Here is a 57671-nt window from a genome sequence, read left to right as displayed (position 1 = left end):
CAACCTCTTTTAATATTGGCAGTAGCTGACTGCATTGAAAATACGCTTCAAACCGAGCTTTTTTCAACGCTAGTCATCCTTGCCGGGGTGGGACGACGAAATCATTTTTTCAAAATCAGATTTCTGTCCCACTCCCTTTTATCTATATTAATATTTTTTACATATTTAAAAGATAGTTACGCATTATCATTAACCGTTATAATAGTTTGCCCAACTGTAACAGGTTGTGCAGATTTTATAGTTAACGTTTGGTTTGTTAAGTTTGTAATTACAATAGGCGTAATAATACTTGGTGCATGCGCTTGAATATAATCTAAATCTATTTTGATCAATGGTTGTCCCACTTCTACATTGTCATCAGTCGTTACTAAACTCTCAAAGCCTTGTCCTTCTAACTTCACTGTATCTATACCTATATGAATTAAAACTTCTAAACCTTCTGGCGTTTCTAAACCAATGGCATGAAGTGTCGGGAATATTGTTTTTACAGTTCCAGTAATAGGTGAAACTATCACATCATCTTTAGGGACAAAAGCTATACCATCTCCCATTAATTTATCTGCAAAAACTTGGTCAGGCACTGCTGTTAGAGGCATAATTTCACCGTTACCAGGTGCGCTAATGAGTGTCTCTGTACTATTAGTCGTTGGGACGGCAGTATCATCTTCTACCACTGTCGTTTCACTAGGTTTGGTAATTTCACCACTCATGATACGGAGTATATCATGTTTAATTTGATCAGACTTCGGCCCGAAGATAGCTTGCATATTATTACCTACTTCTAACACGCCTGAAGCACCGAGAGCTTTTAAGGCAGCCACATCGACACTACTTTTTTCGTTGACTTCAACTCGTAAACGTGTAATACATGCATCCAAATGTTTGATATTCTTTTTACCACCCATTGCGTTCAACACATCAAATGGTAATGAAGCTACTGATGAATCTTTTGTTTCTGTTTCTTCATCTTCACGTCCAGGTGTTTTTAATTTAAATCGTTTAATAACAAAACTAAATAAGAAATAATAAATTATTGCATATACAATACCTACTGGAATAACTAATAGGGCATTGGTACGATCCCAGTTTAATAAACCATATAAAATATAATCAATAAATCCACCAGAAAATGTCATACCAATTTTGACATCTAATAAATGCATAACTAAAAATGATGACCCTGCAAGCAACACATGGACTACATATAATAATGGAGCCACAAATAAAAATGAAAATTCTAATGGTTCAGTGATACCAGTTAAAAATGATGTTAAACCAGCAGATAACATTAAGCCACCTACAATTTTTTTGCGTTCAGGTTTTGCGTTACGATAAATCGCATACGCTGCAGCTGGCAAACCAAACATCATAAATGGATACTTACCGGTAGTAAATGCACCCGCTGTAAATTCTACGCCATCTTTCATTTGTGCCATCCAAATACGTTGATCTCCTTGTACTAATTCACCGCTATGGCTGACGTACTGACCAAACTCAAACCAAAACGGAGCATAAAAGATATGATGTAAACCGAATGGAATTAAAGAACGTTCAATAATCCCAAAAATAAAAGTTGTTAATGTTAAATTTTTATTTAATAAGAAATTGGATAATTGATTTAATCCCTCTTGAATCGGTGGCCATACAAAGCTTAATAGTACACCCGTTACAATCGCTACAACTGAAGTAATAATTGGCACAAAACGTTTACCGGCAAAAAATCCTAAAAAGGCAGGTAACGTTATATTATAAAACTTATTATAGCACCATGCTGCTAGAGCCCCCATGATAATACCACCAAACACTCCTGTTTGTAGAGTTGGAATGCCTAATATCAATACATTCTCTGGCTCTTTCGCTGCTTGACTCAGTGTTTTAGCACCATCAGCATAACTAAAAATATCATCGATAGTAATATTCATAACTTTACCCATAGTTGCATTCATAATTAAATAACCAACTAGCGCAGCTAATGCTGCTACACCGTCTCCACCCGCTAAACCTAAAGCTGTCCCTACAGCAAAAAGAAGTGGTAAATTATCAAAGATAATTTGTCCTGCGGATTCCATAATAGATGAAATAATAACAAATACTTCATGTTCTAACCAAGGTGCTATTGCGACAAGTTGTGCATTGCATTTCCCAATGCGAGTAAAATACCCGCAGCCGGCAATATCGCAACAGGTAACATCAAAGCTTTACCGATACGTTGCAATTGTCCGAAAAATCGTATAAACATAACCTACTAACATCCCTTCGAGTAAACATTATCGAAAACAAAAAAGGCATGAGCAAACAAAACTAAACTGTAATAGTATAGTTTCATTTTGCTCATGCCTGCCTTACCAGTAACACGCGTTTCGATAAATTTGTTAATAGTATACAATGAATTCAGTTTTAGCACAATATCATTGTACTCATTTTATTAAAATATTTCATTACTAAATTTAATAATTTAACATTAACGCAATCGACATGGCAGCAATACAAATAAATACCCATAACACAATGACTTTCCATGCGAACTTCAACCATTGCACATAACTAATCTTAGCTACAGCTAATGCTCCCATTAATATTGCGGATGTCGGAAATAGAATATTACTAATAGCATCACCATATTGGAATGCTAATACTGTCATTTGACGATTGATATCTAATAAATCTGCAATTGGCACCATCAGTGGCATCGTAGTTAATGCTTGGCCCGAGCCTGATGGAATAAAGAAGTTCAAGAAAAATTGAAAGACAAACATAACGATAATGACTAATGATGCTGGTACATCAGATAATATCGAAGACATGCCGTGAACTATAGTGTCGATAACTTTCCCGTTCTCTAAAATTACGATAATACCTTTGGCAAAACCAACAATCATGGCACCAAATAAAATATCTTTCATTCCTTCTATCAAAGCATCAAATGTCCCATTGATACCTAAACCACCTATCAAACCAGCAAGCAAACCTGCTAATAAAAAATTGGCACTCATTTCATTAAAAGACCACGAAAATTTGAAAATACCAAAAACATTTAGTGCAATCGTGCCAACAATTAACGCTAATCCTGCAGCTTGTCTTTTAGTAAATCTACTATATTCATATGTTTGGTTGGTGTTTTCGGCTTGTTCCAACTCCAACACTAAACTTTTAGACATGTCTTTTTTAACCTTAAAAGCATAGAGCATTACAGTAGTAATTGCCGCTGTTAAAACAAATAAATAGATTATCGTTCTTAAACCCCACCCAGAAAACATTGGGATCTCGGCAACCGTCTGTGCCACACCAACAGTAAATGGATTAAGCATTCCTCCCATAAAGCCACTTGCAGCACCTAATATCACAATAGATGTTCCTGTTAAGGCATCATAACCTAAAGTTCTAGCAATAATGATGCCGATGGGGACAAATATTATAGTTTCTTCTGCTAAACCAATTGAAAAACCTAAAATTGAAAAAATAGTCATTGTTAGTGGAATCATTAACACTTTAAAATTACCTAACTGACTCATAACATATTTAACACCAGTCTCAAATGCGCCTGTTTTATGTACTATCCCAAACGCACCACCAACTAAAAATATGTAAAAAACAATCTCGCCTCCACTAATTAATCCTTCAGGAATTGCTCTAAAAATATCAAACAATGAACCACCTTGCTGCGCTACCTCTTTATAAGACCCCGAAATAACGAGTGTCTGACCATTTTTTTCTTCTCTATCATACTCCCCAGCAGGAATAATATAAGTGAGTAGACACGCAATTGTAATAATGCCCATTAATAACGCGTATGTATGAGGTGTTCTAAATTTCAACTGTTGTATCCAACGTTTCATACCTTTACCCCTTCCTCATCATTATTTCTTATCTATACCCTATGTGACTTAAAATATTAGACTCATTTTCTACTCATGATTACGCTACTCTCTTTTATATTTTTTAAAATACAACAATACTTAAAGAGCAATTTATCTTAGTATAAAAATAGGAAGGGAATTAAATGGAGCCATTTAATTCCCTTCCTTAAAATACTAGCTATTTCTTCTCTTTATTAAATGATCATAACGTAAACTTACTTTATTGGTAACACTCCTACAACAGCTTTTGCTATTTTTATTTATTAGAAAAATCTTTTAACTGCAGTAGAAAGTGGTGGAATTTCGTCTAAGTCTAATTTTTTATCCTCTGTAAGTGAACGATACGCCCAGACACCATAGTTGATTGCTTCGTCTGTTACTATTTTACCTGGTAAAGGCGCAGCGTTTGGATCAACATACACATTTACTATAGTTGGTTTTGTTTGTGACATAGCTTCTTCTACGATTTCGTCTATGCGATTAGGATCTTTCAACGTATAACCTACACCGCCAGCACTTTCAGCGAACATCGCTAAATCTACGTCAGTAAAATCAATTGCATACTCTAATTCTCCAGCAGCTTGTTGTTCATATTTAATAAATGATAACTCTTGGTTATTTAATACAAAGATAGTCATTGGCAAATCATATTGTACTGCTGTTGCAAAATCTTGCATAACCATTTGGAATGCACCGTCACCTGCAATACCAACTACTTGGCGGTTTGGATATGCACGTTTAGCAGCAATCGCACCTGGTAAAGCACAACCCATAGTACCTAACCAACTAGAAACAATAAATTTATTATTTACTGTTAAATCTAGGTAACGTGTTGACCATACTGTTGATGTACCTACATCAATTGAAAAGATTGCATCATCAGTTTTGACATGGTTAATCGCATCCATTAATCTTTCAGGTCGGATTGGACTGTTGTCATTTGCTTTATCTTCAGCCATCCAAGCATCCCAAGTTGCTTTACGTTCTAACGTTTTATTTAAGAAATCTCTATCTGACACATGGTTCATTGTATCAGTTAATTGTTGTAACGCGTACTTACTATCTCCTATAATACCAACATTTACATCAAAACGATGGCCAATAGCTTCTGGATTCGTATCTATTTGAATTGCTTTAATATTCTTCTTAGGCAAGTAATCTACATATGGATAATTAGTACCTACCATAATGAGCAAATCAGCATCTTGTATCGTTTGATAAGACGTTTTTGTTCCAATCTTACCTAAGTTACCAATGTTGTATGGGTGCGCATCAGCTAAAATACCTTTTGCAGGCAATGTGATAATTGTTGGTACTTTTGCCGCTTCGATAAATTCTTTCACTTCATCTTTAGCATGCTTAGCACCTGTTCCTAATAACATCACTGGACGTTTACTTTTATTGACTAATTTAGCAGCTTTTTTAATACTACGTGGCTTTGGATTAACACGTGCTGGTGGCGCTGTATCTACTTTAGTATTTGTTGTATCTTTTACTTTTTGTGTTAATAGATTATTAGGTAAAACTAACACTGCCACACCTTTTTGTTCATACGCCGTACGAATTGCTTCATTTACAATACCGAACACGTCTTTATCATTTTCCGTAATTTGACGGCTATAGACAGCAACACCTTCAACCATTTTTAAAATATCTGTTTCTTGAAATGCTTTAGTTCCAAGTGCAGTACTATCTGTTTGTCCAGCCAAAATCAATTGAGGCACACTATCCATTTGGGCATCATACATACCATTTAATAAATGTACAACCCCTGGACCGCCAATACTTAAAGCAACACCTATTTTACCAGTAAGTTTGGTATAACTTGCTGCTGCCAAACTTGCCACTTCTTCATGTCTAACATGTACAAATTCAATACTATTTCGTTCTGTTCTTAAACTATCGACAACCGCATCTATTGAATCACCTGGAATGCCATACAAGTGATCGATATCCCAAGCTTGTAATGCTTTTACTAATGCTGTATTCCCTTTAATTTTTGCCATTTAAAAAAATCTCCTTTCATAAAGTCAATGTTACAAATTATAATTCCTTCAAAATTTCACTTCAACTTAATCGGGTTATAAGTCATTGAATGTTTTAGTATAAAAACAAAATAAATAATGGTATGAGCACCGAACTCAACACTGCTGTTAATATCATACCTATTGAACTAAACGCTCCCGATTCTATATCTAACTCTAATGCTTTTGCAGTACCAAAGGCATGTGAAGAATTACCATACGTTAAACCTCTAGCGATTGATGTTTGAAACTTAGCAAATTTCAATAGATAAGCGCCTAACATACTGCCAATTAAACCTGTAGTGATAATAAACAAAATAGTAATTGTATCCGTTCCGCCTAATTGATGTGATAACTCTATACCGACTGCTGCTGTAACTGAACGTGGTAGTATAGTAGCAATAACTTCTTTCGAATATCCTAGTAATTTTAATGAGAAAAAGATTAAAAAGAAATTTATCGTTACTGCAGCTACAACACTAGTAAAAATTATATTTGCATGTTTTAAAATTTTAGTTCTATTTTGATATAGTGGGTATGCCAAACAAACAACCGTACAATTAAGTAAGTAGTTAATCCACTGACCACCAACCATATAATCATCATAGCTTTTGCTAAACAGTAGCAGTAATCCAATAATAATTATGGAAGAAATCAATGCTGGATTTAGTAATGGATTTTTATATTTTAACTGTAATTTTTTGGCGAAAATATATGCGCAAATGGTGATTATAATCATTAACAAACCTTGCCAAATAATCATCAACTTTGCTCTTTTCTAATGTGTAATAAATTCGCCATTTTTTCTGCTATAAACCCTGAAATTAGTGCTACAGCACATGTTCCTGCAACTACTAATAAGAAGAATAATATAAAATGAAGATTTATTTCAGAAGTTATATCCATAATGCCAACTACTGATGGTACAAAGAAAAAGACCATTGTTCCAATTAAAAAATTAGCGCCATCACGAATCCATCTTTCTGGAATAATCTTAAATTGTAGTAATACAAAGAACAATATCAATCCAACAATACTACCTGCTATAGGTATGTGTAATGCTTTCTGCAGCACATTACCTAAAGATGTTATACCCATTAACAGAGCAACTTGAACTATAATTCTAATTGTTTTTAATGCAAACTGCATTAGCACCCATCCTTTAATTATTATTTACACTTCGTGTGTATCAATTACATATTAAGTGTAAGCCATATTTGCACATAATAAAAATATTGATTATAGATACTACCTATTACTTTTTTCTATGGAATCGTTTTCTTTAATAGTTGATCATAATAAAAACCTTGTGCCTTAAATATCACTAGTCACACTGTGATATTAAGTACTACAAGGTTTTTGACATTACTCTATAAACGTTGGCTCATAAAATCTATCCATTGACGTGTTGCATGACTTAAATACTTCTCTTTCTTCCAAATTACACCTAATTCCCATTTCATAGCACTATCATTGATATTAATATGTTTAAAATTACTATCTAACATGCGTACGATATTATCCGGTAAAATACTAACACCTAAATGCGCATTAAGTAAATTTTCAATGAAATTCCACTGTGATATCTTAGAAATTGTTTTAGGTATAAATCCTGCATTTTTAGCTGCTTCTCTAATCTTATCGTTTAAATAAAAGTCCTCGTTAAATAAAATATAATCTTCATTTGCTAACTCTTTCATTTCTACTGTTTTACGATGGGCTAAGTGATGTTCTTTATTAAGTACTAACTTTAAATCTTCTTGGTACAAAGGGATTGAGTTAAATATCGTACCATCTACTGGCAAGGTGGTAATACCAATATCAATTTCATCATTTGCAAGCTGTGATTCAATCATTTTCCCACCATTTTCTACTAAATTATAGGTAATATTGGGGTATAATTTATGAAACTCGCCTAATATCTGGATAAATTTATTCATATTCATCACTGCCGATAAACCGATACTAATATGCCCCGTTTCTAATCCTAATAAACTATTAATTTCTACCGGTAAATTATTATATAGCGCTAATATTTCTTTACACTTTTGATAAAATACTTGCCCAGCATCTGTTAATTTCAATTCTCTTTTACTTCTATCAAACAGTGGCATACCTAATTCTTTTTCTATGTCTTTAACTGCTTTGCTGATTGTCGGTTGCGCTATGTACAATGATTTTGAGGCATTCGTCATACCACCTTCGTTTACTACTTCCACGAAGTAACTCATTTGTTTAATATCCACTGATTACACCTACTTTATATCTTTAGTTATGGTTATTGGTTATATTGATTTTAGCATGAGCTATACCTTTTTAAATGTAAAACACTCATTGTATTAGCAATTCAAGCTTCTACTTATACAATACACCTAAACTCGCCACATCTATCAGCAGCTTTATTTTAATATTGTAAGGCGTCTATTTGTTCTAAACGCATAGTTGAGCCTTGATTATATAATACAATGATGGCTATTACTAAAATGACCAAGCTGAGTAAAATGAGTCGTCGTCCCTTAATTGTTAAATCTTTAAATATGGCTAATATCAATATGATAACAAGTAAACAAAATAGTGCATAAGCTATAAACATAAGTAAAGTTCCCATATTATTTCCTTCCTTTGATGTTATTTAACACAATTATATTTGTTGTTATCATTTTGAGTCGAGGTACCCGAGACCTATCTTTTGTAACTAAAAAGTAGGTCCTGCAATGAAATATTTATCATCCAATTGCACGAACCTACTATTGTAATTTTTGTCTAACATTGTTAATACTACGAGATTATGCTAAATCACCTTTAGTAATTGTATCGTCTTCACTATCTTTAAGTTTAATAATTTTAAATCCAATAAATCCGAAAATGATTGAAATTATTGGTACTGTATAATTTAGCACCGCAAATGGCGCATATTCCATAACTGATACACCTAATGTCGATGCAATAAACACACCACATGTATTCCATGGCACAAATACACTTGTTAATGTCCCACCATCTTCTAATGCTCGTGATAGATTTTTAGCGTGCAACTGTCGTTCTTTAAATGTGGATGCATACATTCTTGAAGGTACTATAATTGAAATATATTGTTCTGAACATGTACAGTTCGTTCCTATGCAGGCAATAATAACTGAAGCAATCAATGATCCTGTATTTTTAGCAAACTTTAATACTACTGCAATTAATGATGATAGCATTCCCGAATATTCCAGTACCCCTCCAAAAGTCATTGCTACAATAGTTAACGAAATCGTATAAAACATAGATTCTAAGCCACCACGATTAAATAACTCATCGATAAGACTATTTCCTGAATCGATTTTATATCCTGTTTGTAACGCTGTTAGTGCTTCAGTCAAACTACCACCCTGTACAAATATTTGGGCAAAAAATCCTAATACTATACCTACCGAAATTGCGGGTACAGCTGGAACTTTTAATACTACTAGTAAAATTACCACCAATGGCACAAGCAGTAGCCACGGTGTAATTATAAATTGATCATTCATAGTAGCTAACATGTTATTTATTTTTTCTGCATTCATAGCTGTTTTATCTAAACGGAAGCCTATAATGCCAAATACTGCTAAAGCAATAATTAATGCTGGAATCGTTGTATACATCATGTGTTTAATATGGTCAAATAACGGCACTTTAGTTAAACCTGATGCCAAGTTTGTCGTATCTGACAATGGACTCATTTTATCGCCAAAATAAGCACCACTTATGACTGCACCTGCAATCATACCTGGTGAGATTCCCATACTTAAACCTATCCCAATTGATGCAACCCCCACTGTAGCCATCGTAGACCAACTGCTACCTATTGCTAATGAGACTATGCCACATAAGATTACCACTATCGCTAAGAAATAACGTGGATCAATCATTTGTAAACCATAATAAATCATCGTTGCAACTACACCACTACCAATCCAAGATCCTATTACTAGTCCTACTAAAACAATGATGATAATAGCCGGTAAGGCATGTCTTATACCTTTGTATAACATCTCCTCAACCTCAGCATATTTATAACCATGTAGTAAGGTAACAATTACTCCAGTAGCTGTTCCTATCATCAATGGAATATGTGGTTCTTTTTCTAGTACAGCGACTGTAAATAACATACAACCAATCATTACGAATAAGGTCAATAATGCAGATCCAAGACCCAATTCTTTTTTCTGAATATTTCGATTTTTGAATTTCATAAACGCCACCCCTTGTGTTTACTTAGCACTATGATACTTAAGTTAGAGACTATTCGCAACTCGCTATTCAACACAAATGATTCGTGGACAATGAATTATCGTACTAGTAACTAACAAAAACGCATAATTTCAGCTGTTGTGAATACTTATTTCACTAACATACTAAAATTATGCGTTATTAAAGCTCATATGCTAATTATTTTATTGTGTTCTATAAGTGTGCAAAATTTCTTCTGCTACTGCTGCATTAGCTTGAGGTGCCTGTTTTAAAGCATCGGCAACATAGGCAATTTCGTCACCTTGTGCACCTACAACGATGGCTAGTGATTTATACTGCAAACTCATATGCCCTTGTTGAATTCCTTCTGATACAAGCGCTCTGCACGCAGAAAAGTTTTGCGCTAAACCAACAGCAGCTACTACATGACCTAATTCGCGCGCTGATTGTACATTTAATATATCTAATGATGCCTTTGCTATAGGCAAGACATTGGTACCACCACCAACCGTTGCTAATGTCATTGGTACTTCTATTGTGCCGATCAATCTATTACGAGAACTATCATAGTCCCAAGTTGCAAGCCCTTTATAGTGACCATCTTTGCTCGCGTATGCATGTGCACTTGCTTCTGCGCCACGTGTATCATTACCAGTGGCTAGGACTACCGCGTGGATTCCATTCATTACACCTTTATTGTGTGTTGCAGCACGATGAATATCTACTTGAGCTAACGTAGATGCTCGCGCCATACGATGAGCGACTGTTGGACCATCAAAATCACCTTTAGCTAAGTCTGCAACATCAATTTCACCTGTTACTTTTACTACAGATGCCGTGGCATGATTGGATAAAATACTCATAAGCACATCACTGTTATCAATTTCACTCGTCAAATAAGCAGTAATACCTTCTAATATTGTATTTAACATATTAGCTCCCATCGCATCTTGAGTATCAACAAAGACCTTTAACGATAACAACTGCTCTGCAGGAAATGTATCAATTTCAATGCGGCGATAACCACCGCCACGTTTAATAATCGATGGATACACTTCGTCAGCAATACGTTTAATTTGTGTTTCATGAGATTGGATAGTCATGGCAAGAGCTTCTGTATCTTCTACACCATCAAATACGATTTGACCAATCATTAAGCGTTCACTCGACACCACATTAAAGCCGCCTGTTTTATTGACTAATTTAGCGCCATAACTTGCTGCAGCCACAACTGAAGGTTCTTCTACCATCATAGGTACTGCATAATCAACTTGATCCACTTTAATATGTGGCAAGACTCCAACAGGTAGCGCACCTTGTCCAATAACATTTTCAATCAAACTATTGGCTATATCTTCTTGAATCAGTGGATGATTGAGTAATAACTCCTTGTTTTCAAGTGATAAATAGCCTTGATTCGCTAACATATCTAATTTATCTGCTCTCGATAAATGTCTAAATGATTTATCTAATACACTCATAGCTTATTGTCCTTTCTCAACTAATAATGCGATACCTAGGCCGCCACCGATACACGCTGTTGCTACACCTGTTTGTTTTTGTTCTTGTGCTAATATATTGACTAATGTTGTGACTAATCGTGTACCACTGGCACCAATAGGATGACCTAGCGCTATTGCACCGCCATATACATTTAATTGGTCATCTGTAATATTTAAATTTTGTTGTACTGGTATACTTTGCGCCGCAAAAGCTTCAGTCATTTCAACAATATCAATGTCTGTAATGGACTTATTACTTTTTTCTAATAATTGTTCAACAGCATAATAAGGTGCATATCCCATATAACGTGGGTCACAGCCTACTTCAGCATGTTCGCCTAAGACACCTAAAATTTCGTAACCTTGCTCTTTAGCATATGTCTCTTCCATTAAAATAATTGCAGAAGCTCCATCGTTGATACTTGAAGCATTACCACCAGTTACCGTACCATCTTCTTTAAATATCGTCTTTAACGTGCTCAATTTTTCTACACTACTATTGCCTCTAATACCTTCGTCTGTAATCATCCATTCGCCCTCTACATCTTTCAACGGAACGATTTCATTATCAAATTTCCCGTTTGTAGTAGCTGCATGTGCTTTAAGTTGAGAAGCATTGGCAAATTCATCTTGCTGCTCTCGCGTTATATTATATTTTTGGGCAATATTTTCAGCAGTAACACCCATAGGTACTTGATCAAATGCATCTGTTAATCCATCATACATAAAACTATCAACTGGTTTTTCGTCTTCATTTAATAATAACTTAGGTGCATTAGTCATGCTTTCAACACCACCAACTGCAACTACTTTCGCTTCACCTAGTTGAATCAATTGTTTACCTAAGATTATTGACTTCAAACCAGAACCACAGACTTCATTTATTGTCATACCAGGCGTAGTATTGGGAATCCCTGCATTAATGCCGATTTGACGAGCAGGATTTTGACCGTTACCGCTCTGTAAGACATTACCAAATATAACTTGTTCTATTGCTTCTGGCTTTAAATTAATCGCTTGTAATGCTGCACTTAAAGCTTTCGTACCAAGCTCTACAGCTGAATAATTACTTAATTTCCCTCTGAATCTTCCAATTGGTGTTCGTTTTGCACTTACAATTGCTATCTTTTTCATATAAATTCTCCGTTTCTATATTCTTTTAAATGTTTGTATTTCATTACTTTATTTTGGTATGATACAATTGCTTATTTATAAAAAGAAAGGTGTCGATACGCAATGACGATCGGTATAGACCAAATCGATTTTTATGTTCCAAAATTTTATGTAGATATGGCTAAACTTGCTGAAGCACGCAATGTTGAACCAAACAAATTTTTGATTGGTATAGGCCAAACTGAAATGTCAGTTAGTCCTGTCAGCCAAGATATTGTTTCTATGGGCGCAAATGCTGCGAAAAACATAGTAACTGAAGAGGATAAAAAACAAATCAGTATGGTTATCGTAGCTACAGAATCTGCAATTGACTCTGCAAAAGCCTCAGCTGTACAAATCCATAATTTATTAGGTATCCAACCATTTGCACGATGTTTTGAAATGAAAGAAGCTTGTTACGCTGCAACTCCAGCTATTCAATTAGCTAAGGACTATCTTGCTAACCGTCCTAACGAAAAAGTGCTCGTAATCGCAAGTGATACTGCACGTTATGGTTTAAATTCTGGTGGTGAGCCAACACAAGGTGCTGGCGCTGTAGCAATGATGATTACACATAACCCACGTATTCTTGCATTCAATGATGATGCAGTTGCATATACTGAAGATGTTTATGACTTTTGGAGACCAACAGGTCATAGTTATCCATTAGTTGACGGTGCATTATCAAAAGATGCTTATATTCGTTCATTCCAACAAAGCTGGACAGAGTATGCTAAACGTACCAATAAAACATTAGCTGACTTCGCTTCATTATGTTTCCATGTTCCATTTACTAAAATGGGTAAAAAAGCACTGGATTCAATTTTAACAGATGAAATCAGTGATGAAACAAAAGAACGTCTAACTGAAGGCTATGAAGCAGCTACATATTACAATCGTTATGTAGGTAATATTTATACTGGTTCTCTTTATTTAAGCTTAATTTCATTATTAGAAACTCGTACTTTTGAGGCTGGTCAATCTATTGGCTTATTCAGTTATGGTTCTGGCTCAGTCGGTGAATTTTTCAGTGGCACACTTGTTGCTGGTTACCAAGATGCATTAAACATTGATGGCCATAAAGCACTTTTAAATAATCGTACAGAACTATCAGTAGCAGATTATGAAAGTTATTTCGCCCGTTTTGATAACTTAGAATTCAACCATGACATTGAATTAGCCGATGAACAAAATGCGATTTTCTACCTGAATGAAATCAATGACAACATCCGTCATTATAATACCTTAAATTAACGTTAAAATCACTGAATAACATTATATCCATTATTTTATTTCAGTCTTACTATTTATTCAATAAAAAACACGTCCTTAAGCGAAGGGCGTGTTTTTTCATATTGTTTATAATTTAAGGTTTCGTACTATGCTTCGGACGATATAATGGTGCCATTTCTACAGTTTCTATTTCCAATAACTTAATCTTTTTATCTATGCCGCCACCATAACCAGTTAGACTACCATCAGCACCAACTACACGGTGACATGGGATTAAAATACTAATAGGATTACTACCTACCGCACCACCAACTGCTTGTGCTGACATTTTATCTTTCCCTTTCACGCTTGCTATTTTGTCTGCAATTTCACCATACGTCATTGTTTCACCTGAAGGAATTGTAGTTAAAATCTCCCACACTTGCTCGCGAAATGCGGTGCCAGTTGGTTTCAAAGGGAAATCAATGGTAGGATTATCACCTTGAAAATAGTGATCTAACCATGTACGTACTTGCTGAAAAATGGGTTGTTCCTGTGCAACGACTTTGTCATTTAACTTACGTTCATAGTCAGACTGATTATCAAACCATAACCCTGTAATATGAGTACCATCGGTTGTTATCGTTAATACGCCAACTGGTGAGGAATAATTCATTTTATATTGCATAGTGTGACCTCCTTATTCACTTTTATAGTAATGCTTTTTGGTTTTCAAGTAAAATACAAAGCTAACTATAAATATTATGAAATTCAAAGGACAGTAAGATTCCTCGTTATATACATTCATGATACCCATCTAGCCGAAACACTTCACTTAATGACTCAATGTTCAACTTACTTTACAGGTTCTTCGTTAGTTGTATAGCTAGAATTCTTGTTATGTTCTCTACCTGTGTTAGGTAGCACCAAAGTACTAACAACTATTGCACTGCCAATCAAACACGTGCCTACAATGAAACTTACACTTGCTGCTAAATGTACACTATATCCTGCTACACTTAATCCAGTATAAATTGACGTAATAATTGCAATACCAAATGCACCACCTAGTGTTGACCCCATTTTAAAAATACCTGACGCCACACCAATTTTTTCGGATGCTGTTGTTGAAACTGCGGTACTAAGCGCAGGCGTAGCAAAAAAGCCTGTCCCTGCACCAAAGAAAATTGTCGCAATCAATGTCAAAATAATATAAAATGTCGAATCTATAAACGTAATAGACATCAATAACACACCAAAACCAGTACAGATAGGACCGAACACCATAGCCCTTTTAGCACCGAATTTTTTAATACTCTTTTCACCAAGTCGTACTACTAACAGTAAAGCAATCAAATAAGGTAACGTAATTAATCCTGCGCTAAAACCACTTAAGCCATGACCTGCCTGTGCATAAATATTAATTAACGCAATCACACCAACCCCTGTATTCAATAAACAGTTAGAAACTACCGCACCTACATATGAACGATTTTTAAACAATGTTAAATCCATAAAAGGAATCGCTTTACGCTTTTCAACAGCAATAAAAATAACAATACTTATGACAAACGTTGCTGCTAAAATAATAGTAATAATGTTTGACCATCCAATTTTATTACCTTGCGTAATTACAAAGCTTATACTGCCAATCATAAGTACAAAAATCACTAACCCTACATAATCAAAAGGTGTGTTTTGTTGCTTTTCTTTGTGCTGTTCTGGTAAAGATTTAATCAAAAACAGTGCTATAATTGCACCTATAATAGACATGACAAAAATCATTTGCCAAGAAGTAAATGTTGCAATGGCACCTGCGAAAAATGAAGCTAGACCAGTACCACCGAAAGAACCAATAGACCAATAACTTAAAGCCTTTTGTCGTTCTTCTCCTTCAAAATAATCATTTATCATCGCAATAGTTGTCGGCATGATAATAGCAGCTGATAGACCTTGTAGCGCTCTACCTAGCAGTAATAATACAGCATTGCCTGTAATAATAATGGCAATCGAGCCTATAATACTTAAGATCAATGCCACACGTGTCATTTTCACCTTGCCCACTCTGTCAGAAATATTACCCCCAACAACCATAAATACGCCTGTAACAAACGATGTTAAACTTATTGAGATATTAATGATATTCGGACTGACCGGATATGTTTTTTGAACATTTGGCCCTATATTTAAAAACGCTTGTGCAAATAACCAATACGTTAAGATAGATAACATAATGGCTATGATAAGTTGACGACCTGAAATCTTTTGGTTTGTTCTGGTTGCATTACTTTCGTTTACAGTCATGATACATCCCCCAATGTTTAGACCTGAACTATTATTAATTTCCGGAAATATTTTTTGAAAATTCAGTCTTTTTAGTATATACTACTTCGATATACTTGTCCAAAAAACAAATTTTATTTGTTATAAAAATTATATAATTTAAAATCTTTTTCTTTTGCATATTCTAATGCTAATGTTTCTAAAATATTGATTAGTGCTGGATTTTCTTTGACTTCAATGTATTGTACTTTTAAATTATAATCTTCAGCTTTTATAGCTTTTGCATCATCTACAACTAAATCATTATCTAGTGCATATGCTCTTTTAAACCTTAAAGTTCCAGCATCAGACTTTAAATTATATTGACCTAACTTATCACATAAATCTTTTTTAGCACGTTGATGATTATTTAAATATCCTCCTGCTTGTCCTACAAAAACTGGCTTTTTATGGGCATTAAAAATAACATAAATTCCATATTTTTCTTGTAATTGCAATCTACTATCTTTATCAAAAGACATCGCCTTTTTCTTATTATATTTAAACAATTTACTTAGTTTTTTATCGTAAAGTTCTAACAACTCTGCAATCTTTTTATTACCTTTCATAAAAAATCCCCCTTATAACAACTTTAATGTTAATTATATAGTGCAATAACATTTATAAAAATTCAACTTTTTATATTGGACACAGTGTACTATATTTAATATAAAAACAGCAACTAACTATGTGAGATTAACACATTGTTAGTTGCTGTTTTTATCATTATTTATTTTGTTGTGCAAATACCTTACTGATGCTACGTAATTTCTCTGGTGCATCATCTCTGTGCATTTTCACTTCTACAAAATGCATTTGGTTTGAATTTGCAGTAATAACATCAAAAGTACGTTGTAACTCTTGTGGTGTATTCACCTCGTGAAGTGCAACATCTGTACCTCCAAATACTTGAGGTAAAGCTTTGTAGTCCCACATATGAATATCATTGTATAGTGCATTTTCTCCATGAATCATCCGCTCTACTGTATAACCATCGTTATTAATAACAAAAATAATTGGTTTTAAATGATAACGGATCATTGTCGATAAAGCTTGCACAGTTAGTTGTAGCGAGCCGTCCCCAATTAACAAAATATTTCTTCGCTTCGTATCTGCTATTTGTGATCCTAATGTTGCTGGTAAGGTGTAACCAATAGATCCCCATAAAGGTTGTCCTATAAACTTATTATTAGCATGGAGCCATAGATCATAAGCACCAAAAAATGATGTACCTTGTTCAGCAATGACAACATCATTTGGCTGTAAAAATGTTTGCATCATAGCAAAGTAAGTGGCTTAAGTTAATGGTTCTTTGTTAGTTGTATCTACCTGTATATTAGTATCTCTCCGCTTCGACACTGTTGGATTATGACGATACTTAACCTTTTGTAAACTAGTGATAATAGCAGGTAATGTTAAATCTGTACGTTGTTCTGTATTTATTTTAATATTATGATGATTTAACATTATTACATCGTCAATATCAAATTGATAAGAGAAACCAGCAGATGCCGAATCAGTAATCTTTGCACCAATATTTAAAATAGCATCACTTTGATCTACGTAATCTCTAATATTATCTTTAGCTACACTGCCATCATAAATACCTAAATAATAATCACTTTCCTCATTAAAAGCCCCTTTCCCTAAAGATAGCTGCACAACTGGTATACCAGTTGTTTTGACGAAGTCTTCCATTTCTGACTGCAAACCAAAACTATTAATTTCATGTCCAGTAATAATTACTGGTTGTTTAGCGTTTTGTAATTGACGTTCAATTGCCGCTACCAATTCATTATCTACAGCATTTTCCATCGGCAGTAATTGAAATGACTCTTTAATATCGATTTCTGTTGCTGCAACATCAATTGGTAAATGTATGTGCACAGGTCTTTTATTATTGACCGCTGCTTGTATTAAACGTGGTATTTCTGAAGTTGCATTCTCCGACGTAATGTACCCTTGTGCAGTAGTAATAGGTTCAAACATTTTACGATAATCGTCGAAATTCCCCTCTCCAAGAGAATGATGAACAAATTTTCGCGCTTGTTCTACTGATGTTGTAGGTGCTCCTGTTATTGCAATTACTGGTACTCGTTCTGCAAAAGCACCTGCTATACCGTTAATTGCACTCAATTCACCGACGCCAAACGTGGTAATCAAAGCTCCTAAACCATTAATACGGGCATAGCCATCTGCTGCATAACTAGCATTTAATTCATTGGTATTGCCAATCCAAGACACATGTTCATGGTCAATAACGTCATCTAGAAATGTTAAGTTAAAATCTCCAGGAACTCCAAATATCTCCTCGACACCTGCGTTGTATAGTGCATCAATCAAATATTGTCCTACTCGCATTTTCATAATTCATTCCACCTTTACATAGTCCTTACAACATCTATCATATGCACCTCTACCAAAAAGGTCAACTATATTGACTTAATAATGACGACTATCGGTATTTTTACTATAATGAGAAAACACTTGCTAATAAAGGACGTATGCTTATGACAAAGAATAGCGATTATGAACACATGCTTTTTTATTTCGCTTATAAAACTTTTATAAATGCTGCTGATGAAATTATTGAACAATCAGGTATGAACCGTCAGCACCACCGTTTTCTTTTTTTTATCAATAAATTACCAGGAATTACAACAAAACAATTATTGAAAGTATTAGAAATTTCTAAACAAGGTTCGCATAGTACTTTAAAAACTTTAAAAGCAAAAGACTTAATTTATGAACAACCTGCACCAGATGATAGACGTGTTAAGCAACTATTTGTTACTGATACTGGTGCCGAACTAGTTACAAAATTGAATAGCGCCCAAAATAAATTAATGCAAGAAGTTTTTGATCAATATGGTAACGATTGGTACGATATTATGGGCAAACTAGCCGAATATCGTGAAGGTTTTCAAGATATTAAACCTTTAATTGATCGAGATGGTCACACTTAAAAGGGAGTGGGACAGAAATCTGATTTTGAAAAAATGATTTCGTCGTCCCACCCCGGCAAGGATGACTAGCGTTGAAAAAAGCTTGGTTTGAAGCGCATTTTCAATGCAGTCAGCTACTGCCAATGTAAAAAGAGACTAGGACGAATCAATATTCGTCCTAGTCTCTTTTAGTTATATTTATTTTAAATAATCTAATACTACTGTGCCCACTGCTTCAGCTGCAACTAATAATGACTTTTCATTAATGTTAAATTTCGGATGATGATGCGGATAAATTTTACCATCATCTGGTGCCGCACCTGCATAAATAAACGTACTAGGAAGCTCTTTAGCATAATATGCAAAATCTTCAGAAGGCGGTTGTGGTTCGCATGCTTCAACGGCTTCTATATCGGGTAATTCCGCGTTTTGTAACGTTGTCACTACATAGTCTGTAAAATCTGGATCATTATATAGTGCTGGATAATCGTCTGTATATTCTAGTTCACAAGTTACACCAAATGTTTCTTCAAGACCATGAACTAAACGCTTAACTTCTTTTTGAATCGTATGTTTCGTATCATCTGTTAACGCACGCACATCACCTTCTAATTCTACACTTTCTTTAATGACATTAAATTGACCTTTACCGTCAAAGGAACCAATCGTAACAACGCCTGTTTCAAAAGGATTTAATCTACGTGAAACAACAGTTTGTACCGAATTGACAAAATATGCCCCTGCCACGATACTATCATTTGCTGTATGAGGTGACGATCCATGGCCACCGCTACCCGTAATTTTTAATTTGAAGATATCTCTCCCTGTTTGTACATTGCCACTACCATATAGTACTTTTCCAGCTGGCATATGGCTCATCACATGAACTCCGAGTACATGATCAACGCCATCTAATACACCATCTTTAATCATCGCTTGCGCTCCACCTGGAGGTACTTCTTCAGCAGGTTGATGAATGACAATTACTTTACCTGTAAATTGATCTTTTAATTCAATTAACGTATCAGCTAAAATAAGCATGTATGCAGTATGTGCATCATGACCACAAGCATGCATAACGCCTTCATTTTTCGAACTAAATGATAGCCCTGTGTCCTCTTGAATTGGCAAAGCATCAAAATCAGCTCTTATAGCTAATGTTTTACCTGGCTTACCACTATCAATTGTCACTTTTAAGCCTTTGGGTCCTACATTGGTTTCTACCGTACAATCTTTACCTTCATAAAATTCTTCAATATACTTTGGTGTAGCTTCTTCTTTAAAAGATAATTCTGGATGTTGGTGTAAATATCGACGAATTTCAATCATCTTGTCTTCTTTTTCTCTTAATTTTTGTACTAATTGATTTACCATATTATGTTACCCCTATCAATGAATTTAATTACTTTATACACTATTAACTATAAATTAAAACATGATAGATTGCAGAGATTTACTTTATATCCTCTAGTATTATATTTCCTAATAACGATTAGCTCACACGCTGACCTTTAACTATTAGTCTTTAATAAACGATTTAAGGCTGGAACATAATTGTTCCAGCCTCAGAACGTGGACAAACCCTTCGCAAGTTAATGCGAAGGGTTTATTTATTTTCTTTTTTTATAGTTTTTTTCAAAATTGCAGTGGTCTTTCAGACCATTACTGGGCCTTTTATTAGCCACATTGCGATTTTTTTAAGATTCATGGCAGCACAAATTAGCGTGGTATCCATGGAAACTTTGTCATGTCCTCTATATCTCGTCCATCTCATACCATGCTGTTCTTTTGCATCGCCAAATTTTCTCTCTATTGTTTGACTTCGCATTTTATATTGTTTTTTAATTGTATCCACAAACCTTAAATCTTCAACTATATCTAAATCATCTTGCCAAACATGTCTTCTAATTTGTTTTATGGCATCTTTACTTTCAGTACATTTATTTAGTAGTGGACAGTCTCGACATATTGAAGCATCTGATACATATAATCTGTGTCCTGTTGGCATTGTTCTTTTATATAGTAAAGTTTCATCATTAGGACAAATATAAGTATCATAATGTTCATCGTAGATGAAATCTTTTGTTCTGAAAAAACCAGGTTTTCCTTTAGGTCTCGTATATGGCATTGCTGGTACAATTGCTTTTTCAAGCAAAAAGTGTGCATTAAAAGGTGTTTTATAACCTGAATCAATTGCTAATGTGATAGGCAACATCTGCTTGGTTTCCAATCTTTCAATCATTGGTTTGAGTTGTGTACTGTCGTGAATATTACCAGGTGTCACGTGCTTATCAATAATATAACCATTTTTATCTACACATGCGTGTAAACTATAAGCAAATTGCTTTTCTCGTTCACCTTTAACGTAGTACCCAGCTTCTGGATCAGTCGTACTTACTTTTTTGGTTTTATATTCCTCCTTGCTTTTATTTTTTATTGGCTTTTTTCCTTGTGCTCGCCTTTGTTCATTTATTTCATTATCCAATTCTTCTTGGAAGTGAAGTGTATCTTTTTTTACAATTTTTTTGATGTATTTATTCTTATTTGCATTTGCTTTAATATGTGTAGAATCAATGAATAAAGATGAGTGATCTATTAAGTTATTTTTGATAGCTATTTCTAGTATTTTCTCAAATATTTGTTCAAATAAATCTGTATCATGAAAACGACGTGTATAGTTCTTACTAAAAGTTCCGTAATGAGGTACTTTATCTAAAAAGCTATATCCTAAATACCAACGGTAAGCTACATTTGTTTCTATTTCTTTAATTGTTTGTCTCATTGATTTAATGCCAAACAACCTTTGTATGAGTAATATTTTTACTAAAATAACAGGATCTATAGATGGTCTACCATTATCAAGGCAATATTTGTCTTCGACAAGTTCATACACAAAATTTAAATCTAATATCGCATCGACTTTACGTAATAAATGATTATTAGGGACTAATTCAGAGATAGAAATCATTTCATATTGATCTCTTTTATCAATTGATTTATTCAACATAATAAACACCACCACTGTTTAATTTACATATATTATAATGTTTTTGTGTAATATTGGCAGTAATTTATGCCGACTCCTGCGGGAATATCACTAGCCGAAGACTACAGGCTAAGGCAGTGCCCGCGGAAAGCGTGCATAAAAAAACTGCCAACAAAGTCGGAGACTTTGTCGACAGTCTGAGGCTGGAACATAATTGTTCCAGCCTTAAATTCACGCCTTATTTCATTAAAGCAGTATGTGATTACAATTAACCGTGACGTAACTGAAAGAAAGTAACCACAATTGTTGCTATTTTATTATTTTCTATTTTGCTGTTCAATCACTTGCTCGATGATTTCATTAAGTTGTTTAATATTATCACTTTGTTGTTGTAATAATTGCAACAACGCTTCATCAGAAGTGTTGTTTGGATCTGGTTGCTTAACATTTGCAGTAGTTGTTTGTTGTGATTGATATTGTTTTAGCGCTTCATATAAGAAATGTGAGTTCTGTGTTTGTTGAGCTATATTATTATAAAGTTCTTTTGTTGAATTATCCACGTGAATCGTATTACTAGCATTAGCCGAAACGGATTGTTGATGTCCAGCTATATGGAAACTTCTATTATAAGTTTCAGTACTATTTGACGTTGATGCTGATTGTTTATGCTCTTGTAATGCATGTCCTTCAATATCAACATTAGGTAATATACGGTTCAACCAACTTGGCATATACCAAGAAGCTTTACCAAATAATTGCGTCAATGCTGGAACCAATAATAAACGGACAACAAATGCATCAAATAATACACCAAATCCTAGTGCAATTCCCATAGATTTAATCATGACATCATCTTGGAAAACGAAAGCAATGAATACACTGAACATGATTAGCGCAGCGGCTACTACAACAGGTCCACTTTCTTTAATACCAACCTTAATAGAATGTTCATTATTGCGTGTTTTACTATATTCTTCATGAATACGAGACATTAAGAATACTTCATAGTCCATTGCAAGTCCAAATAGTAATCCTATCGCTATAACTGGTAAGAATGCTAGTAATGGTCCTGTAGTATCTATACCAAATATATTAGACAAGAAGCCTTCTTGCATAATTAATGTCGTAAAACCAAGTGTTGCTGTTAAGGATAACACAAATCCTAATACTGCTTTTAATGGAATAATAATCGAACGGAACACAACCATTAATAGAATGAAGGCAAGTGCTACAATTACTCCAGCAAATAATGGAATAGCTTCATTTAGTTTTTGAGACATGTCAATATTGATTACACTTTGACCTGATACTTCAGTTTTAAAGTCATATTTATCTTGTGCATCATCTTTATAATCTCTTAAATCATGTACTAAATCATTTGTAGATTGAGCATTTGGCCCTTTTTCTGGAATTACTGCAACTAGTGCATAATCTTTACTATCACTTAGTTGTGGTGGTGTTGTCATATCAACATTATCCATATCATTAATATCTTTGGACATGTCTTGTAAATCTTTTTGTAATTCTTGTGGATTATCTTTTTTATCTTTGACATTGACGAGCATTGCAATTTGACCATTAAATCCTTCGCCAAATTTATCTGAAATAATATCATAGGCTTTTTTCTGCGTAGTATCTGCTGGTTTCATACCATCATCAGGTATACCTAGACGCATATCTTTAACTGGTACTGATGCTAATACTAAAATAATAAGACCTATTAAAACTGCTGCTAACGGCTTACCAACAACAAATTTTGACCATGGTGTCTCAACATCGTTGGCAAATTCAGATTTAGCTTGTTTAGGCTGAATTTGTTTATGGAAAATACTAATTATAGCTGGTAATAATGTTAATGCACTGATAACAGCTACCAATACACTAATTGCTGAAGCATAACCCATAACTGCTAAGAAATCGATGCCTACAAGTGCTAAACCACACACAGCAATAATTACTGTAATACCGGCAAAGACAACTGCACTTCCTGCTGTACCTACAGCTAAACCTATAGCTTTAATATGATCGGTTTCTGTTTTCATAATTTGTCGGTATCTAAAGAGTATAAATAACGCATAATCTATACCAACTGCTAAACCTATCATAACTGCTAAAGTTAAAGTCACGTTAGGTATGTCAAAGGCATAAGTTAATAACGAGATAATACCAACGCCAGAACCTAAACCGATAAGTGCACTAATAATAGGCATACCAGCAGCTATAAATGAACCAAATGTAATAAGTAATACTACAAATGCCACAATAATACCTATAAGTTCGGAACTACCACCTATTTCAGTAGATTCCATACCTGAACCCATTAATTCTACTTGAACATTATGTTTATCTTCTAAGTCGTTTACTTTATCTAGTACGTTATCTTTATTGTCATCTGTAATAGAAGTCGCACTAATATCATAATTGATATCAGCAAATAATGTCGTTTTATCTTTACTTATTTGTTTACTTTCATATGGATCAGCTACATTTTTAATGTCCTTGTCACCGTCTTTAATATCATCTAACGTACTTTGGACATCTTTCATGACATCTTGTTTAACAATACCATCATCTGTATCTGATTTAATGACCGCACGAATTTGTGCTTTTTCACTATCTTGATCGAATTCTTCTTCAATCTTATCGTTAGTATCTAATGATTGAAGTCCATTCATTGTAATATCATTATCAAATTTAGGTGCATTAAATGTTAAAGGTATGATAATTGCTGCTAACACAACCAACCATCCTATAAGCGCCCACCATTTATTTTTGGCCATAAATGAACCTATTTTATATAAAAATTTTGCCAAGCTATTGCCTCCTTATTTAATCAACGTTATAGTCTAAATATATAGTGTAGATTATTTACAGTACTATACTACTAGTAATCCCCCCAATTTTAAAGAAATAATAATTATTATATGTATATTTAAACTACAAAAACAGGAGGATTGTAGAATGAATCATTCTGATTTACGTGTTATAAAAACGAAACGCGCATTATCACAAAGCCTTTTTACACTTTTAGATAAAAAGGAATTTTCTGGAATTACTGTTAATCAAATATGCGAAGACGCGTTAGTCCATCGTACCACATTTTATAAACACTTCTATGATAAATACGATTTATTAATTTATTTAGTCACTGACTTAACGAATGGCTTTTTCTCAGCTGACATTAGCGATCGTATTAATAAACCTTTTTCGACTATGTTTGAATCATTCACCAACGTAGAATTTTTAGAGCGCATTTCACGTAAACAAGAAAATGATCGAGAGCTTGAAGAAACTTTAGTAAATCATTTCATTACGGTTTTGCAGAATGATATTAAAAAACATGAACACCGTATAACTGTTGATGATAAAATACCGAGCGAACTCATTTTTTACATTTACGGTTCTACATTGCATGGTATTATGTCTTGGAAAAATGATTACAATATGGATTTGTCACCACATGAATTAGACAAAATTTATCATACACTTATTAATATCAAAGTTCAGGATGATTAAGTTGGCATTTCTAACATAAAAAGCCCCGTTACATGCAAAGTGCAACGGGACTTTTTTAAATTAAAACATTAAATTAAAACATTTCTGAAACAACTTTTTGTTCTAAGAAATTTAACATGTAATCTGGACTACCAGTTTTGGCATCTGTACCAGACATTTTAAATCCACCAAATGGATGATATCCTACTACTGCAGCTGTACAACCACGATTTAAATATAAGTTACCTACATCATAGTCACGTACTGCTTTTTGCCAATTTTCACGATTATTTGTAATAACCGCACCTGTTAAACCGTAGTCTGTATCATTAGCAATTGTTAATAGCTCATCGAAGTTTGAACCTTTAACGAATCCAACAACTGGGCCAAAAATCTCTTCTTGCATTATTTGGTCTTGTGATTTTAGTCCTGAGATAATTGTTGGTTCTACAAAGTAACCTGTACTGTCATCAGTACCGCCACCTTGTTCTAAATTGCCTTCTTTACTTCCAATTTCTATATAGTTTTTAATTTTATCAAATTGTTTTTGGTTAATTACAGGACCCATATACGTATTGTTTTCTGTATTACCCACAGTTAAATCTTTAGTGAGTTTAACTGCTTTTTCCAACACTTCATCATATACATCCTTATGGACAATAGCTCTTGAACATGCAGAACATTTTTGACCTGAAAAGCCAAAAGCTGAAGAAACAATTGCTTCGGCAGCTAAATCTGTATCAATCTCATTATCTACAATAATCGCATCTTTACCACCCATTTCAGCGATAACGCGTTTTAAGAAATTTTGTCCTTCTTGTACTTTTGCAGCACGTTCAAAAATACGAGTACCAGTCGCTCTTGAACCAGTAAACGTCACGAAGTGTGTATGTTTACTATCTACAAGGTAATCACCAATTTCTTTCGGATCACCAGGTACAAAGTTAACTACACCTTTTGGTAAACCAGCTTCTTCTAAAATTTCAATTAATTTATAAGCTGTTAATGGCGTATCTTCAGCAGGTTTAAGTAACACAGTGTTACCAGCAACTACTGGTGCTAATGTCGTACCTGCCATTATAGCAAACGGGAAGTTCCATGGTGGAATTGTCACACCTGTACCAATTGGTTTATAGAAATATTTATTGTGCTCGCCTTCCCTATCTAATACGGGTTTACCATCAGCGAGTTCCATCATTGATCTTGCATAATATTCAATGAAGTCGATACCTTCTGCTGCATCACCAACTGCTTCGTCCCAAGGTTTGCCAGCTTCATAAACCATAACTGCTGAAATTTCTTCTTTACGTCTACGAATAATTGCAGAAACACGTAGTAAAAACTCAGCACGATCTCTGTGAGACCATTTTCTCCAAGATTCATACGCTTCATTTGCAGTATCAAAAGCTTTATCTACTTCTTTTTGTGTTGCTTTTGACACTTCTGCAATAATTTCAGTTGTTTTTGCTGGATTAACTGATTGATACGTATCATCTGTGTAAATCTTTTCCCCATTAATTACTAATGGAATTTTTTGGTTTAATTCACCTTTCACTTTCTTTAATGTTTCCTTGAAAGACTCAACATTTTGTTGATTTGTAAAATCAATACCTGGTTCATTGTGATAATTAACTACCATTTTTCTACCTCCATATCGTTTGTAAATAGAAAACTAAAATGGAAAAATCCATTTATTAGTTATATTCTAGCGATTCAAGAGTAGAATTGCAATCGCTTCCAACAATTTATTTTAAAATTAATATTAAGCTTACAATTTAATTCAATCGAGGGTTGCAAGTTTATTCTGTTTGGTAAATTAATATGCTATTTACTTCAGTGTAATCGAAAATTAATATTTTTTTACGTTGTATTCATATTGTAATTAAAATTCATATGTTAAGCTGTCTATTCGATTAATTAAATTCACGTCATTTATTTAAAATACATAAAATACGAAGTGAAAGGTTTTGTTGTTCACATGAAAACTTATACCTCGGTTATTTTTTGGATGCGTGCCCTAGCATGTTTGAGTATTGTTTTAATACATGCTATAACAACCACGTTTATTCAAAGTGATAATATAGGAAAAGGTACCTTAATCCGAGTCATACAATTATTATTAATGTTTAGCACACCCTTATTTGTGTTTATTTCTGAATTTTTACTAGCAAAAAATTATCATACTTCAATTAAAAAGGGCTTTTTCAAAGATAAGTTATTATTTCTTGGCATTCCTTATGTTTGTATAAATATAGGAATCTCTTATTTTTATTTTAAGCCAAAAACTTTTACTGACTTTTTAGGTTTTCTAGAATCAACAATGTTTCACGGAGCAGCAGTTACTTATTTCATTGTTATCATTCTGCAATTCTATATTTTGCATTTTCTATTTTCAAAGTATCTAGTCAATCGTAATCCTATCTTAATGATTATTTTTTCAGTACTATTTGCTACAGTTTATTGGGGCATTAGACAGTTTATTCCACAACCAGAATCGCCAATGTTAGCTTGGTTCTGGGATCGTGAAGGTTGGATGTTATTCTTAGGTTGGTTGAGTTACTTTATTTTAGGTTTTTATACTGGTATATATTATGAAAAACTGATGGCTAATATTAAAAAATATACTTGGCTCATTTTGTTAGGTACTTTGCTAAGTACAGCCTTTTTAATTTTCAATTATGTCTCAGGTGTTAGCACATGGGTAGAGTCAAAACGTTTTGATATCCCAATTTATGTAACGATGATTATTTTGTTATTCTTTTTATTCTCAGCGTATTTTAAATACGTTCCAAAATTCATTATTTTTATAAGTAATTATTCATTCTGTATTTACTTACTACATTACTTCTTTGTTAATCAATTAGGGTTATTAAGAGAAGATAGTGCCATTCGTAATATCGTTTTCACCTTTATTATTACGGTAACAGTAGCTATTTGTTTAGCCTATTTAATCAATCAATTTAAATGGGGTAAATATATTATAGGTGGAATTGGTCACATTAAATACGAAAAAGTATATGAAAGTTACAAACACGGTAAAGTTGATTAACATAATAAAGCGCCGACATTCCTTAGTAGTAAGGATATGTCGGCGCTCTCTTTATGTATATTCAAGCTTTACGTTTTTGTTGCTTGCGTTTTTTTCGTTGCTTCGTAGTACTTCGACGTGACAGTAACATAATGCCTGCAATAAACCATAATAATGATGAAACAACATTAACTGTTAAGACGTTAATAAGTGCAATTAAAATCAACAGAATGCCTGTAAATTTCGCTAGTTTTCCCATCATTGTGACACTTATCATCGCTATAATACAACATACTACACAAATAGCTAATATAATTAATGCGCCTTGCTTCATATAATCAAATAACGTACTAGGTGATAATTGACCAGTAAATTGTGCAATGTTTTGATTGTTATTCGCAGTTGCTATTAGTGGTAGCACTTTCTGTTTAATACTTGCATCATTGAGAAATGGTAATGCTAGCGCAGACGCCGCAATAACTACAAATTGCAATAAGATTCCTACCCAAGTTAATATTTTTTCTGTTGTTCGTTTCATGATTGTCCCTCCCTCAAACCAATTTCTTACACATAATTATACATTTTTTATGTTGCACAAGGCAAAAGAACTTTAGACTGATTTTATTATTCGAGTTATTTTCAAGTAACTTTAGTATTTGTTCAAAACTAATAATTAAATATTTCTGCTAGAATAAGATTATAATTACAAGGGGGATTTATTATGAATATACAAAACGCATCACCAGAACAATTACGTCATTACATTCGACATGGTATGCTCGATGGACATACTAGTGGTTTAGCTAAAGGTTATGTACAAGCTAACGTGGTCATTTTACCTTCCGCTTATGCCTATGATTTTTTAAAATTTTGTTTTAGAAATCCTAAGACTTGTCCATTACTTGATGTCTCAGAAGTTGGCTCCACTTCTTTTCCATACTTTGCTAAGTCTGCTGATATTCGTACTGATGTAGCTGAATATCGTGTTTATAAAGACGGCGAACTAGTAGAAACACCTACAGATATTACACATTTATATAATAATGACTTAGTAAGTTTTTTAATCGGTTGTAGTTTCACATTCGAGCATGCCTTGCTTGAAGCTAACATTCCAATCCGACACATTGAAGAGCAACATAATGTCCCAATGTATATTACAAATATTCCAACCGCAGCTAGTGGGATATTTACAGGTCCTACAACAGTCAGCATGCGTCCAATGACAGTGGCTCATGCACTTAAAGCAACAGAAATCACTACTCGTTTTAAAGATGTTCACGGTACACCGCTTCACCTCGGCAACCCGGAAGCTATTGGCATTAAAAATATTAATAAACCTGATTTCGGTGAAGCTGTGACGATAAATGCTAACGAAGTGCCAGTCTTTTGGGGATGTGGTGTCACACCACAATCTGTAGCACTTAACGCTAAACCTCCACTTATGATTACTCATTCACCTGGTCATATGTTTATTACAGATATTCGTGATAGTGAAATGTCACAATAAAAGCAATCAAGCAACTGCCAGTTAGTTATTACTGAAATTAGCTGTTCACATAACTCCAAAAATTTAACATCGGTTTAATTATTATAACTTTCATTTAAAATTATAATACCCACAACAAAAATAAAGCATTTGGAACATTCATTAGTCCCAAATGCTTTATTATTTTATTCGCTATCTGTTTTCTAATTCTTGTTTCGTAATAATTGGATAGTTTTTAAATATTTTAGATGCGACATATCCTACAATGAGTCCAATCACACCTAAAATGGCTCCATAAATAAGAATTGTAATCGGATCATTAAAACCAAACATCACTAAAAATCCTGCTAATGGTGTTGCGGTACCAGTAGCATCATTAATCATACCAGACGATGCAATAACTGCTCCCCCAAGTGCGCCACCAATAAAGTTAGCCGTATAAATCGGTACCGGATTGGCAGAAACTACATCTGCTTGTGATAACGGCTCAATACATACCGCAATCTTAGACTTACGATCACCTAAGTTTAATTTATGGAACATAGTACCATTAATAAATGATGAGCCAAATGATACCATTGCAGCAATAGCCATAGGTAAGCCTGTCATTCCTAAAAGTGCTGTAAGTGCCATAGAACTCAATGGTGCTGTACCTACAACTGTAATTATACCGCCCAATATCAGACCCATTACAATTGGATTTACATCCATAGAATTTTGAATAATGTCACCAATCTTCATAAGTGAGTTATTTACTAACGGAGTAACACCTGTCGCTAATAAGCGTGCTAATGGTGCTATTAATAAAATACCTACAATTAAATCAACACCATCCGGTACTCTTTTTTCAGCATATTTCATTACATAGCCTACGACGTAACCTGCAACGAAACCAGGTATAAGATCCAAACCACCACATGATACAGCAATAGCTAAAGCATAAACTGGAGACACACCGATAGCTAAAGCCACTAAGCCAGCTGCAGCTACACCACCTAAGCCACCAGCAGCGTCACCTAATTCCCCCAAAAATTTAATACCTAATAAATCTCCACCTACATATTTATGGAAAGCCTCTACTAAAAATGTAGCGATAGCAGCATTTGCCAAAGCACTCATTGCTTTCATACCACTAGGCGCTTTATATGTAAATAGCGTAAACAATGCTAATACTATTACTAAAAATATAGTCCCTATCAGAATATCCATGTACTTCTTTCCTCTCTTTTTCTTAAATAACTAATTATTTTTATATTGTCACGAATAATCATTTTAACATATTTTTTTAATATATTCCGAACAATTTTATTTATTTAGTAATAAGCTCCGCGGAACATTTTATAATATTTATTAAATTTATATCAAAATATGACACAACTTTCCCACTAACAAGAATCAACTTAAAGAATATACAGTGTTAAATCACAGCAAACAAAATACCAACGTTAACTTTGGCATAGCAGTTGGCCATACTCAGTTAGTGTTGGTATTGTGATGTTGCTCTATTTTAATTTAATATGAAATAAACCTAGCCTTATGTAGTAATATCTTTCATTACTTTTGCTGGTGTACCCATAGCTAGTGACTGAGCCGGGATATCTTTGGTCACGACACTGCCTGCACTAATAACACTGCCTTCTCCAATAGTAACACCTGGCAGCACGACTACATTCGCACCCAACCATACATTCGGACCTATTGTAATTGGTAAGGCCTGTTCTAGACCTGCATTACGTTTAGTCGCTTCTAATGGATGATTCGCCGTATAAAGACCACATTTAGGTCCGATAAACGTGTTATCTCCAATATTAATAGTTGCACAATCCATAAAGTAACAATCGTGATTCACAAAAACATTTTGCCCTAATTTGATATTATAACCATAATCGACCATGAAAGGACTTAGCAGTTCTGCTTGCTGTGGTTCATAGTTTAATAGTTGCGTTAAGATAGCTTGACGTTGTTCTAATGCACTAGGCTTAACTTGGTTCAACATATGACATAAATCTTTCGCATCCAGTCTTTCTTGTGCTAATTCTTCATTAAAATTAGCATCATACCATTCCCCGGCTAGCATTTTTTCTTTTTCATTCATCAAAATTGCACTCCCTTAATTTGCAAGCTGTTGTTAGCTTAAAAATAATAATAATCGATAAATTAGTGTGCCCGCATAGTTACCTATTACGTACCCTAGTGTTCCAATTATTAGGATAGGGCCAACTAAATTAGTCCATCGTTTGCCTATTGCTAACGCTGCTGCTGTTGTTGGTCCACCTGCAGTAGCATTACTAGCTAATAAAATTTCTTCTATTTTAAAATTGCACCATTTACCTATAACTAAGCTCAAGCCAAGATTAAATATCAATATAATAATGACAAAGATAAATAGTAATGGTGCTATGCTTATAATTGTAACAAATGAAGCTGGAATACCTATAACAACGAAGAATATATAAATAAAAAATGTTCCAATTTCTGAAGCACCGGCCAAACGCTCAAAAAAGTCTCCCCAAATTACGACGACTAACAGCGTAAACGTTGTTAACAATAAATAAGGATCACCAAAAAACGATACTACAATATTCCATATTAAATTATTGTTAGGTAACCATGCTTGTAGTACTTCAGATAATTTAAAACTACCTGCAACTAATAAAATCGCGCAAGTAATTGATAAAGCAATATCTAAAAGTTGAATTTTTTTAGGTTGCCAATAATTTTGTTGTTCCTGTTCGTTGTCAGTAGTTGCATAATCTGTATGATAATGACGTTTAATGATAGGTAATGCTGGTATCGCAATTAACAATAAAAAGTACAATGCCATTACACTATTATCAGCTACTACTGTAGCAGAAATCATCTCTTCAGGTGTATTAAGTTTAGCACTAAGTGCTGCAAAATTAACCCCGCCACCAATATAGCTACCAGTCATCATTGCACCTATTTTCGCTAAATATGGAATCCATTGTTGTAACACAATAAATCCAACCACCGTTCCTATCATAGTACCTACTGAAGCAATTAAAAATATTACTAATAAACGTCTGCTTTCTTTCCATATTTTTATAATATTAGAATTAAATAACAATAATGGAATAGATAGTGGTACTACATAATCCCACACAGTATCATAAACCGGTGATGCTGTTGGTATAATTTTAAAATTGGATAAAGCCATAGCCCCTACTAGCGCAATAATTGCACCTGAAATAGTACTTGCCCATCGATAACGTTGTTCTAATACTAAACTTACGGTTGCCCATAAAATAATTATCGCCCATAGTAACCATGTGTCATCTTTTGCAATCACTGTCCCCACATACATGATATTCTCCCCCTCTTCTCCCATACTCAATCTATAATTTATTACTGCTTATTATTACTAAGATATAATGTTTTATCAATAATTTTCAGAATTTTTACTTTATATTACCGTTACATTATTGTGTAACTAAATTTAAATTGATATTCTTAACAATATCTTTTTAACATTCAAAGGGGTGGATTGTTATGAAACAAAGAATTGGGTTATTTCTCGGCCCATTACTATTTTTAATCATTTTATTTATTCCGAGTATTACAGGTTTGGACCATGCGCCACGCGCTGTCCTAGCTGTAACAGTTTTCGTAGCTACGTGGTGGATTACAGAAGCAATTCCCATTCCAGCAACCTCATTAATGCCATTAATTCTATTACCGTTAACAGGTGGTACCAATGAACAAGTTGCTGCCAATGCTTATGCAGATCCGATCGTATTTATGTATATGGGCGGATTCATAATTGCTTTAGCTATAGAGAAGTGGAACTTACACCGGCGTATTGCTATGACAATTATTTCTATGATGGGATCCAGCAGTAACCATGTAATTCTAGGCACGATGATTGCGACAGCATTTATTTCAATGTGGATTTCAAATGCTGCTACTGCACTTATGATGTTACCCATTGCTTTAGCGTTAATAGAAGAAATTAAAACAGCAAAATTTCTCTCACCAGAATCGGCACATAAATTTTCTAAAGCTTTACTATTAACTGTGGCTTACTCTGCTTCAATAGGTGGGCTTGCTACTTTAATCGGTTCAGTGCCGAATGCAGTATTTGCTGCCGTTGCCGCTTCAAGCTTAGATCGCTCAGTATCATTCGCACAGTGGATGCTCTTTGCATTACCTATTACTATAATTTTATTAATTGTCCTTTACTTATTACTGACTAAATGGCTGTTCAAAATCGATGATGCTGATCAAGTTTCTTCTGATTTTGCTAAAAAAGAGCTACATAACTTAGGTCCAATGTCTTACGAAGAAAAATTAACAGGTTTAGTCTTTTTAATCGTCAGTGTACTGTGGATTTCAAGCAGTGCCTTACCTGCATCACTACATTTATCTGATACAGTAATTGCAATGATTGGGGCAGTTTTACTTTTTTTAATTCCTGCACGTGCTGATAAAGGTGGATTACTCGTATGGAAAGATATGTCTAAATTATCATGGGGTATTTTACTATTATTTGGCGGTGGCTTATCGTTAGCTGCTGCATTTGAAGATTCAGGACTTACCAAATGGTTTGGAGGTATATTAGGAATTGTAGAACCACTACCGCTTATCCTTATCGTTATTGTGTTAACTACAGGTATTTTATTCTTAACAGAAGTCATGTCTAATACAGCTGTATCTAATATGCTTATGCCTATTAGTATAGGATTAGCAGCAGCCATTAATCAGGATCCATTTTTCATTATGGGTGTTGTCGCTTTATCTTCTACTTGTGCATTCATGTTACCTATATCAACACCACCGAATGCAGCAGTCTTTAGTTCCGATGAATTAGACATGAAAGATATGATTAAAGCCGGTTTCATTTTAAATATATTTACGATTATTATCATTTCGTTATTTGTTTATTTCTGGTTACCAATTGCTTTTGGTTTGTAATGACATATGTTACAGTATCATGCTAAGGTATGATTTCACTTTTATACTAAGGACGCATGTAATTAACATAAATCAAATGTACAATAGCATTATAAACTACTAAAAGGAGTCGCTAATTATGAAAACATTAATTAAAGGTGCCATTGCTGTCTTACTCATATTGGGTGTAGTAAAAACGTTCCAAGATTATAATGTGCCCGCGGAAGCTTCAAATTACTATAACCAAGTTAAAAACGGCGAAGTGTTACAGAATGTCGAGAACATTAATTTTGATTCACTCAAAAACCTCAATTTCGAAGACTTCAAACCTGCAGATTTCTTTTAACTAGTTTATATGTAATCTCTATCCAGTACTTGAAGTAATGGTAGCCATGTTCAATTACTTCAATCATTTGCACATACTAAATAACTATAAATACACAAGCCTTAGGTGATTGTTGAACTGACCCCAATTAGTGGGAATAAAATAAAAACACTTTCGTTGAATTCATTTAAAATGAATCATACGGAGGTGTTTTTTCTATGAAAATAATGTCTTATTCAATAGAAACAAAATATAAAACGATTGAAATGAAAGAAGCTGGATATACTGTAAAAGAAATTATGGAAGCATTAAATATCAAAAATAGCACACAGGTAAAAACTTGGTGGCGATGGTATCGAAATGGTGAAACTTATAGATTTTATCAACAAAGAGGCAAGCAATATACTTACGGCAAAGGCGTGAAAGAATTATCAGAAGTAGAACAATTAAAGTTAGATAATAAGAAAAAAGATATTGAAATAGATATTTTAAAAAAGTACAAGGAGTTAGAAAGGAAGTGGTATCCAAAGTAATTGTAGAATTAGTTGATCAATTCAAGCATAAGTATTCAATCAAAATGATACTCGATGTTTTAGAAATACCTCAATCGACATACTATAGATGGAAACATAAGGACAATGAAAAAGATAAAGTGACTCAAAAGGTTATTGAATTATGTGAAGAAAATAAATTCACCTACGGTTATCGCAAAATTACAGCATTGATTAATCAATTGTATTCAGCGTCAATTAATCATAAAAGAGTTCAGAGAATCATGCGAGAGTATAATCTGAACTGCCGAGTTAGACCTAAAAAATCTAAAAAAATTGGTGAACCTTATTATAAAACAGATAATTTATTACAAAGACAGTTTAAAGCTAACCAACCAATGGAAGTATTAACAACTGATATTACTTATTTACCTTTCGGTAACTCTATGTTGTATTTATCTTCAATTATGGATGTTTATAACGGAGAAATTGTGGCGTATAAAATAGATAACAAACAGGGTCAAAGCTTAGTAAATGATACATTGAATCAAATAGATATACCTGAGAATTGCATACTACATAGTGACCAAGGCAGTGTTTATACATCCTATGCTTACTATCAATTATGCGAAGAAAAAGGCATTATCAGAAGTATGTCCCGAAAGGGAACACCAGCTGATAACGCCCCGATAGAAAGTTTCCATTCCTCGCTAAAGTGTGAAACTTTCTACATAAACAATGAGCTCAATAGCTCTAACCAAATTGTAATAGATATTGTCGAAAATTACATTAAAAACTATAATAATAATCGAATTCAACAAAAAATAGGCTACTTATCCCCTAGAAAATATAGGGAATTAGCAGCCTAGAACATAGTGTTTTTATTAAGTTCTCATTCTAAGGGTTCAGCGCCTTGTTCGCCCAAGGCTTGTTTTTATATATTATAATATCGAAAGTGATTAGGTCTTACTATTATGGGAAGTGGACTAACCGAAGGCTATAGTCTAAAGCGGTGTCCGTGGAAAGTATGCAAAAAACTGCCAACAAAGTCGGGAACTTTGTCTGTAACCTCTTGTTTTATAATCAGTAAATAAGCCTTAGATATTAATAATCCTTAGCACTTATCTATAATATCGGCAGGGCTTTGCGCCGACTCCTGCGGCAATAGCACGAGCCGAAGACTACAGGCTGAGGCAGTGCCCGCGGAAAGCGTGCATAAAAAAACTGCCAACAAAGTCGGAAACTTTGTCGACAGTCTATAAGATGCCACTTCTTATTTTACTTACAAGTGCTAAATTCAAATAGCGTGCTTCACTGTTCTACTAGAATGTATAAATGACATTATGCCAAATATACAATATACAATGGAATAAGCTATCATCACAATGTATATTGGCAGCATTTGTTGTGTTCCCATAATTTGATTAAATGCTGTAGCTGCAAAGAATGCATGACCTAATGAAACGATAAGTGGTAAACCAAAATTAACCATTACTTTTAGACTTAACCCTCGTAACATATCTCGATGCGTGTAGCCCATTTTACATAAAATACGATAATTTTCGATTTCATCCTCGGTTTCATCCATCTGTTTGATATAAATTATACAGCCAGATGCTACTAAAAAAGCCAGTCCTAAAAATGATGTCACAAACAATAATATACCGATAGATTGATGTACGCGATCTTGAATCGCATCACGTGTCTCAATTTTAGGTTCAATACTTTGCGATAAGTCTGTCGCTTGAGTCATATCGTCATGATTTTTTATCGTAAAACCATATTGTTTATTCGTCTCCTCGGCAGAAGATTTTAATGATTGATACAAGTTATCGCTAAGCAAAAAGACTGGTTGATTAAACGAGACCGTTGATTGAAAAGCGTTTATAGTTTTTTCTGTATTAAATTTAATCGCAACATCTCTGTCACCTTTGAAAACAATGTCCTGCCCCAGTTTAAAGTCATAATTACCTTGTGCCGATTTAGGCATGATGACTTGCCCTTTATGACCATGTGCCTCAATACCTTTAAAATACTTGTCACTTGTTATGACAACATTAGAAGTTTTAACATTTTGCGAACCAATGTTGAACACGTCTTGTTTTTTTATCGGCACATAAGCAACTTCTTTATACGCAATATTATAATCGATATTATGTTGATTCAATTGTTTTTCTAATTTCTTAGCAGATTGTTGGTCATTATAAACAATATCTTGCGGTGATTGCATATCAACCATATCGTCACCTTGCGCTTTATTTATCGCGCTAAAACATAATACAGTCACTGTGACAGCTGAAATAGTAGCTATAATTGTTAGAGATAAAGCATTCTTTTTCATACGATGCATTATCGAAGCTGTAAACACCACATCTGTAATAGATACATGCCCACGCTTAAAGCGTTTCAGTGATTTAAAAATAACCGATACGGAACTTCTGAAAAATAAATACGCCCCGCCTATAGTCAAAATTAAAATACCTGGTATAAGTATACCTACTTGAGTAATAAATTTAGAGAACATTTCTGTCGACAAATAATAACCTGTAGCTATCATAATAATACCGAACGCACCAGCTATTACTTCTAAGACAGTAATTTTTTTGTGTGTCGTATCAGCTTTCGCTTTATCATCCATCAGCGATAAAATACTACGTTTTTTAATAAATATATAACTTTGAACTAAAATTAAAACAAATGCAATGAACAGCATAATCGCAGTTTGGATAACTGCCATGTATTGAAATCCTATCGATACGCCTATACTTATCCCTAACATTTTTAAAACGATCATCAATAAAATTTTAGAACCAAAAACACCTATAAAGATTCCAACAAGTCCTGTCGAGATAAACATGACACTTTGTTCTAAAAATAAAATACGTAACAAATGATATTTTGTTAGTCCAATTAATTGGTACATAGCAAACTCTTTTGTGCGACGTTTAATAAATAAGTAATTTGCATACATTAAAAATATAATAATTATGACGAATAAAAAATTAGCCCCAATTTCTGCACCTTTTTTAATTATCGTACTAGAATCTTCATTATTAATACTCTCTGTATACTTTAATGTCACAAAACTAAAAAACAAGACGATACTTGTTATTAAAGAAAATATATACATACCGTAGTAACGTATATTGTTCTTAAAGTTCTTTAAAATGATTTGATTAAATGTCATTCACGACACCACCTAAGGTTGCTTGCATATGAATAATATTTCGATAAAATTCTTTGTTATTATCGTCCCCTTGGTATAACTCGGAATGAATATTTCCGTCTTTTAGCATAATGACACGATTCGAATAACTTGCTGCAACTGGATCATGTGTCACCATTACAATGGTCGCATTAAATTGTTTATTCATTTCTTCTAATCTAAACAACAAATCTTGTGCACTTTTAGAATCCAGTGCTCCAGTAGGTTCATCTGCGAAAATGATAGCAGGTTTATGAACAAATGCACGCGCTGCTGCTGTACGCTGTTGTTGGCCTCCAGAAATTTCACTCGGATATTTATCGCGAATGTCATAAATACCCAATGCTTCAGTAATTTCATTAAAACTCTGAGTCATCTCTTCTTTAGACAATTTTTTTATAGACAGTGGTAACATTATGTTTTCTTTAACCGTTAACGTATTTAACACACTATAATCTTGGAAAATAAAGCCCACTTCACTTTTACGAAATGCTGCTAATTCTTTATTTTTCATTTTGCTAAGCTCATGTCCATTTATTTCGACAGTCCCACTTGTAATATAGTCTATAGAGCTTAAGACATTTAACAATGTTGTTTTACCTGAACCAGATGGGCCCATAATCGACACAAATTCACCTTTTTCAATGGCAAAATCTAATCCTTTTAGCACTTGTTGTTGGTGAAATCGATTACCGTAATTTTTAGTAAGTCCTTTGACATTTAATAATACCAACTTAAACACTCCTTTTTTGTTATTATCGATAAATCTATTGTATAGAAATTGAATTTTTTTCTCGTTGCATTCACCTAACAAAAGACCTATCTCAAATGACAAAATTGTCACATCTGCACTAATGTTGCTATTTTCTCTATGATATAATAGTTAAATTGAAATCAAATCAAGGAGTAAAAAGCATGTTATCTTAATTAAAAAGAGAATGGCTAACTGACCCCGTTACTAATGATTTAGCTGGTATCGTTGTCGCTTTAGCCCTTATACCTGAAGCGTTATCCTTTTCTATAATCGCCGGCGTTGATCCGATGGTGGGCTTATATTCCTCATTCATTATTGCAGTAGTCATTTCTATTGTTGGTGGACGACCAGCAATGATTTCAGCAGCTACAGGTGCTGTTGCTTTAGTAGTTGTTCCGTTAGTAAGAGATTATGGTGTAAACTACTTATTTGCCGCTACTATTTTAATGGGAATTTTACAGATTTTATTTGGAATTTTAAAAATCGGACGTTTAATGAAATTTATTCCAAACTCTGTCATGATTGGCTTTGTTAATGCTTTAGCAATATTAATTTTCCTTACACAACTCAAACATATTTTTGGCATTTCTATTGCTACTTATGTCTTTACCATTATTACCTTACTCATTATATATTTGTTACCTCAAGTATTCACACGTATTCCTGCACCATTAATCGCAATTATTTTATTAACCATAACAGCAATGTTAACTGGTGCAGATGTTAAGACTGTTGATGATTTAGGTGATATCAAACGTACATTACCACATTTTTTAATACCAGATGTACCATTTACGTTTGAAACGTTGAAAATCATTTTTCCTTATTCATTGTCCATGGCTATAGTGGGCTTAGTTGAAAGTTTATTAACTGCACGTATCGTAGACAATGCTACTGATAGTTTTAGTAATAAAAACCGAGAATCTAGTGGCCAAGGTGTTGCTAATTTAATTACCGGCTTTTTTGGTGCCATGGGCGGTTGTGCTATGATTGGTCAATCTGTTATTAATGTACGTTCTGGTGCTACGACACGTTTATCTACTTTTACAGCTGGTGTATTTTTAATGATTTTAATACTAGTCTTTGGTGAGTGGGTCATTCAAATTCCTATGCCGATTCTTGCGGGCATAATGGTTATGGTGTCAGTAGGTACCTTCAATTGGAAATCTTTCAATTTTATAAAAAACGCACCACGTACAGATGCAGTAGTGATGTTGTTAACTGTCGCTATTGTCTTAGCTACAGATAACCTAGCTTTAGGCGTCGTAGCTGGTGTTATTGTCAGCGCATTGTGCTTTGCCACAAAAATTTCTAATATTACAGTTAAACGCAGTGACTCAGCTGATACGATTTACTATTCAATTAGTGGTCAAATCTTTTTTGTCTCTATTGATGCTTTAATGAATCAACTCGATTTTGATGTAACAAATAAAACAATTTATTTAGATTTTAAGAATGCACATTTATGGGATGACTCTGCTGTCAATGCCATAGATACACTTATTGAACAGTTTAACAAAAAGCATAACACTGTATACCTTCAACACTTGAATAAAGATAGTCATAAAATTATATCAGCATTAAGCGACATCAATAAAAAACATTTAATTTAAGATTTCCACTATGACTTTACTCGTAACGTGGTTGTTTGAAATAACAAAATTTAATAACTAGTATGCTAAGAGTAGAACCACGAAACCTAATATATAACTAGGCCGTGCGCATCTACTCTTTTTAAATTTAATGTTTGACTTTAATACCTATAGGGGGTATATTGAAGACAAGATAACACATTAGGAGGAAACTCAGAGATGGCTACTTCTCATAAAACTACGTTTGGTATTACCGGTATGACTTGTACTGCTTGTGCCAATCGCATAGAAAAAAATTTGAATAAATTGCCTGATGTCGTTGCAACGGTCAACCCTACAACAGAAAAAGCGACTGTAGACTATGATCCTAATTCTACGTCACTCGAAACTATCACTGAAACCGTTCAAAATACTGGTTATGGGGTAATTACCGAAACAACTGAACTCGATGTTTTAGGTATGACGTGTGCTGCTTGTTCTACTCGTGTAGAAAAAATACTTAATCGTACAGATGGTGTATCACAGGCCAATGTGAATCTAACTACAGAACAAGCTAACATTGCGTACAATCCAGAAGTCACTACGCCAGAAGCGTTAATTGCTCGTATACAAAATATCGGGTACGATGCGCAACTAAAAGCAACAGCTGGAGATAAAGTTTCTCAAAAAAGTAAAGAGCTAAAGCGTAAACGATTGAAACTTATTATTTCAGCCATACTCTCGTTACCACTACTCTTGACCATGTTTGTTCATTTATTTAATTTGCCAATGCCCGCCATCTTAATGAATCCATACTTTCAATTAACCTTAGCTACTATTGTACAATTTGGTATTGGTTGGCAATTTTATATAGGTGCCTACAAAAGTTTACGTAGTGGTTCGGCTAACATGGATGTATTAGTAGCATTAGGTACAAGTGCTGCTTACTTCTATAGTCTATTTGAAACTATAAAATGGATTGTCCAACCACAAATCACACCACATCTTTATTTTGAAACAAGTGCAGTATTGATCACGCTTATCTTATTAGGTAAATATTTAGAAGCACGTGCTAAATCTCAAACGACTAATGCTTTAAGTACATTGTTAAATTTACAAGCTAAAGAAGCACGCGTAATTCGTAATGGTACTACGCAAATGATCCCATTAAAAGAAGTTGTTGTTGGCGATCATCTTATTGTTAAACCAGGAGAAAAAATACCTGTCGATGGACTTGTGATTAAAGGTACTACTTCTATTGACACTTCAATGATTACAGGTGAATCTATGCCAGTAACTAAATTTGAAAATGATGAAGTCATAGGTTCCACTATGAATAAAAATGGTGTCATTACTATGGAAGCAACGAAAGTAGGCAAAGATACAGCGCTATCTTCTATAGTACAAGTGGTCGAACAAGCACAAGGCTCTAAAGCACCTATTCAACGCCTAGCAGACACTATTTCCGGTTATTTTGTACCCATTGTAGTAGCGATTGCTATACTAACATTTATCGTATGGATCACTTTAGTACAAGTTGGACAAATCGAACATGCTCTAGTTGCATCTATTGCAGTTTTAGTAATCGCTTGTCCATGTGCCTTAGGTTTAGCTACACCAACTTCAATCATGGTAGGCACAGGAAAAGCAGCAGAACATGGTATATTATTTAAGGGTGGTTCTTATATTGAGCATACTCATAATATCAATACCATCGTCTTAGACAAAACAGGCACAATTACAAAAGGAACACCTGAAGTAACTGATTTTACTGGTTCAAATACTACATTACAATTATTGGCCAGTGCTGAACAGGGCTCCGAACATCCATTAGCTGAAGCAATAGTCACTTATGCTCAACAGCACGAAATAACATTATCACAACCTGAGACGTTCGAAGCATTGCCTGGCAAAGGCATTGTCGCTACAGTCGACAACCATACTATTCTCATTGGCAATCGTCAATTAATGGATCAGTATGACGTAGATATTTCAATGGCTAATAACACTATGCAAAATTATGAAGATGCCGGTAAAACAACTATGCTTATTGCAATTAACAAAGAATATAGTGGCTTAATCGCAGTCGCTGATACAGTGAAAGCTACAGCACAACAAGCGATTGAGTTACTACATCAACAAAATATCGAGGTCGTAATGTTAACTGGTGATAATCAACGTACTGCACACGCTATAGCACAACAAGTGGGCATTGATACAGTTATTGCTGACGTCGTACCTGAAGAAAAAGCAGCAGTCATCGAGTCACTGCAACAACAAAATAAAAAAGTAGCAATGGTTGGCGATGGAATTAATGATGCACCTGCCTTAGTAACAGCTGATATAGGTATTGCTATTGGTACAGGTACCGAAGTGGCAATAGAAGCTGCTGATATTACAATTTTAGGTGGCGATTTATTACTCTTACCAAAAGCACTCTATACAAGTAAGGCTACAATACGTAATATACGCCAAAATCTGTTTTGGGCTTTCGGTTATAATGTTGCAGGCATACCAATTGCTGCTCTAGGATTATTAGCTCCATGGGTTGCTGGCGCAGCAATGGCCTTAAGTTCAGTCAGTGTCGTAACCAATGCTTTACGTTTGAAACGCATGAAATTATAGCAGTATGCTATTAAAAGGAGGTGATTCATATGACAACTGAAACAATTCAAGTTGAAGGTATGAGTTGTGACCATTGTAAACAAGCTGTAGAAGGCGCATTAACAAAATTATCTGGTGTCTCAACTGCGAAAGTTGACTTAACAGCTGGTAATGTCCAAGTTGATTATGATAACGACCAAGTTGAAGTCACAGATATGAAATCTGCAATTGAAGATCAAGGTTATGATGTCCAATAGGGAGTGGGACAGAAATCTGATTTTGAATAAATGATTTCGTCGTCCCACCCCGGCAAGGATGACTAGCGTTGAAAAAAGCTCGGTTTAAAGCGCATTTTCAATGATGTCAGCTACTGCCAATACAAAAATAGAGTGGGACAAATCAATATTGTCCCACTCTCTTTTTAATGATATAAATGTGCGATACTTTGCAATCGTTGTATTGCCACGGCTAACTGTTCATCATCAATTGCCAAAGACATACGTACATAGTGATGACCATTGTCCCCAAATGGAAAACCCGGTGCAACCAAAATAGATTGTTCCTGTAACAAATATTCTACAAATCCTTCTCCGTCAAAGTGTGGAGGTGTTTTCAACCATAAAAATATGCCACCCCTCATTGGTTCAAATGGTATGTCAACGTCAGCTAATGCACGTGTGATATCATCACGTCGTTGTCGGAATTTATTATTTTGTTGTTCTAAAAATGCATCATAATGATTGAGCGCGTAACTAGCTGTATCTTGTAACGCACCAAACATGCCAGCATGTGTATGTGATTGATATTTTTTCAAAGCTTGAATAATATCCTTATTTCCTACGGCGAAACCTACCCGAAAACCTGACATATTATAGCCTTTAGAAAGAGAATATATTTCCACTGCTAACTCTTTTGCACCGTCTACTTGTAATATACTAGGATTTTTACTATCAAAACCAAACGCACTATAAGCAAAATCATGTACAATTTTAGTTTTGGTATTCTGAAATTGCGTAACTGCTTCTTTAAACACCTCGAGCGTAGCAACCGACCCCGTTGGATTATTAGGGTAAGTTAAATATACTAACCGCGTGTTTAACAACACATCTTGTGATATTTGTTGCCATTTTGGTAAATAATCAGGTGCTGTTAAATTCAACTTTTTAGGGATGACATCAGCTAACTGGACACCCGCTAAATAATCAGCATAACCTGGGTCTGGCAATAATACATATTCCCCTGGATTTACAATAGCAGTTGGCAAAGCTACTAAGCCATTTTTAGTACCATATAAAATACACACTTCTGTATTGGCATCTAATGCTACACCATAATGACGTTGATAAAAATCAACGATCGCTTGTTTCAAACTCTCTTTACCATGAAATGCTACATATTTTTGATTCTCTGGTTCTTGCACTGCTTTGATAAATTTATTAACGATTCCATCAGGTGTATCACCATCTGGAATACCTACAGCTAAATTAATCAATGGTAAAGGGCCATGTGTCACTTTTTGTCCCATCGTTTTACCAAAATAACTATCGGGTATTTGTGCTAATCTGTCAGACATTGCCATTATTACTCCCCCTATGTATCTTTATATCAGAAATGTGCCGATATAGTGATGAAGTTCAATACATCTTACTTTTTACTTATCTGAATATTCTAACATATTAATACTAAAAAAAGACTACTCAATTGAGTAGTCTTTAGCTTTATACTGAGGTAAATTTTACCACCAGTTGTTTGAAGAACGGAAGTCTAACGCAGCTTCTACTGAACCATAACGTTCGTTAGCGTAGTTGATCATACCTTTAGTTTGTTCAGCAACTGAACCAGTTCCCCAAGATTCTTTAGTTTGACCTAAACCTCTGTATCCTAATTCGTTAACAGCATTTGGGTTACCGCTTGATTCAGGCATTACGATTGTATTCCACATAGCTTCTGTACCACCAGCAGCTAAGAATTGAGCTTTAGTTGATCCACCAGTTGAAGCTGATGAAGAGCTTGTGCTTGCTGAAGTTGAAGTTTTTGTAGTTGTTTGTGCTGGAGCACTTTCAGTTTTAACTGAAGTTGAAGCACTTGTTTGTTCTGTTTGAACTTCGTTAGTTGTTTCAGCTTTAGGAGCTTCTACTGCTTTAGGAGCTTCTACTGAAGCGTTAGATTGGCTTGAAGCTTGTACTTGAGGTGCTTGTACATCTGTTGATGTTTGAGCTGAAGATCCACCGTCATAGCTCCAAGTCCAAGTAGTACCATTTGATTCGAAGTTGAATGAATGACCATTGTAGTTAAAGTCATAGTCATATGAACCAGAATGTACTGGTTTTTCATTTAATTCTTGAGCATTGCTTAATGCTAACTCAGCTAAATGAGCTTTATCAATATTTTGTTCAGAAGCGTCAGCTTGGTTGCTGTTCGCTGCATATCCTGTTACACCTAATGCTACTGCTAATGATGATGCTAAAACTGTCTTTTTCATAATAAAATAAATCCTCCAATATTTTGTTTCGTAAAACTCTATTTTAAGTTTATAAATTTCGTATGTGCTAATTTCAATTTTTTAACGATTTGTTTTTCGACAAGAATTAATATACCATAAATCCAGCAAATTTGTATTACACTCAAATAACAAATCGTTTACAAAACATGTTCATTGTATGACATCATTTACTAATTGTTACTTTGAATAACAATCGCCTGACAGAATAGCATTTCCAGCACTTCAATCAAACTTGTCACAATAGCATTGAAATGACTACAAATCTAATTTATTTATTGTCAGAAAAATTACAACGTCTCACTCTGTTACATTCTTGTAATATTTCTGACGCTAATTTTGCTCTAATTATTAAGCTATCTACTAATTTTTCTGTAAGTCAAAGCAAGATTCACAAAATTCCAAGCAATAGTATTGTATTTTCGCACCAGTAATATTACACTAATAGTGAGAAAACGTTTCCTTTGGTATAAACGCGAGTTGGCACTTCCTGTTAGTTAAACGAATAACGATATATTTGGGAGGGATTAACATGGTTGCTCATGAAAAAGATTTAATCAAAGTAGACAAAAACAATGAAACACGCTCTAATAGTATTTCTGTAATGATAGACGAAGGCGGTTTAGGTGCTGATCAATATTATCAAATTGACAAGCACAAACGAAACCAATATGAAGCTATATTCAGACAAAAATCTAATACAGAGCTTGTAGATCTACTCATTACTAGTGCGGGAGAAAATGACAATACTAAATTCAACAATTCTTTACTTGCACTCCAAAATGAAGTACTACGCCGTATGAATCATTAAAACACTCTGCCAAACGATAACAGGGAAGTAACGTCTTCACGTTACTTCCCTATTTGTATGCTCAAATCACTAAGCTAAAAATTTAAAAATATCTCTACTATATAATTTCAAAACCTTCATATATAAAGTATTAATTACAAAACCAATAATAAAAGGTATCACTAAAAATACTAAGATGACAGTTATTAAATTTAATAATGGTGAACCATCCATCAATCTAAAGGATGTTATAGGTCCTACCATACCTACAATTCCAAAGCCCGCAGATTCTTTTGTTCCTTCAATCCCTAACAATCCACCAACAAAACCAGTTAGAATAGCGGTGGTAAAGATTGGTAATAAAATAATTGGATGCCTTACCATGTTAGGTATCATCATTTTAACGCCACCTAAAAATATAGTCAGTGGCACACCTGCTCGGTTGATCTTTATTGTTCCTGCAACTAGCGCTGCTTCACAGGCTACGATACCTAGAGAAGCTGAACCTGCTGCAACACCACTTATGCCTATAGCTAATGCTGTAGCTACTGTGGAAATAGGTGAAATAATAAGAAAACTAAATACCATAGCTATAAGTATGGACATGAGTATTGGTTGTAAATCAGTAAATGTATTGACGAGATTTCCAATGCCTGTAGTTATTAATTGCACATAAGGCAAAATAATCAAACCTATAAAACTAGCAATAACACCAACAAATGTCGGCATAATTATTAATGTCAAACTACCAAAGCGTTCCCCAATAACTAATATAAAAAACACTGCAATTGCTGCAGTAAGCATAGTATTTATTAAATCTCCTACCCCTACTAAGAGTACTGCTCCATTTTTAAATTGTGCTACGCCACTCCCTACAAAAGCAGAACTTGCAACCACAGCAGTAGACAGAGGCGTCAGTTGGAAACGCATGGCTATTAAAGCACCTACTAATAACGGCACTGTAAATTGAATGCCTTGCACAACTTGTAATAACATTTGAAAAATTTCATGTTTAGGTGCTAATACTTTAAATAATTCGCCTAATATCGCATTAGGTATTAACCCCGCAATAATAGCAATAGCTACCCCAGAAAGTACATTATATAAAAATTGTTTAGGACTGACTTTAATCATGTGTGGTACCTCCAAATTATGAAATGTACCTATCAATATAACATACATTCTGAATTTTCAGAATATTTATTTTAACTAACTCTATACTACATTTGATAGAGTGTTTGTCTACTAAAAAATCTATAATTGTATTTACTCATTTGTTAACACTAAACCTTGAGTCGCGTTTTCGTAAAAATTAAGTTTTTTCAACGTATTACCAGTTGGCAAGTTAAGCTCAAATTGTTCCCAAATCCAAAATGCAATATTTTCAGCAGTCGTATTCATCTCGGGTAATGTTTCATTGAGTAATTGTTTATCTAAATACGGTGCTAAATATTGTTTATAAATTTTATCTACTACATTAAAATCTAAAGCTAAACCATAATCGTCAATTGGAGATAAGATTTCTATATCGAACTTGTAAGTGTGCATGGCTAAATCTATATGCTTCGTTTGAGAAAAGTAGATACGATTATCACATTTAAATTCATAATAATTTTTAATGCGAACAGACTGATTTTTATATTGAAATTGTTTAGGTGGTTGAACATTGTTAAATTTATTCATGTTAAAACACTTCCTTTTATTTCTTTATAATATCTATACCCAAAATACAAAATAGTAAATTTCAAGACTAACTACGATGATTAAAACATACTAAAGAAGGAAATTAACATACTAGATATTATATTCAGTTAAGAGCGACAATTACTATTACTTACATGGAGGTTTTAAAAATGCATATAAAATGCGAAAGAATCTATGCTAAACAACAATCTAAAGGCATTCGTATCTTAGTGGATCGTGTGTGGCCACGTGGTGTATCAAAAGAAAATGCTAATTTAGACTATTGGTTAAAAGATATCGCCCCATCTCCTACATTACGTAAATGGTTTAACCATGATCCAAATAAATTTGAAGAATTTAAAGCTTCTTATCTCAAGGAACTAGAATCCAATGATGCTCAAAAAACAGAAGTCCAAAACATTCAAGACATCTTAAAAAACAATAACAATGATTTGTTATTACTGTATGGGGCAAAAGATGAAACTTATAATCACGCTGTAGTATTACGTTCATTTTTAGAAGAGAGGTTATCACAATGACAACTTCAAATATGATTGAATTGTCTCATCCTTGTATTAAACAACTAATAACACAAGATGCGCAACTGGCAAAACTGATAAAACACATCGGACCAATTACATTTCCTAAGCGACCAAGTCCGCTAAAATCTATAATACGCTCAATCATCGGTCAACAAATCACTGTAAAGTTAGCACAAACGATTTTTCAACGCTTAACTGAGACAGTGAATGATGATTGGTCAATAGCATCATTATCTAAGTTATCAGCTACAAAACTACAAGAACTAGGATTATCACGAGCGAAAACGCAGTGCATTATAGCACTATTAGAGCATGTGCAAGCTGGTAACATAGATTTCCAAAAGCTACCTTATTTATCGAACACAGCAGTCACTCGCAACTTGACACAAGTGAAAGGTATAGGTCAATGGACTGCGGAAATATATCTTATATTCACCTTACACCGAATAGATATTCTTCCTGTGAAAGATGTCGGTTTGCAACGTGCAGCTCAATGGTTATATCAACCAACAAATACAACTAAAGCTGAAACTTTAAAACAATGTAATCAACGATGGACTGGGTGCCAAACAATAGGTGCGCTTTATTTATGGGAAGCCATCCGACGCGGGTACTTAGAATATGATCATATTGATGTACTTTAATATGTCACAATTATGCATCATATAAACTACGTTCACCTTCTGGTAGTTGCTCTATATAGTTTTTAGGGTCTTCTGCGTAATCATTGCCTATACCGCCTTGCATTCTTTGAAAATGTAAGTGTGGTCCTGTAGTTTGTTTACCAGTATTACCTGAAAGTGCAATAACTTGCCCCGGTTTTACCGTATCTCCTTCTTTGACTTTATAATCATTTAGATGCATATACCATTGATAATAATTGCCATTACTTTCAGTGATTTGTAACACTTTACCGCCAAACTCATTATCAAATAAACGCGTAACTGTACCATGTGTTACAGCTTTTACTGGTGTATCTTCTGCCAAATGATAATCTATACCATAATGTTTTGCGTTATTTCCAAAATCACTGCGTTCGTATTCACCAAAATTCTCAGTTTCTCTACTAAAATTGAAAAATTGCTGTGATTCTGAATCTTGTCCTGTTTCTGTCACAGTATATTTTTCATTCACATCCTCTATCCAATGTTTAATTGGCTCAAAATAATAAATGACTGTAAATAAAGGAATTAAAAACAACAGAAATATAACTATAGCGTTAATACGATTTTTCAAGTTGATAAATCACCTTTCTTAAAATTTCTGTGGTCATTAAGTATACTTATTATAGCTTTGCAATGCTAGTTAATAGTCCTCAAATCCCACTCATACTTTAGTTGGAATAAAGTATTAAAAAAACCGTAAGTAGTAATCACGACTTACGGTAAAGGGTTTTACAAGTTATAATCTGCTAATAATTGCTCCATCACTTGCCAAATGGCCTCAACATTAACATCTACAGCAAAATAAGCATTCTTTTCCCCATCAGTTACATTATTCAAATCGACAGACATCGTACCATATGTGAGTGCGGAATGATGTTCAATAGCAATATGCGTATGTTGCATTTTGAACAATTCTGGTTTAATCAAATATAAAATTGCACATGCATCGTGAATAGGACCGCCATCCATGTCAAAGTGTGTTTTATACGTAGACTTAAAGAATTTCAGTAACTCAACTACAAAGCCTGCGACATCATTATTAATCAGCGCAAAACGTTGAATAATATCATCTGTAGCAAGTACTTGATGTGTTACATCTAATCCAAACACATTAATTCTCGCTCCACAATTAAACACGCGTTGCGCCGCTTCAGCATCGGCCCAAATATTAAATTCAGCTGTGGGCGTCCAATTGCCGAAAGTACCTCCACCCATTATAGTGATTGATTTGATATTTTGTACTATTTTAGCATCTCGAATTAATGCCGTCGCAATATTAGTCAATGGTCCCGTGGCTACAATTGTGACTGGCTCATCACTATTTTTAACAGCATCAATGATAACATCTGCAGCATGATGTGGTGTAGCATGGTGGCGTGGTGTTTCAGGTAACTTAGGACCGTCTAAACCAGTTACACCATGAATTTCTTCTGCAAATGATGGCTCCTTAATCAATGGTCGTGATGCACCCATAGAAACTGGAATTTCTCCTTTGCCCATAATATCTAACACATTCAATGCATTACGTGTATTTTTACTCACTGCTTGATTACCAGATACGGTAGTCACAGCTAAAATTTCCAAGTGACTTGTTCGAGCGCCTGCTAAGATCATAGCAATGGCATCATCATGTCCTGGGTCACAATCCATAATAATTTTTTCACTCATTATACTCACCTCTATATTTTTCAATAAATTGCTATGTTACAACTTATTTTGTTTTAATTTGTGTCGTTGTTTGAAATAAAATAATGTGATAATAACAAACCATAAAGGGGCTAAAATAACGCCAATACGTGTGCTTGGATTAATAAATAATACGCAAAATATAAACGCAAAAAAGACGATAATACTAAGCGCCATTATCTTACCACCAGGTAGTTTATAGTTACTTTGTGCATGTAATTGTGGATACTTTTTAGCATATCTATAATATGCTAAGGTGATTAACGTCCAAATTACTATATTCAATACTGTGGAAACTGTACTGATATATACAAACACTGCTGTTGCATTAGGGATAAAATAGTTTAGTAAGACCGCAATAGATAAACACGCACATGAAACAAGTAGTGCATTCATTGGTATACCTTTACGATTTGTTATACCTAACCTTTCAGGTGCTTGCTTTCTATCAGCTAAACCAAACAGCGTTCGACTATTAGAAAAGATGCCACTATTACATGCAGAAGCAGCAGCCGTTAAAACAACGAAATTTATAATACCCGCTGCAAAAGGAATGCCAATCAGCGCAAATAATCTTACAAAAGGACTGTCATTAGAATTCAACTCATTCCATGGAATAATAGAAATAATAACAGCTAACGCGCCAATGTAAAAAATTAAAATACGAAATGGTACATTATTTATTGCCTGTGGTATGGTTTTATGTGGATTTTTAGTTTCACCTGCTGTAATACCAATCAATTCAATACCTACAAATGAAAATATGGCCATCTGGAAAGACATTAAAAAACCTGAAGCTCCATTCGGAAACAGACCGCCATGACTATAAATATTACTAACACTCGCTTGACCATATGGTGTTTTTACTGCCATTACCACCATTACAATACCTACTACTATTAAAGCGATAATAGTAACTACTTTGATAATCGCAAACCAAAATTCTAATTCTCCAAACATTCGAGTACTTAGTAAGTTAAACGCTAATAATAATAAAATACAAGCTAAAGCTGTGATCCAATTAGGTATTTGTGGCACCCAAAACGACACATATTTAGCAACAGCTGTAACTTCAGCCATACCTGATACAGTCCAAGTTAACCAATATGTCCACCCAGTGATAAAACCAGCAAGTGGTCCAACATATTCATTAGTTATGTCTGCAAATGAATTAAATTTCGTGTTGGATAATAACATTTCACCCATTGCTCGCATAAACATAAATAAGATAAAGCCAACAATTATATAGGTTAACAATATAGATGGACCAGCTAAATGAATGGATTGACCTGCCCCTAAAAATAATCCTGTACCAATTGCTCCACCTATCGCAATTAACTGAATATGACGATTACTTAACTCTCTATGTAATTTTGTTTCCATTGTTTTCCCCCTTGTAACAATAGACAGATAAAATCATTATGATTTTACCTCACACTTCATACCCCTATAACTATTCTTACCTTTGAACAGTTAATATAAAATATTATTCCCTTTTTTTAATTTTTGAAAACGCCTTCATAAATTTTATTTTTAGTATTTAAAAAAGTAGTTGTTTATTTGTATTCAAACCATATTATTTATTTATTAAACATTTATTGCAATTAGTGAATAAAATGATAAATTTAAAATAATAATATAATTAACGAGGTGTTTTAATGAAAGCTATCTTAATTGGGGTTTTAGGAGCATTATTTTTTTCATTTACCTTTATATTAAATCATGTAATGTCCAATAATAGTGGCTCTTGGATGTTTAGCGCGTCATTGCGTTATATATTTATGTTTCCTTTGCTTCTTATTTTTGTCGCTATACACCAACGTCACCGTCATGTGCATCGTCATATACGCCAAAATCTTGGTGCATGGATAATATGGAGTACCTTTGGTTTCGTCTGTTTTTACGTTCCTATAACATTTGTTGCAGATTATAGTCCTGGCTGGTTGATTTCATCTACTTGGCAATTAACTATTATTTGTGGTTTATTATTAGCACCATTATTTTACGAACAAGTTAATTACCGTAATCAAACAATTTTGATACGTGAACGTATCTCGTGGCGTTCAGTAGCTATTTCCAGCATTATGATTGTCGGTGTAATTCTGGTACAAATTCCCAACGCAACTTCTATTAAATTTACGACTTTCTTATTATCAGTAGTACCTTTAGTTATTGCAGGCTTTTGTTATCCTTTAGGGAATAGAAAAATGATGGTGTTAGTAGATAATCAATTATCTACTTTTGAACGAATCTACGGTATGACATTAGTAACACTGCCTATTTGGCTTGTTATTTTTGTGCTAGGCGTCTCATCACACGGATTACCATCACCATCACAAACACTACAATCATTTATTGTAGCAATCTTTTCAGGCATAATTGCGACATTTTTATTCTTTTATGCTACTAATCTAGTGAAACATAACCAAGCAAAACTAGCTGCCGTCGAATCGACTCAAGCTATGGAAATTGTTTTCACTTTAATTGGAGAAATGTTGTTACTCGGCATCGCACTTCCAACGCCACTTAGTATTATTGGTATTATTATAATTATGTTTGGTATCATTATTTATAGTATGTCTAACGGATTAATACAAGAAAAACAAGCAGACAGCTAAATAGTGGTATTTACCTACATAAATCTCTTACATTGACAATGATTGTTGAAATAAACATAATTTAATTAACTTCTATATTCAAGGAGCGACTGTAAATGACAACTACCGAATATATAGATCCACGTATTATTAGAACTAAAAAGTTATTGATGGATGCTTTCAGAAAAATAGCCAAAGAAAAAGAATTACACACCATGACTGTGAAAGATATCACTGATGAAGCAACGGTCAATCGAGCAACATTTTATGCTCATTTTATAGATAAATACGATATTATGGATTATACTTTGTCGGAAACAATTTTGAAAAATTTAAACAGTACACTTAATGTTTCATCAGAGCTCAATCATGACACACTTTGCAATATATTTATTACGATTACAAGTTATATTCAAAGCACGCATGAAGAGTGTAAATTAAACAGTGAAGCCTATGGTAAGATAGTCGAAAAGCGTATTAAAGAAGAATTAGAAGATATCTTTTTATCTTTAATTGAACAACAACATCCTAGTGAAAGCCGTGAGACGTTAGCTACAAGTGCACGTTTTTTATCATGGGGCTTATATGGTGTTGCTCATCACTGGTTTTATACAAGTAATGAGTCACCACAAGTATATATCGAAAAATCTTTACCCTTTCTAACTCAAAAAATTCTTAAATAGTAGTCAACTACTGAACAAATATTCATAACCATCCTTCAAAGTAGATTCCTTTCATAAACTGCTTTGAAGTTTTTTTATGCTGTAGCTCAGCAAATTATGATTTTCAGCTGACGCTGTGTCACCCTGTGTGTTTGAACAATAACCTGGGAAATAACGCTTAAATCATATGACAGTATTATAAAAAGGACTGATTCCATAAATAAGTCGAAATCAGTCCTGGGTATAATTCAACTATTCAATTATCTTTTCTACATTATTGATTATGTTCATTAACAAAGTTTAAGACATCACCTGATAGTGGCACCGCATTGTTACTTTCACCTTCAACGCCGCCATAATGGATACCTATCAATTCGTTACTGCTATTGAAGACACCTGAACCAGAATTACCACCATAAGTACTCGCATCATATGTCATATCTCCATTACCATTAGACATGATTTTACCGTTACTTTCCCACATCGTTGCTAATTCTTTATCTCCAGGATAACCAGTTATTGTTACTTCAGAGCCTTCTTGGGCTTGTGTTGCATCCCCTATTGTTGCTGGCTGCACAACATCTCCTACGTGTTGGCCACTGTCATTTGGTTCAAAGTGTACCACTGCTAAATCTGCATTACCTGGATAGGGTTCAGCACTTTTTTCTTCAAATGTTCCTTGAGGATATGTAGAGGCATCTGTAGCTGCAGGTGAAAACTTCATGTTGCCATTTGATAAGTTCACAACATGTTTGTTTGTCAGCACTGTATTTTCACCTATTACTACGCCTGTAGCTATGTTTTGACCTAAATCAGCAAAGCCTATCGACTGATAATGACCACTCGTAGTATTTTCTACTTGATGTCGATCGTTATTAGGTAATATGACTTCTTGTTTATTCTCTTGATCGCCTTGGTTAATCGGATAAGAAGTAGATTGTGCCTGAGATACAAAATTTCCAGAAACAAGTGCTAATGACATTATGGTGATTGACACGATTCGTGTAATAAATTTTCTCAAAATCATAATTCCTCCTTAAAATTGACCTGCATGTTCAATTTATATTTTATTTTATTATTATTCAAACATTTGCTGGTAATCAAACTAAATTAAAAACAAATAATTTATGCTAATTTTTATCTTTTCAACGCATTTAACACTTTGTTGTTTAGACAACTTTTTATAATTCATGTCGTTTGTTTTTTTCAAGAAAGGTGCTATAATACCAATTAAACAACAGATGTTATTTAGTTAATGGTTGTTGTTTAATTTTATTAGATTGGAGGTAATGACGTGACATTAGCAGAAGAACACGAGACATTTCAGCGTACTTTTCAGCCACAGAAGTTAACGTTAGGACTAATTGTGCCATTTGACAATGCAACTCATGATGCGTATGCTTTTGCAACACAAGCACGATTAGCTAGTCTAGCTGATGATGTCGGCTTTAGTAGTTTATTTGTTAGAGACAACCCATTATATAGCCCACATCTGGGAGACGTAACGACAAATTATGACCCATTTGTCTTTTTAACGTATTTAAGTACACATACAACTAATATTGCTTTAGGTACTTCAAGTATTGTAGCAACGTTACGTCATCCTATCCATCTAGCTAAAGCAACAACATCATTAGATTTAATATCGAATGAACGGCTGTTACTAGGTATGGCTACAGGTGATAGAAAATTTGAATTTCCTGCCTTTGACATTGATAGCGACCAGTTAAGTACAACTTTTCAACAAACAATCGACTCATTACAGTCAATGTGGCAGAGTCATTCACCACACATCGATAACGATTTATTTTCCCTATATGAAGAAAGTGGATTGCAAGTGCTACCCAAACACCGACATATTCCAATGTTTGCTACTGGATATGCACAACAAACGATGACGTGGATTAAAAAGCATATGGATGGTTGGATGTTCTATCCACAAGCATTCCAACAACAAAAAGCATTACTCGCTGAATGGCATGATTCAACACACTTCAAACCATTTATGCATCCTTTAGCCATTGACTTAGATAGTAATCCTAATGCACTTTTAAAACCTATTAAAGGCGGCTATCATTTAGGACGTAATACGTTATTACAAATGTTAAAACAATATGAAAAAATAGGAACAAACCATATTATGCTTCATTTCGTTAATTATAATCGAACTTATGAAGATATGATTTTGGAAATAGGTGAACATGTTATTCCCTATTTCTTACCACATTCAATACAGGAGGAACACAAACATGGAATTATTAGATAGAATCAATGCTTTAGCAAATAAAGAAAAAGTAACTACACTAACAACTGCAGAAAAAAGCGAGCAACATCATTTAAGACAAGAATATTTGAAAATGATTAGAGGACAAGTTGTTAATACGTTTTCAACATTAAAAGTAGTAGATCCATTAGGTGAAGATGTAACACCTGATAAAGTGTATCAATTGCGCAAAGA

The 57671-nt window shown here is 34.1% G+C and carries 48 protein-coding genes and 2 pseudogenes (1 of these 50 cut by a window edge); 18 read left to right on the top strand and 32 right to left on the bottom strand.

Annotated features, from left to right (window positions below):
* Positions 1-176 precede the first annotated feature (176 nt).
* The 10 genes and pseudogenes from ptsG to MUA37_RS02025 all read right to left on the bottom strand — a co-directional run bounded on the left by ptsG (position 177) and on the right by MUA37_RS02025 (position 12735).
* A pseudogene (gene ptsG, locus MUA37_RS02070) lies at positions 177-2239 on the bottom strand (glucose-specific PTS transporter subunit IIBC).
* 208 nt (positions 2240-2447) lie between these two features.
* Positions 2448-3836, bottom strand: coding sequence for a YfcC family protein (locus tag MUA37_RS02065; protein WP_142019365.1), 1389 nt, complete (start codon positions 3834-3836; stop codon positions 2448-2450).
* 284 nt (positions 3837-4120) lie between these two features.
* Entirely contained in the window at positions 4121-5863 is a 1743-nt protein-coding gene (locus MUA37_RS02060) for a pyruvate oxidase (protein WP_002509698.1), read from the bottom strand.
* A 94-nt stretch (positions 5864-5957) separates the two neighbouring features.
* Positions 5958-6644, bottom strand: coding sequence for an LrgB family protein (locus MUA37_RS02055; RefSeq protein WP_002509699.1), 687 nt, complete (start codon positions 6642-6644; stop codon positions 5958-5960).
* The gene (locus tag MUA37_RS02050) at positions 6644-7030 is read right to left on the bottom strand and encodes a CidA/LrgA family protein (RefSeq protein ID WP_103388547.1); all 387 of its coding nucleotides are present in this window, start codon (positions 7028-7030) and stop codon (positions 6644-6646) included. The genes MUA37_RS02055 and MUA37_RS02050 overlap by 1 nt, the downstream gene beginning before the upstream one ends.
* Positions 7031-7251: 221 nt before the next feature.
* Positions 7252-8127 carry a cidABC operon transcriptional activator CidR gene (gene cidR / locus MUA37_RS02045; protein ID WP_262624785.1) on the bottom strand — a complete coding sequence of 292 codons (876 nt, stop codon included), beginning with the start codon at positions 8125-8127 and terminating at the stop codon, positions 7252-7254.
* A gap of 158 nt (positions 8128-8285) precedes the next feature.
* Entirely contained in the window at positions 8286-8489 is a 204-nt protein-coding gene (locus tag MUA37_RS02040; RefSeq protein WP_002509702.1) for a hypothetical protein, read from the bottom strand.
* Positions 8490-8667: 178 nt separating this feature from the next.
* A complete protein-coding gene (nhaC, locus tag MUA37_RS02035) occupies positions 8668-10101 on the bottom strand; it encodes a Na+/H+ antiporter NhaC (protein ID WP_204171588.1) in 1434 nt (477 codons plus the stop codon).
* 201 nt (positions 10102-10302) lie between these two features.
* A complete protein-coding gene (locus MUA37_RS02030) occupies positions 10303-11580 on the bottom strand; it encodes a hydroxymethylglutaryl-CoA reductase, degradative (RefSeq protein ID WP_142019363.1) in 1278 nt (425 codons plus the stop codon).
* 3 nt (positions 11581-11583) lie between these two features.
* Positions 11584-12735 (bottom strand): thiolase family protein, encoded by a 1152-nt coding sequence (locus MUA37_RS02025; RefSeq protein WP_142019362.1) that lies wholly within the window; start codon positions 12733-12735, stop codon positions 11584-11586.
* Positions 12736-12837: 102 nt separating this feature from the next.
* Here MUA37_RS02025 and MUA37_RS02020 point away from each other — a divergent pair, with 102 nt between their 5' ends.
* A complete protein-coding gene (locus MUA37_RS02020) occupies positions 12838-14007 on the top strand; it encodes a hydroxymethylglutaryl-CoA synthase (RefSeq protein WP_002509706.1) in 1170 nt (389 codons plus the stop codon).
* A 112-nt stretch (positions 14008-14119) separates the two neighbouring features.
* Here the strand turns inward: MUA37_RS02020 and MUA37_RS02015 are convergent, their stop codons facing one another.
* From MUA37_RS02015 to MUA37_RS02000, 4 genes and pseudogenes are all read right to left on the bottom strand, one after another.
* Positions 14120-14653: a methylated-DNA--[protein]-cysteine S-methyltransferase gene (locus MUA37_RS02015; RefSeq protein ID WP_002509707.1), complete on the bottom strand. Its 534-nt coding sequence runs from the start codon at positions 14651-14653 to the stop codon at positions 14120-14122.
* A 167-nt stretch (positions 14654-14820) separates the two neighbouring features.
* Positions 14821-16269 carry an MFS transporter gene (locus MUA37_RS02010; protein WP_107374027.1) on the bottom strand — a complete coding sequence of 483 codons (1449 nt, stop codon included), beginning with the start codon at positions 16267-16269 and terminating at the stop codon, positions 14821-14823.
* Positions 16270-16382: 113 nt separating this feature from the next.
* On the bottom strand, positions 16383-16856 hold the full coding sequence (locus tag MUA37_RS02005; RefSeq protein WP_002509709.1) for a hypothetical protein: 474 nt from the start codon (positions 16854-16856) through the stop codon (positions 16383-16385).
* A gap of 157 nt (positions 16857-17013) precedes the next feature.
* A pseudogene (locus tag MUA37_RS02000) lies at positions 17014-18654 on the bottom strand (alpha-keto acid decarboxylase family protein).
* 143 nt (positions 18655-18797) lie between these two features.
* On the opposite strand from MUA37_RS02000, the gene MUA37_RS01995 reads away from it, so the two are divergent.
* On the top strand, positions 18798-19253 hold the full coding sequence (locus MUA37_RS01995; RefSeq protein WP_021459596.1) for a MarR family winged helix-turn-helix transcriptional regulator: 456 nt from the start codon (positions 18798-18800) through the stop codon (positions 19251-19253).
* Between the two features lie 177 nt (positions 19254-19430).
* On the opposite strand, the gene MUA37_RS01990 is transcribed toward MUA37_RS01995, so the two are convergent.
* From MUA37_RS01990 to MUA37_RS01980, 3 genes are all read right to left on the bottom strand, one after another.
* Positions 19431-20606: a M20 family metallopeptidase gene (locus MUA37_RS01990; RefSeq protein WP_002510761.1), complete on the bottom strand. Its 1176-nt coding sequence runs from the start codon at positions 20604-20606 to the stop codon at positions 19431-19433.
* 280 nt (positions 20607-20886) lie between these two features.
* Positions 20887-22239: an IS1182 family transposase gene (locus tag MUA37_RS01985; RefSeq protein WP_021459431.1), complete on the bottom strand. Its 1353-nt coding sequence runs from the start codon at positions 22237-22239 to the stop codon at positions 20887-20889.
* A 296-nt stretch (positions 22240-22535) separates the two neighbouring features.
* Positions 22536-25031, bottom strand: coding sequence for an MMPL family transporter (locus MUA37_RS01980; RefSeq protein WP_232198651.1), 2496 nt, complete (start codon positions 25029-25031; stop codon positions 22536-22538).
* A gap of 148 nt (positions 25032-25179) precedes the next feature.
* Between MUA37_RS01980 and MUA37_RS01975 the strand changes: the two genes are divergently transcribed.
* Positions 25180-25734: a TetR/AcrR family transcriptional regulator gene (locus MUA37_RS01975; protein ID WP_119521761.1), complete on the top strand. Its 555-nt coding sequence runs from the start codon at positions 25180-25182 to the stop codon at positions 25732-25734.
* A gap of 73 nt (positions 25735-25807) precedes the next feature.
* On the opposite strand, the gene pruA is transcribed toward MUA37_RS01975, so the two are convergent.
* On the bottom strand, positions 25808-27352 hold the full coding sequence (gene pruA, locus MUA37_RS01970; protein WP_002508792.1) for an L-glutamate gamma-semialdehyde dehydrogenase: 1545 nt from the start codon (positions 27350-27352) through the stop codon (positions 25808-25810).
* A gap of 339 nt (positions 27353-27691) precedes the next feature.
* On the opposite strand from pruA, the gene MUA37_RS01965 reads away from it, so the two are divergent.
* Entirely contained in the window at positions 27692-28762 is a 1071-nt protein-coding gene (locus MUA37_RS01965; protein ID WP_142019359.1) for an acyltransferase family protein, read from the top strand.
* A 61-nt stretch (positions 28763-28823) separates the two neighbouring features.
* On the opposite strand, the gene MUA37_RS01960 is transcribed toward MUA37_RS01965, so the two are convergent.
* The gene (locus MUA37_RS01960) at positions 28824-29279 is read right to left on the bottom strand and encodes a DUF4064 domain-containing protein (RefSeq protein ID WP_103388538.1); all 456 of its coding nucleotides are present in this window, start codon (positions 29277-29279) and stop codon (positions 28824-28826) included.
* Between the two features lie 183 nt (positions 29280-29462).
* On the opposite strand from MUA37_RS01960, the gene MUA37_RS01955 reads away from it, so the two are divergent.
* Positions 29463-30248, top strand: a complete 786-nt coding sequence (locus MUA37_RS01955; protein ID WP_142019358.1) for a putative hydro-lyase — start codon at positions 29463-29465, stop codon at positions 30246-30248.
* A 171-nt stretch (positions 30249-30419) separates the two neighbouring features.
* Here the strand turns inward: MUA37_RS01955 and MUA37_RS01950 are convergent, their stop codons facing one another.
* The 3 genes from MUA37_RS01950 to MUA37_RS01940 form a co-directional block, all read right to left on the bottom strand.
* Positions 30420-31436, bottom strand: coding sequence for a PTS sugar transporter subunit IIC (locus tag MUA37_RS01950; protein WP_142019357.1), 1017 nt, complete (start codon positions 31434-31436; stop codon positions 30420-30422).
* A 325-nt stretch (positions 31437-31761) separates the two neighbouring features.
* On the bottom strand, positions 31762-32322 hold the full coding sequence (locus MUA37_RS01945) for a sugar O-acetyltransferase (RefSeq protein ID WP_142019356.1): 561 nt from the start codon (positions 32320-32322) through the stop codon (positions 31762-31764).
* Positions 32323-32355: 33 nt separating this feature from the next.
* Positions 32356-33552 (bottom strand): DUF819 family protein, encoded by a 1197-nt coding sequence (locus MUA37_RS01940; RefSeq protein ID WP_142019355.1) that lies wholly within the window; start codon positions 33550-33552, stop codon positions 32356-32358.
* Between the two features lie 185 nt (positions 33553-33737).
* Between MUA37_RS01940 and MUA37_RS01935 the strand changes: the two genes are divergently transcribed.
* The 3 genes from MUA37_RS01935 to MUA37_RS01925 all read left to right on the top strand — a co-directional run bounded on the left by MUA37_RS01935 (position 33738) and on the right by MUA37_RS01925 (position 36823).
* Positions 33738-35159, top strand: coding sequence for an SLC13 family permease (locus MUA37_RS01935; RefSeq protein ID WP_262624784.1), 1422 nt, complete (start codon positions 33738-33740; stop codon positions 35157-35159).
* A 118-nt stretch (positions 35160-35277) separates the two neighbouring features.
* Complete coding sequence (locus MUA37_RS01930; RefSeq protein WP_002508801.1) at positions 35278-35484, top strand: hypothetical protein; 207 nt, start codon at positions 35278-35280, stop codon at positions 35482-35484.
* Between the two features lie 197 nt (positions 35485-35681).
* Positions 35682-36823, top strand: a protein-coding gene (locus MUA37_RS01925; RefSeq protein ID WP_262624783.1) for an IS3 family transposase whose coding sequence is annotated in 2 segments (ribosomal slippage) — positions 35682-35952 and positions 35952-36823 — 1143 coding nt in all. Because the reading frame shifts where the segments join, the coding sequence is not laid out codon by codon here.
* 428 nt (positions 36824-37251) lie between these two features.
* Here MUA37_RS01925 and MUA37_RS01920 read toward each other — a convergent pair.
* On the bottom strand, positions 37252-39141 hold the full coding sequence (locus MUA37_RS01920; RefSeq protein ID WP_002508802.1) for an FtsX-like permease family protein: 1890 nt from the start codon (positions 39139-39141) through the stop codon (positions 37252-37254).
* Positions 39131-39892, bottom strand: coding sequence for an ABC transporter ATP-binding protein (locus MUA37_RS01915; protein WP_002508803.1), 762 nt, complete (start codon positions 39890-39892; stop codon positions 39131-39133). The genes MUA37_RS01920 and MUA37_RS01915 overlap by 11 nt, the downstream gene beginning before the upstream one ends.
* Before the next feature lie 242 nt (positions 39893-40134).
* Between MUA37_RS01915 and MUA37_RS01910 the strand changes: the two genes are divergently transcribed.
* The 3 genes from MUA37_RS01910 (at position 40135) to copZ (ending at position 44345) form a co-directional block, all read left to right on the top strand.
* The gene (locus MUA37_RS01910; RefSeq protein ID WP_172604838.1) at positions 40135-41526 is read left to right on the top strand and encodes a SulP family inorganic anion transporter; all 1392 of its coding nucleotides are present in this window, start codon (positions 40135-40137) and stop codon (positions 41524-41526) included.
* 198 nt (positions 41527-41724) lie between these two features.
* On the top strand, positions 41725-44109 hold the full coding sequence (locus tag MUA37_RS01905) for a heavy metal translocating P-type ATPase (protein WP_002508805.1): 2385 nt from the start codon (positions 41725-41727) through the stop codon (positions 44107-44109).
* Between the two features lie 29 nt (positions 44110-44138).
* Positions 44139-44345, top strand: coding sequence for a copper chaperone CopZ (copZ, locus tag MUA37_RS01900; RefSeq protein WP_002508806.1), 207 nt, complete (start codon positions 44139-44141; stop codon positions 44343-44345).
* 164 nt (positions 44346-44509) lie between these two features.
* Here the strand turns inward: copZ and MUA37_RS01895 are convergent, their stop codons facing one another.
* Both MUA37_RS01895 and MUA37_RS01890 read right to left on the bottom strand, forming a co-directional pair.
* A complete protein-coding gene (locus MUA37_RS01895; RefSeq protein WP_262624782.1) occupies positions 44510-45667 on the bottom strand; it encodes an aminotransferase class I/II-fold pyridoxal phosphate-dependent enzyme in 1158 nt (385 codons plus the stop codon).
* 156 nt (positions 45668-45823) lie between these two features.
* Positions 45824-46570, bottom strand: a complete 747-nt coding sequence (locus MUA37_RS01890; protein ID WP_262624781.1) for an aggregation-promoting factor C-terminal-like domain-containing protein — start codon at positions 46568-46570, stop codon at positions 45824-45826.
* A 550-nt stretch (positions 46571-47120) separates the two neighbouring features.
* Between MUA37_RS01890 and MUA37_RS01885 the strand changes: the two genes are divergently transcribed.
* Entirely contained in the window at positions 47121-47399 is a 279-nt protein-coding gene (locus MUA37_RS01885; RefSeq protein ID WP_002508809.1) for a hypothetical protein, read from the top strand.
* 69 nt (positions 47400-47468) lie between these two features.
* Here MUA37_RS01885 and MUA37_RS01880 read toward each other — a convergent pair whose 3' ends face one another.
* Together MUA37_RS01880 and MUA37_RS01875 are read right to left on the bottom strand one after the other, a co-directional pair.
* On the bottom strand, positions 47469-48512 hold the full coding sequence (locus MUA37_RS01880; protein ID WP_002508810.1) for a PTS sugar transporter subunit IIC: 1044 nt from the start codon (positions 48510-48512) through the stop codon (positions 47469-47471).
* 132 nt (positions 48513-48644) lie between these two features.
* Positions 48645-49061: a 6-pyruvoyl trahydropterin synthase family protein gene (locus tag MUA37_RS01875; RefSeq protein ID WP_002508811.1), complete on the bottom strand. Its 417-nt coding sequence runs from the start codon at positions 49059-49061 to the stop codon at positions 48645-48647.
* A gap of 170 nt (positions 49062-49231) precedes the next feature.
* Between MUA37_RS01875 and MUA37_RS01870 the strand changes: the two genes are divergently transcribed.
* Complete coding sequence (locus MUA37_RS01870) at positions 49232-49600, top strand: DUF488 domain-containing protein (RefSeq protein ID WP_002508812.1); 369 nt, start codon at positions 49232-49234, stop codon at positions 49598-49600.
* Complete coding sequence (locus tag MUA37_RS01865) at positions 49597-50247, top strand: DNA-3-methyladenine glycosylase family protein (protein ID WP_002508813.1); 651 nt, start codon at positions 49597-49599, stop codon at positions 50245-50247. The genes MUA37_RS01870 and MUA37_RS01865 overlap by 4 nt, the downstream gene beginning before the upstream one ends.
* 10 nt (positions 50248-50257) lie before the next feature.
* Here the strand turns inward: MUA37_RS01865 and MUA37_RS01860 are convergent, their stop codons facing one another.
* The 3 genes from MUA37_RS01860 to MUA37_RS01850 all read right to left on the bottom strand — a co-directional run bounded on the left by MUA37_RS01860 (position 50258) and on the right by MUA37_RS01850 (position 53337).
* Positions 50258-50839 carry a M23 family metallopeptidase gene (locus MUA37_RS01860; RefSeq protein WP_002508814.1) on the bottom strand — a complete coding sequence of 194 codons (582 nt, stop codon included), beginning with the start codon at positions 50837-50839 and terminating at the stop codon, positions 50258-50260.
* Positions 50840-50997: 158 nt separating this feature from the next.
* Complete coding sequence (locus MUA37_RS01855) at positions 50998-51936, bottom strand: nucleoside hydrolase (RefSeq protein ID WP_002508815.1); 939 nt, start codon at positions 51934-51936, stop codon at positions 50998-51000.
* Positions 51937-51972: 36 nt separating this feature from the next.
* The gene (locus MUA37_RS01850; protein WP_142019347.1) at positions 51973-53337 is read right to left on the bottom strand and encodes an amino acid permease; all 1365 of its coding nucleotides are present in this window, start codon (positions 53335-53337) and stop codon (positions 51973-51975) included.
* A gap of 275 nt (positions 53338-53612) precedes the next feature.
* Here MUA37_RS01850 and MUA37_RS01845 point away from each other — a divergent pair, with 275 nt between their 5' ends.
* A complete protein-coding gene (locus MUA37_RS01845) occupies positions 53613-54572 on the top strand; it encodes a DMT family transporter (RefSeq protein WP_002508817.1) in 960 nt (319 codons plus the stop codon).
* Between the two features lie 95 nt (positions 54573-54667).
* Entirely contained in the window at positions 54668-55234 is a 567-nt protein-coding gene (locus MUA37_RS01840; protein ID WP_002508818.1) for a TetR/AcrR family transcriptional regulator, read from the top strand.
* 253 nt (positions 55235-55487) lie between these two features.
* On the opposite strand, the gene MUA37_RS01835 is transcribed toward MUA37_RS01840, so the two are convergent.
* The gene (locus MUA37_RS01835; protein WP_142019345.1) at positions 55488-56240 is read right to left on the bottom strand and encodes a trypsin-like serine peptidase; all 753 of its coding nucleotides are present in this window, start codon (positions 56238-56240) and stop codon (positions 55488-55490) included.
* A 267-nt stretch (positions 56241-56507) separates the two neighbouring features.
* On the opposite strand from MUA37_RS01835, the gene MUA37_RS01830 reads away from it, so the two are divergent.
* Both MUA37_RS01830 and MUA37_RS01825 read left to right on the top strand, forming a co-directional pair.
* Positions 56508-57479 (top strand): LLM class oxidoreductase, encoded by a 972-nt coding sequence (locus MUA37_RS01830; protein WP_142019344.1) that lies wholly within the window; start codon positions 56508-56510, stop codon positions 57477-57479.
* Positions 57463-57671 carry the 5' portion of a DUF896 domain-containing protein gene (locus MUA37_RS01825; protein ID WP_002508821.1) on the top strand. Its footprint extends 22 nt past the window's final position, so 209 of the gene's 231 nt are visible here — the first part of the coding sequence; its start codon is at positions 57463-57465; its stop codon lies off the right edge, out of view. The genes MUA37_RS01830 and MUA37_RS01825 overlap by 17 nt, the downstream gene beginning before the upstream one ends.

Origin of the sequence: Staphylococcus arlettae, assembly GCF_025560845.1 — a bacterium.
Classification (GTDB): domain Bacteria; phylum Bacillota; class Bacilli; order Staphylococcales; family Staphylococcaceae; genus Staphylococcus; species Staphylococcus arlettae.
Note: the sequence above shows the minus strand (reverse complement) of the source record. Positions and strands in the feature narration are given on the sequence as shown.

What these genes read in the sequence shown, in the direction of transcription:
- MUA37_RS02065 (WP_142019365.1), bottom strand. Translation starts at nt 3,836, where the DNA reads ATGAAACGTTGGATACAACAGTTGAAATTTAGAACACCTCATACATAC.
- MUA37_RS02060 (WP_002509698.1), bottom strand. Translation starts at nt 5,863, where the DNA reads ATGGCAAAAATTAAAGGGAATACAGCATTAGTAAAAGCATTACAAGCT.
- MUA37_RS02055 (WP_002509699.1), bottom strand. Translation starts at nt 6,644, where the DNA reads ATGATTATTTGGCAAGGTTTGTTAATGATTATAATCACCATTTGCGCA.
- MUA37_RS02050 (WP_103388547.1), bottom strand. Translation starts at nt 7,030, where the DNA reads ATGCAGTTTGCATTAAAAACAATTAGAATTATAGTTCAAGTTGCTCTG.
- MUA37_RS02040 (WP_002509702.1), bottom strand. Translation starts at nt 8,489, where the DNA reads ATGGGAACTTTACTTATGTTTATAGCTTATGCACTATTTTGTTTACTT.
- nhaC (WP_204171588.1), bottom strand. Translation starts at nt 10,101, where the DNA reads ATGAAATTCAAAAATCGAAATATTCAGAAAAAAGAATTGGGTCTTGGA.
- MUA37_RS02030 (WP_142019363.1), bottom strand. Translation starts at nt 11,580, where the DNA reads ATGAGTGTATTAGATAAATCATTTAGACATTTATCGAGAGCAGATAAA.
- MUA37_RS02025 (WP_142019362.1), bottom strand. Translation starts at nt 12,735, where the DNA reads ATGAAAAAGATAGCAATTGTAAGTGCAAAACGAACACCAATTGGAAGA.
- MUA37_RS02020 (WP_002509706.1), top strand. Translation starts at nt 12,838, where the DNA reads ATGACGATCGGTATAGACCAAATCGATTTTTATGTTCCAAAATTTTAT.
- MUA37_RS02015 (WP_002509707.1), bottom strand. Translation starts at nt 14,653, where the DNA reads ATGCAATATAAAATGAATTATTCCTCACCAGTTGGCGTATTAACGATA.
- MUA37_RS02010 (WP_107374027.1), bottom strand. Translation starts at nt 16,269, where the DNA reads ATGACTGTAAACGAAAGTAATGCAACCAGAACAAACCAAAAGATTTCA.
- MUA37_RS02005 (WP_002509709.1), bottom strand. Translation starts at nt 16,856, where the DNA reads ATGAAAGGTAATAAAAAGATTGCAGAGTTGTTAGAACTTTACGATAAA.
- MUA37_RS01995 (WP_021459596.1), top strand. Translation starts at nt 18,798, where the DNA reads ATGACAAAGAATAGCGATTATGAACACATGCTTTTTTATTTCGCTTAT.
- MUA37_RS01990 (WP_002510761.1), bottom strand. Translation starts at nt 20,606, where the DNA reads ATGGTAAATCAATTAGTACAAAAATTAAGAGAAAAAGAAGACAAGATG.
- MUA37_RS01985 (WP_021459431.1), bottom strand. Translation starts at nt 22,239, where the DNA reads ATGTTGAATAAATCAATTGATAAAAGAGATCAATATGAAATGATTTCT.
- MUA37_RS01975 (WP_119521761.1), top strand. Translation starts at nt 25,180, where the DNA reads ATGAATCATTCTGATTTACGTGTTATAAAAACGAAACGCGCATTATCA.
- pruA (WP_002508792.1), bottom strand. Translation starts at nt 27,352, where the DNA reads ATGGTAGTTAATTATCACAATGAACCAGGTATTGATTTTACAAATCAA.
- MUA37_RS01965 (WP_142019359.1), top strand. Translation starts at nt 27,692, where the DNA reads ATGAAAACTTATACCTCGGTTATTTTTTGGATGCGTGCCCTAGCATGT.
- MUA37_RS01960 (WP_103388538.1), bottom strand. Translation starts at nt 29,279, where the DNA reads ATGAAACGAACAACAGAAAAAATATTAACTTGGGTAGGAATCTTATTG.
- MUA37_RS01955 (WP_142019358.1), top strand. Translation starts at nt 29,463, where the DNA reads ATGAATATACAAAACGCATCACCAGAACAATTACGTCATTACATTCGA.
- MUA37_RS01950 (WP_142019357.1), bottom strand. Translation starts at nt 31,436, where the DNA reads ATGGATATTCTGATAGGGACTATATTTTTAGTAATAGTATTAGCATTG.
- MUA37_RS01945 (WP_142019356.1), bottom strand. Translation starts at nt 32,322, where the DNA reads ATGAATGAAAAAGAAAAAATGCTAGCCGGGGAATGGTATGATGCTAAT.
- MUA37_RS01940 (WP_142019355.1), bottom strand. Translation starts at nt 33,552, where the DNA reads ATGTATGTGGGGACAGTGATTGCAAAAGATGACACATGGTTACTATGG.
- MUA37_RS01935 (WP_262624784.1), top strand. Translation starts at nt 33,738, where the DNA reads ATGAAACAAAGAATTGGGTTATTTCTCGGCCCATTACTATTTTTAATC.
- MUA37_RS01930 (WP_002508801.1), top strand. Translation starts at nt 35,278, where the DNA reads ATGAAAACATTAATTAAAGGTGCCATTGCTGTCTTACTCATATTGGGT.
- MUA37_RS01920 (WP_002508802.1), bottom strand. Translation starts at nt 39,141, where the DNA reads ATGACATTTAATCAAATCATTTTAAAGAACTTTAAGAACAATATACGT.
- MUA37_RS01905 (WP_002508805.1), top strand. Translation starts at nt 41,725, where the DNA reads ATGGCTACTTCTCATAAAACTACGTTTGGTATTACCGGTATGACTTGT.
- copZ (WP_002508806.1), top strand. Translation starts at nt 44,139, where the DNA reads ATGACAACTGAAACAATTCAAGTTGAAGGTATGAGTTGTGACCATTGT.
- MUA37_RS01895 (WP_262624782.1), bottom strand. Translation starts at nt 45,667, where the DNA reads ATGGCAATGTCTGACAGATTAGCACAAATACCCGATAGTTATTTTGGT.
- MUA37_RS01890 (WP_262624781.1), bottom strand. Translation starts at nt 46,570, where the DNA reads ATGAAAAAGACAGTTTTAGCATCATCATTAGCAGTAGCATTAGGTGTA.
- MUA37_RS01885 (WP_002508809.1), top strand. Translation starts at nt 47,121, where the DNA reads ATGGTTGCTCATGAAAAAGATTTAATCAAAGTAGACAAAAACAATGAA.
- MUA37_RS01880 (WP_002508810.1), bottom strand. Translation starts at nt 48,512, where the DNA reads ATGATTAAAGTCAGTCCTAAACAATTTTTATATAATGTACTTTCTGGG.
- MUA37_RS01875 (WP_002508811.1), bottom strand. Translation starts at nt 49,061, where the DNA reads ATGAATAAATTTAACAATGTTCAACCACCTAAACAATTTCAATATAAA.
- MUA37_RS01870 (WP_002508812.1), top strand. Translation starts at nt 49,232, where the DNA reads ATGCATATAAAATGCGAAAGAATCTATGCTAAACAACAATCTAAAGGC.
- MUA37_RS01865 (WP_002508813.1), top strand. Translation starts at nt 49,597, where the DNA reads ATGACAACTTCAAATATGATTGAATTGTCTCATCCTTGTATTAAACAA.
- MUA37_RS01855 (WP_002508815.1), bottom strand. Translation starts at nt 51,936, where the DNA reads ATGAGTGAAAAAATTATTATGGATTGTGACCCAGGACATGATGATGCC.
- MUA37_RS01850 (WP_142019347.1), bottom strand. Translation starts at nt 53,337, where the DNA reads ATGGAAACAAAATTACATAGAGAGTTAAGTAATCGTCATATTCAGTTA.
- MUA37_RS01845 (WP_002508817.1), top strand. Translation starts at nt 53,613, where the DNA reads ATGAAAGCTATCTTAATTGGGGTTTTAGGAGCATTATTTTTTTCATTT.
- MUA37_RS01840 (WP_002508818.1), top strand. Translation starts at nt 54,668, where the DNA reads ATGACAACTACCGAATATATAGATCCACGTATTATTAGAACTAAAAAG.
- MUA37_RS01835 (WP_142019345.1), bottom strand. Translation starts at nt 56,240, where the DNA reads ATGATTTTGAGAAAATTTATTACACGAATCGTGTCAATCACCATAATG.